This window comes from Enterobacter cloacae complex sp. GF14B (assembly GCF_004136805.1).
GTDB classification, from domain to species: domain Bacteria; phylum Pseudomonadota; class Gammaproteobacteria; order Enterobacterales; family Enterobacteriaceae; genus Enterobacter; species Enterobacter hormaechei_C.
Genome location: NZ_QFRV01000001.1, coordinates 1 through 57,671, shown reverse-complemented (window position 1 = coordinate 57,671; position 57,671 = coordinate 1). Strand labels below are relative to the sequence as shown.

Genomic DNA, 57,671 nt, shown 5'->3' with positions numbered 1-57,671 from the left:
GTACCAATCGGCTGGCTGGAAAAATTGTTCAGGGAGCGCCACTCGGCAGGCAGGATCATTGAGGGGACGTAGCCCAGAAGCCACGGAAGCCATTTGTCCGGCTGCGATAGCTCAATATCCAGCGTCCAGGCCGTTGGGGAGTGGATCCGCGAGATATGCGAATAGAGCGGCAGCGTGCGGGCTCGCTCTAAGGAATCGATAACGTCGCGCATCTCCAGCTCGCGTCCATGGTGGAAATGAATGCCGGGGCGTAAGAAAAAGCGCCAGTGGCGCGGGGAAAGCTGTTGCCAGTGGTGCGCGATATCCGCCTCCAGTTCCCCGTTTTCCTCATTTATTCGCGTCAGGCCGCTGAAGATTTGTCGGGCCATGTGGGTTTCAGAACGCCGTAACGCCGTGCCGGGCAACAGATTTTTCATCGGACGGTAGTAGAGCACCCGCAGAATGTGTCGGCCCTGACGAAAACTGCGTCCGAGATGGGAGACCAGCATTTGGCGCACGGCGGCCTTGTCGCCCACCAGCTGGACCAGCTGATCGATACGGTCCTGCTCGAGCAGGTCTTCTGCACGCTGCTGCTGCAATGCCAGCCCGGTGTAGAGAAAGGTCAGCCGCGAGCGTTTCCCGCGTCCCGCCTCCGCTTCCCAGCTTAACCACCCCTGCTGCTGCATGGTATTGAGCAGCGTGCGCATATGGCGGCGGGAACAGCTAAGCAGGTCAGCCAACTCGTTGAGCGTGGTTTCCTGCGATTGCCCCTCACAGCACTGCCAGAGGCGGATAAATTGTTGTTGCAGACGACCAGAAGGCATAAAAGGGGAACTCCTGACAAAAAATCAGCAATTTATTAATCCCTATATTAAGCCAATAATCCTTATCGATGAAGCGAGGAGGTAAATTATGAAGAGGTCTACCGCACGTCAGTTTTATCAGCACTATTTTTCAGCGACAAAGGGAGTGTCCTGGCTGGCCCGCCAGTGCGCAGAGCAGCGGCTGAGAATACTGGAAGATCTGATGCAGTGGGACGTTACGAAACCGACCTCTTCTCGCTAACTCGCCTCGATCATGTGTGACTGAGTATTGGTGCTAATCACCCGCCAGCAAAATGTTTTTTGCTGGCTTTTTTCGTTTACTATTTCACCCAATTTCGATTCGCTTTCATAAGGACTTGCGCATGCTCTGGTTGATGACGATGGGGCGACGCCTGAATGGCGTGTACGCCGCTTTTATGCTGGTGGCCTTCATGATGGGCGTAGCCGGCGCGCTACAGGCGCCGACGCTGAGCCTGTTTCTCAGCCGCGAGGTGGGGGCGCAGCCGTTTTGGGTGGGCCTGTTCTACACCGTCAACGCCATTGCCGGGATCCTCGTCAGCCTGTGGCTGGCGAAACGATCCGACAGCCAGGGCGATCGCCGCAAGCTGATCCTCTTTTGTTGCGCAATGGCCGTGGGCAACGCGCTGCTGTTTGCCTTCAACCGCCATTACCTGACGCTCATTACCTGCGGCGTGCTGCTGGCCTCTCTGGCGAACACCGCCATGCCGCAGCTCTTCGCCCTGGCACGGGAGTACGCCGACAACTCGGCGAGGGAAGTGGTGATGTTCAGCTCGGTGATGCGTGCGCAGCTCTCTCTCGCGTGGGTCATCGGTCCCCCGCTGGCGTTCATGCTGGCGCTGAACTACGGTTTCACCGTCATGTTCACCATCGCGGCGGGAATTTTTGCCATCAGCCTGGCGCTGATAGCCTTTGTGCTGCCATCGGTGGCGCGCGTAGAGCAGGTGACGGACAAGCCCATCACCCACGTAAGCGGCTGGCAGGATAAAAACGTCCGCATGTTGTTTATCGCCTCCACGCTGATGTGGACCTGCAACACCATGTACATTATCGATATGCCGCTGTGGATCAGCAGCGATCTGGGACTGCCCGACAAGCTCGCGGGTATTCTGATGGGCACCGCTGCCGGACTGGAGATCCCGGCGATGATTCTGGCGGGTTACTACGTGAAACGTTTCGGAAAGCGTCGGATGATGGTCGTCGCCGTGGCGGCTGGGGTGGTGTTCTACGCGGGGCTGATCCTGTTCCATTCGCGTGAAGCTTTGCTGACGTTACAGCTGTTTAACGCGGTATTTATCGGCATCGTTGCCGGGATCGGCATGCTCTGGTTTCAGGATTTAATGCCGGGGCGCGCAGGCTCCGCGACCACGCTGTTTACCAACAGTATCTCTACCGGCGTGATTCTGGCAGGGGTGATTCAGGGGGGACTGTCGCAAAGCTATGGACATGCATCCGTGTACTGGGTGATCGCAGCGATTTCGCTTGTCACGCTGATGCTGACGTGCCGGGTAAAAGACGTTTGATTCTGGAAGGCGGCTTCACGAAATGAAACGACTTTCTGACAGGCGCAGAGAAGGCGCATAGAGTGCGTGACGGGTGCTTGAGGCTGTTTGCCTCAGGCTTTCGCAAGAGGCAAACAGTGGAGAGTCCCACATCAAAAAACTGATGGGGAGATTAACTTCACAACCCACATTGCGAGGTTAGTCTCTTCATTGCCGAAAAGCAATAAGGAGGCTGGAATGCCAAAACGTACTCTGCTGTTAGGTTTGTTTCTGATCTGTACGACGCTGTTGATCTTCACCTGGATGGTGCGCGACTCGCTGTGTGAGCTGCACTTCAGACAGGAGAAAACAGAGCTGGCAGCAGTGTTGGCTTACGAAGCAAAACGTTAGCGGTATTGGCGGGGGTTTTTCCCCGCCTCTCCAGAGTGGTTGAGCCTCAACGCACCCTTATCAATGGCCCGCGCCCTGCGGGCCATTGCCTTTAGCCCATAAACGCAGGCTGTTTTTTCTCGTAGGCGGCTATAGCCTCTTCGTGTTGCAGCGTCAGGCCAATGCTGTCCAGACCGTTCAGCATGCAGTGGCGACGGAAGGCATCAATGCTGAAGCTGTAGGTTTTATCCCCGGCTTTCACCACTTCCCCTTCCAGATCCACTTCAAACGACATGCCCGGATTTGCCTTAACCAGCGCGAACAATTCATCGACCTGTTCGTCGCTCAGCGTCACCGGCAGCAACTGGTTGTTGAAGCTGTTGCCGTAAAAGATATCCGCGAAGCTGGGGGCAATAACCACCTTAAAGCCGTAATCGGTCAATGCCCATGGCGCATGTTCACGCGACGATCCACAGCCAAAGTTTTCCCGCGCCAGCAAAATGGAGGCGCCTTTGTATTCCGGAAAGTTCAGGACGAATTCCGGGTTTGGCACTTCGCCTTTATCGTCGAGGAAGCGCCAGTCGTTGAACAGATGCGCACCAAAACCCGTGCGCGTCACTTTCTGCAAAAACTGCTTAGGAATGATAGCGTCAGTATCGACGTTAGCGGCATCCAGCGGGACAACACGGCCCGTATGTTGGGTAAATTTCTCTGCCATGATTGTCTCCTTATTTCAGGCTGCGAATATCGGCGAAATGACCGGTGACTGCCGCAGCGGCGGCCATTGCCGGGCTGACCAGGTGGGTGCGCCCACCGCGGCCCTGACGGCCTTCAAAGTTACGGTTGCTGGTGGAGGCACATCGCTCGCCCGGATTCAGGCGGTCGTTGTTCATCGCCAGACACATGGAGCAGCCGGGCAGGCGCCATTCGAAGCCTGCTTCGATAAAGATCTTATCCAGACCCTCCGCTTCCGCCTGGGCTTTCACCGGACCGGAGCCCGGCACAACCAGCGCCTGCACGCCCGGCGCCACTTTGCGGCCTTTAGCAATTTCTGCCGCAGCGCGTAAATCTTCAATACGGGAGTTGGTACAGGAGCCGATGAACACTTTATCAATGCTCACGTCGGTCAGCGGTACGCCGGGTTTCAGCCCCATATAGGCCAGCGCCTTTTCTGCACTGGCGCGCTCGACCGGATCGGCGAAGGAAGCCGGGTCAGGAATGCTGTCGTTGACAGAAATCACCTGGCCCGGGTTGGTGCCCCAGGTGACCTGCGGGGCGATCTCTTCCGCCTGTAACGTCACAACGGTATCAAAAATTGCCCCCTCGTCCGTTTTCAGGGTTTTCCAGTACGCTACCGCGTCGTCAAAATTCTGACCTTTCGGCGCATGCAGACGCCCCTTCACATAGTTGAAGGTGGTTTCGTCTGGGGCCACCAGGCCTGCTTTGGCGCCCATCTCAATGGCCATGTTGCACAGGGTCATACGACCTTCCAAGCTAAGCGCCTGGATAGCGTCGCCGCAGAACTCAACGACGTGACCGGTGCCGCCTGCGCTGCCGGTTTTGCCGATAATCGCCAGCACGATATCTTTCGCGGTGATACCCGGCGCGGCTTTACCCTTCACTTCAATCTTCATGGTTTTGGCGCGGCCCTGCTTCAGGGTCTGTGTCGCCAGAACGTGTTCAACTTCAGAGGTCCCAATCCCGAACGCCAGGGCGCCAAACGCGCCGTGCGTCGCGGTATGGGAGTCGCCGCAGACGATGGTCATGCCCGGCAGGGTAATCCCCTGCTCAGGCCCCATTACGTGGACGATGCCCTGATAGGGGTGGTTCAGATCGTACAGCTCCACGCCAAACTCGTTACAGTTCTTAATCAGCTCCTGCATCTGGATACGCGCCATCTCGCCAGATGCATTGATGTCTTTGGTCTGGGTGGAAACGTTGTGATCCATCGTGGCAAAGGTTTTACCCGGCTGACGCACCGGACGCTTGTGCGCGCGCAGGCCGTCAAATGCCTGAGGAGAGGTCACTTCGTGTACCAGATGACGGTCGATGTACAACAGTGGGGTTTCGTTTGGTGCTTCGTAGACAACGTGCGCATCAAACAACTTCTCATATAACGTCTTAGCCATGATTACACCCCTTCAGCGACATAGCGGGCGATGATGTCGCCCATTTCATCGGTACTGACTGCCGCCGTGCCGCGTGCTAAATCACCGGTACGGACACCTTCTTCTAACGCCCGGTTAATGGCGTTTTCAATTGCGGTTGCTGCATCGCCTGCATCCAGGCTATAGCGCAGCAGCAGAGCCAGGGAGAGGATCTGCGCAATCGGGTTGGCGATATTTTTGCCTGCGATATCCGGCGCGGAGCCGCCCGCCGGTTCGTACAGGCCAAAGCCTTCTTCGTTCAGGCTGGCCGAGGGCAGCATACCCATGGAGCCGGTGATCATGGCGCATTCATCCGAGAGAATATCGCCGAACAGGTTGGAGCACAGCAGCACGTCAAACTGAGACGGATCTTTGATCAGTTGCATCGTTGCGTTGTCGATATACATATGCGACAGCGCAACGTCCGGGTACTGCTTAGCGACTTCACTGACGATTTCGCGCCACAAAATAGACGACTGGAGCACGTTTGCTTTATCAATAGAGGTCACTTTACGGCGGCGTTTGCGCGCTGACTCAAACGCGATATGGGCGATACGTTCGATTTCAAAACGGTGATAGACCTCGGTATCAAACGCTTTCTCATGCTGACCGCTGCCTTCGCGACCTTTTGGCTGACCGAAGTAGATGCCGCCGGTCAACTCACGCACGCACAGGATGTCGAAACCGTTGGCCGCGATATCCGCGCGCAGCGGGCAAAACTCTTCCAGCCCCGGGTACAGTTTCGCCGGACGCAGGTTGCTGAACAGTTTGAAGTGCTTACGCAACGGCAGCAGCGCACCGCGCTCTGGCTGCTCTGCTGGCGGCAGGTGTTCCCATTTTGGGCCGCCCACGGAGCCAAAAAGAACGGCATCGGCATTTTCGCAGCCTTCTACAGTCCCTTTCGGCAGGGGAGTACCGTGATTATCAATCGCAATACCGCCCACGTCGTAGTGGCTGGTGGTAATTTTCATCGCAAAACGCGAACGTACGGCTTCCAGTACTTTCAGCGCCTGTGCCATCACTTCCGGGCCAATACCGTCACCCGGCAACACAGCAATATGGTAATTCTTCGACATCACACGGTTTCCTTGTTGTTCTCTTTATTCTGAGCTTTGCGTTGCAACTCTTTTTCGACTTCGGCGGCGCGCCAGATGTTGTTCAGGACATGCACCATCGCTTTCGCGGAGGATTCGACGATATCTGTCGCCAGACCCACACCGTGGAAGCGGCGACCGTTGTAGTTGACGACGATATCAACCTGGCCCAGGGCGTCTTTACCGTGCCCTTTTGCCGTCAGGTCGTATTTCACCAGCTCTACGTCGTACTCAGTGACGCGGTTAATCGCCTGGTAAATGGCATCCACAGGGCCGTTACCGTTGGCGGCTTCCGCTTTAATTTCATCGCCGCAGGCCAGCTTGACGGAGGCGGTAGCGATATCGCTTGAGCCTGACTGAACGGTGAAGTAGTCCAGACGGAAGTGTTCTGGCTCTTCCTGCTGTTTATTGATGAATGCCAGTGCTTCCAGGTCGTAATCGAAGACCTGGCCTTTCTTGTCAGCCAGCTTCAGGAATGCGTCGTACAGCTGATCCATGTTGTAATCGCTGTCCTTATAACCCATCTCTTCCATACGGTGTTTTACCGCCGCGCGGCCAGAGCGCGAGGTCAGGTTCAACTGAACCTGGTTCAGACCGATGGATTCCGGAGTCATGATTTCGTAGTTTTCACGGTTCTTCAGCACGCCATCCTGGTGAATACCGGAGGAGTGGGCGAACGCGCCAGCCCCAACAATCGCCTTGTTCGCCGGGATCGGCATGTTGCAAATCTGGCTCACGGTCTGGCTGGTGCGCCAGATTTCGTTGTGATTGATGCGAGTGTGCACGTTCATAATGTCTTTGCGCACCTTGATCGCCATGATCACTTCTTCCAGCGAGCAGTTGCCGGCACGTTCACCAATGCCGTTCATTGCCCCTTCTACCTGACGCGCGCCGGCGTGAACGGCGGCGATGGCATTGCCCACAGCCAGGCCCAAATCGTCATGGGTATGCACGGAGATGATGGCTTTATCAATATTTGGCACGCGATCGTACAGGCCGGTGATGATGTTGGAGAACTCAAACGGCATGGTGTAGCCGACGGTATCCGGGATGTTGATAGTTCTGGCTCCGGCATTAATCGCGGCTTCCACTACCCGGGCCAAATCGTCAATCGGCGTGCGGCCTGCATCTTCACAGGAGAATTCGACGTCATCAGTGTAGTTACGCGCGCGTTTGACCATATACACCGCACGTTCAATCACTTCATCCAGCGTACTGCGCAGCTTGGTCGCAATGTGCATGGGGGAGGTGGCAATGAATGTATGGATACGGAAGGCTTCTGCAACTTTCAGGGATTCCGCGGCCACATCAATATCTTTCTCTACGCAGCGAGCCAGACCGCACACGCGGCTGTTTTTGATGGTGCGGGCGATGGTCTGCACTGACTCGAAATCACCTGGCGAGGAGACGGGAAAGCCGACTTCCATTACGTCTACACCCATGCGTTCGAGGGCCAGAGCAATTTGCAGTTTTTCTTTAACACTCAGGCTCGCCTGTAATGCCTGTTCACCGTCACGTAAAGTAGTATCGAAAATAACGACTTGCTGGCTCATGGGTTAGGTCCTTGTCAGTCTTAGGGCGCCTTGCTACGAGCATAAAAAAACCCGCGCAGTGGCGCGGGTTTTTAGTTTTACTGAAGACGATTCAACGCTGAATTTCGCCCGCCAGTCTACCGCGCACAGTGGATGCGTTTAGTAGTAGTAGACCGGTGAAACGAAGGGTGCGAATCATGAATCGTGCTCCAGGTGAATGCGATATGCTTTTAGTGGTACTGGATACGCCAACTCATGTCAACCCCTCTCAGGCAAAACGGCCACTTAGCACAGGATAAACACATTAGCTAATTGTGCTGGTTTTTGCATGTCTAACCGATTTTATTGTCTATTAATGGACTGGCGATTCATCTCTGGAATAATTTGAATATAATTGGTAGCAATTAAACATACTATTTTTACCAATGTGCTGTGAAATGGAATCTGTTTCATATCATTGATTTATAAATTACATGAATGATTTGCGGGTGAGTAAGTTATCAAAATTGATATCATTTTGTTAATGAAAATGCGATGTATGCCATTAATAGTTTAATAACACTTAAGTCATTATTAATGAGTGCGTTGATTGTGCATTTGTCTGATTTATGGTTTCATGCCCACATTAAAGTTTGAGATATCTTTTGAACGATTTTTAGCTCTTCATTTATGGGATGCGTAAAGTCGCTCGTTGAATGGGATTTCTTTATATATTCCGAATTTTAAATAATTTCCTTTCGCTTGTTGTATATGCATGGTAAATCATATTTTTCGAAGTTATTACTGTACCTTGGCAAAGGGAATTTAGCGTGACGGTGGAGTCAGAAATGCCAGAAAATAATATTAACCAACCACAGACTTATGATGGGGTTAAGCCTCAGTTGCGCACAGTGGATCTCAATCTGTTAACTGTATTTGATGCAGTTATGCAGGAGCAGAATATTACGCGAGCAGCGCAATCTCTGGGAATGTCTCAACCTGCCGTGAGTAATGCCGTAGCCAGACTTAAGGTGATGTTTAACGACGAGTTATTCGTCCGCTATGGAAGAGGTATCCAGCCCACGGCGCGTGCATTCCAGCTATTCGGTTCGATTCGTCAGGCGCTACAGCTGGTACAAAATGAGCTTCCCGGCTCGGGTTTTGAACCCTTAAGCAGTGAACGGGTTTTCCATCTCTGTGTTTGCAGTCCGTTAGACAATTATTTGACGTCTGTTATATATAATAAAGTTGAACAGATTGCTCCTAATATTCATCTCGTTTTTAAATCATCATTAAATCAAAATACTGAGCACCAGCTTCGTTATCAGGAAACGGAGTTCGTTCTGGGCTATGAAGAGTTTCGCCGTCCAGAGTTTGCCTGTGTTCCATTGTTTAAAGATGAAATGGTGTTAGTCGCCAGCAAAAAACATCCCCGTATGAATTCTCCGCTGCGTGAAAGCGATGTTTACAGCGAGCAGCATGCCGTGGTTGCTCTGGACAGATATGCCTCATTTAGTCTGCCGTGGTATGACACTGCCGATAAACAAGCCAGCGTGGCCTATCAGGGAATGGCGATGGTCAGCGTATTGAATGTCGTTTCTCAGACGCAGCTAGTCGCTATTGCACCGCGCTGGCTTGCTGAAGAGTTCTCCGATTCGCTGAGCCTGCAAATTTTACCTCTGCCGCTCAAGCTGAATAGCCGTACCTGTTATCTTTCCTGGCATGAAGCGGCGGGGCGGGATAAAGGGCATCAATGGATGGAAGAGCTGCTGATCAATATTTGTCGTCGATAAGACAGGGTGAATAAACCGCATGGTGCCATGCGGTTTATTCTGTGGTTTTTTATGCAAGCAATATTTTGTTCTGTGCGCATTTTTTCAGACATTCAGGGAGGCTTAAAAATAGATGATTTCCTGATCCATCCTCTTTTTAAGAGATGAATTATTAGCGTCTCCCCTCATAGCAGATGAATTCACCATATTCGTGTCTGACAGCTGTTTTTTCTGCTTTTATTGCCCATTCCCGCATTCCGTTTGCTAATTGCCTGGCTCATAACGAGCGGTTAAGGTATCCATCACTCTGCACATTATAAGATGGGTTTACCCTGTCAGAAGACGGCGCGGAAATGAATTCTGTTGACCGTCTATAACAAAAGCCTGGAGGCAAAGCATGGAGATGTTGTCTGGCGCGGAAATGGTCGTCCGATCGCTTATCGATCAGGGCGTGAAGCAAGTGTTCGGCTATCCTGGAGGTGCGGTTCTTGATATTTATGACGCGCTGCACACGGTAGGCGGTATTGATCATGTTCTGGTTCGTCATGAACAGGCTGCTGTGCATATGGCTGACGGCCTGGCCCGCGCCACGGGCGAGGTGGGTGTTGTGCTCGTCACTTCCGGACCGGGGGCGACCAATGCCATTACCGGCATTGCGACTGCGTATATGGACTCCATTCCCCTGGTCATTCTCTCCGGACAGGTGGCGACGTCACTGATTGGCTATGATGCGTTTCAGGAATGCGACATGGTGGGGATCTCACGCCCCGTGGTGAAGCACAGCTTTCTGGTTAAACAAACGGAAGACATCCCGGGCGTACTGAAAAAAGCCTTCTGGCTGGCCGCCAGCGGTCGTCCTGGGCCAGTGGTTGTCGATCTGCCAAAAGATATTCTCAATCCCGCGAATAAACTGCCTTACCTGTGGCCTGAGTCGGTGAGCATGCGTTCATATAATCCGACGACGCAGGGGCACAAAGGCCAGATTAAGCGTGCGCTGCAAACGCTGCTGGCTGCGAAAAAGCCCGTAGTCTATGTGGGGGGCGGCGCCGTCAATGCAGCCTGTGAAACGCAACTACGCGAACTGATTGAGAAGCTGAATCTTCCTGTCGCGTCATCGCTGATGGGGCTGGGGGCATTCCCGGCTACCCACCGTCAGGCGCTGGGCATGCTGGGTATGCACGGCACCTATGAAGCCAATATGACGATGCACCATTCTGATGTGATTTTTGCCGTCGGCGTGCGTTTTGACGATCGCACCACCAATAATCTGGCGAAATACTGTCCGCATGCGACGGTGCTGCACATTGATATCGATCCGACTTCAATCTCTAAAACGGTGCCGGCGGATGTGCCGATCGTGGGGGACGCACGACAGGTGCTGGATCAAATGTTGGATCTGCTGGCGCAGGAGACCGCGTCTCAACCGCTGGACGAGATCCGCGACTGGTGGCAGCAAATCGAACAATGGCGTGGCCGTCAGTGCCTTAAATACGACACGCAGAGTGAGAACATCAAGCCGCAGGCGGTGATCGAGACGATCTGGCGTCTGACCAATGGCGATGCGTATGTCACTTCTGACGTGGGCCAGCATCAGATGTTCGCTGCGCTGTACTACCCGTTTGATAAACCGCGTCGCTGGATCAACTCTGGCGGGCTCGGCACGATGGGCTTTGGTCTGCCCGCCGCGCTGGGGGTGAAGCTGGCGTTGCCGAACGAAACGGTTATCTGCGTGACGGGTGATGGCAGCATACAGATGAATATTCAGGAGCTTTCTACTGCGCTGCAATATGAGTTGCCAGTGCTGGTGCTGAACCTGAATAACGGTTACCTCGGTATGGTGAAGCAGTGGCAGGATATGATTTATTCTGGCCGGCACTCTCAGTCTTATATGAAGTCACTTCCGGACTTTGTCCGTCTGGCTGAAGCCTATGGTCATATTGGCATGCGGGTAACCGATCCGTCAGAGCTGGAAGCGAAGCTCGGCGAAGCGCTTGAGCACGTTAAAAACAATCGCCTCGTCTTCATGGACGTCATCGTCGACGGCACAGAGCACGTTTATCCGATGCATATCCGTGGCGGCGGTATGGATGAAATGTGGTTAAGCAAAACGGAGAGAACCTGATATGCGCCGGATATTATCTGTATTACTGGAAAATGAGTCGGGCGCACTGTCACGCGTCATTGGGCTTTTTGCGCAGCGCGGCTATAACATTGAAAGCCTGACCGTTGCGCCGACCGATGATCCAACGCTCTCCCGCATGACGATCCAGACTGTCGGCGATGCGAAAGTGCTTGAGCAGATCGAAAAACAGTTGCACAAACTGGTGGACGTGTTGCGCGTCAGCGAGCTGGGGCAGGGGGCTTACGTCGAACGTGAAGTGATGCTGGTGAAAATTCAGGCCAGCGGTTACGGTCGTGAAGAGGTCAAGCGCAACACGGATATCTTCCGTGGGCAGATCATCGACGTCACGCCTTCTATATATACTGTGCAGCTTGCCGGAACGAGCGATAAGCTGGATGCGTTCCTGGCCTCCGTCAGGGATGTAGCAAAAATTGTTGAAGTTGCGCGCTCTGGCGTTGTTGGCCTCTCGCGCGGCGATAAAATCATGCGTTAGTTGCGCAAAAGGTTCGCCTCTTTCAGCCCGGTAGCCAAAGCCGGGCTTTTTTTTGCGTAATCCACCGACAACGCGGACAAAAGCGGTTGCCGTGAAAGCTATTCTGCGTTTAGATGTTAAAATATTTAACCATAACCTTGACAGGGCCATGGACTTTTTTCTTTTTTTGAGGGGCAATTGTGAAACTGGATGAAATCGCCCGGCTCGCCGGCGTGTCGAGAACCACGGCCAGCTATGTGATTAACGGTAAAGCAAAGCAGTATCGTGTCAGCGATAAGACCGTTGAGAAAGTGATGGCAGTCGTTCGTGAGCATAATTACCATCCGAATGCTGTCGCCGCAGGTTTACGTGCCGGGCGCACCCGCTCGATTGGCCTGGTGATCCCGGACCTGGAAAATACCAGCTATACCCGCATCGCCAACTATCTGGAACGTCAGGCTCGTCAGCGGGGCTATCAGCTGTTGATTGCCTGCTCCGAGGATCAGCCTGACAACGAGATGCGCTGCATTGAGCATCTGCTGCAACGTCAGGTTGACGCCATCATCGTGTCGACCTCTTTACCACCAGAGCATCCTTTCTATCAGCGCTGGGCAAACGATCCGTTCCCGATTGTGGCGCTGGATCGTGCGCTGGATCGTGAACATTTCACCAGTGTCGTAGGTGCCGATCAGGACGATGCAGAAATGCTGGCTGCCGAGCTGCGTACCTTCCCGGCTGAAACGGTGCTGTATCTTGGCGCTTTGCCTGAACTTTCCGTAAGCTTCCTGCGTGAACAAGGGTTCCGTACGGCATGGAAAGACGATCCGCGTGACGTTCATTATCTGTATGCCAACAGCTATGAGCGTGAAGCGGCTGCCCAGCTGTTCGAGAAATGGCTGGAAACGCACCCGATGCCGCAGGCGTTGTTTACCACCTCGTTTGCCCTGTTGCAGGGGGTGATGGATGTGACGTTACGTCGCGATGGCAAACTGCCATCCGATCTGGCGATTGCGACCTTCGGCGATAACGAACTGCTCGACTTCCTGCAATGTCCGGTGCTGGCCGTGGCCCAGCGTCACCGCGACGTCGCCGAGCGCGTGCTTGAGATTGTTCTGGCAAGCCTGGATGAACCCCGCAAACCGAAACCCGGGCTTACGCGTATCAAACGTAATCTCTATCGGCGCGGAATTTTGAGCCGCCATTAATATTTCCACAGGGGCGGTAAAACTGCCCCTTTTGAAGCGCATTTATTGCGGGAAATAATTCCCGGATAAAAATTAGGATTTATCTCTAAGATTCATAGCCTGCTATTATTCTGAATCCATTTTGACGTTAAAAAGTGCAATTATAATTTCTAACGGGCATTTCTTTGTATTGTTTTGTTACAAACAGGTGCCAGCCGATGAATATTCAGCCATTTTTTACTCCCCCCTTCAGACCTCAACGCACACGAACGAATCCATCTGGCTTTGAGGTTAATCTGGCGCTGTTATCCCCCGGCGATATGCCTTAAAATGCTGCCCGCGTCGCAAACTGACACTTTATATTTCCCTGCGATGATATTGAGTGAGTCTTTACGCTCGTGTGCATATTCTGTTTTTTTCTTACAAATATTCATAACGTTAATTTTGCCTCGCCAGTTGTGTAGTAATTAGCCAGGTCACGCTTGCTCTGTAAATACGGTGCTTTCGCGCCGGTATAGAGAGAGTCCTGGCTTGACAAGCTTTTCCCTCGCTCCGTAAACTCCTTCAGGTGGGAATTTGTGGGTTAAAGTGGTGAGGAGGGGTGAGACTGGCATGTTCCGTGGAGCAACGTTAGTCAATCTCGACAGCAAAGGGCGTTTATCGGTACCAACCCGATACCGCGACCAGCTGATTGAGAACGCTTCGGGTCAACTGGTTTGCACCATTGACATCAACTCCCCATGCCTGCTGCTTTACCCTTTGCCTGAATGGGAAATCATTGAGCAAAAGCTGTCGCGACTGTCGAGCATGAACCCGCAGGAACGCCGCGTACAGCGGCTGTTATTGGGACATGCCAGTGAATGTCAGATGGATAGCGCCGGGCGATTATTGATTGCGCCTGTGTTGCGGCAACATGCCGGTCTGACTAAAGAAGTGATGCTGGTCGGACAGTTCAACAAGTTTGAACTGTGGGACGAAACGACCTGGTATCAACAGGTCAAGGAAGATATCGACGCTGAGCAGTCTGATTCCGAAACATTATCGGAACGGCTGCGGGACTTGTCTCTATAAATATGATGGAAAATTATAAACATACAACGGTGCTGCTGGATGAGGCCGTTAACGGCCTGAATATTCGTCCAGACGGCATCTATATTGATGGCACTTTTGGTCGCGGTGGTCACTCGCGTTTGATCCTCTCTCAGCTTGGAGCGGAAGGACGCCTGCTGGCAATTGACCGCGATCCGCAGGCGATTGCCGTTGCGCAAACCATCGATGATCCTCGCTTTTCCATCGTGCATGGACCTTTCTCTGCGCTTGCGGATTATGTCGCTGAGCGCGGCCTGACCGGCAAGATCGACGGGATTCTCCTCGATCTTGGCGTCTCTTCACCACAGCTTGATGATGCAGAACGCGGTTTTTCCTTTATGCGTGATGGACCGCTGGATATGCGTATGGACCCTACTCGCGGCCAATCTGCCGCTGAATGGTTACAAACTGCTGACGAAGCGGATATTGCCTGGGTAATCAAAACCTTCGGCGAAGAACGCTTTGGCAAACGTATTGCCCGCGCCATCGTGGAGCGCAACCGCGTTGAGCCAATGACCCGTACCAAAGAACTGGCAGAAGTCATCGCGGCGGCAACGCCGGTGAAGGACAAGCACAAACATCCTGCGACCCGTACCTTCCAGGCGGTTCGTATCTGGGTAAACAGTGAACTGGAGGAAATAGAGCTGGCGCTAAAAAGCTCGCTCGACGTGCTGGCCCCGGGTGGGCGGTTATCCATCATCAGTTTCCATTCGCTGGAAGATCGCATCGTAAAACGCTTCATGCGTGAACAGAGCCGCGGTCCTCAGGTTCCGGCGGGGCTGCCGATGACGGAAGAACAACTCAGAAAGCTGGGCGGCCGTCAGTTGCGAGCATTAGGCAAGTTGATGCCGGGCGAAGAAGAGGTGGCAGAGAATCCACGTGCCCGTAGTTCAGTGCTGCGTATTGCAGAGAGGACGAACGCATGATCAGCAGAGTGACAGAGACCCTAAGCAAAGTTAAGGGATCGTTAGGAAGCAACGAGCGCCATGCCTTGCCTGGCGTGATCGGCGACGATCTTTTGCGGTTTGGGAAGCTGCCACTCTGCTTGTTCATTTGCATCATTGTGACGGCAGTCATGGTGGTCACCACCGCTCACCATACCCGTTTATTAACTGCGCAGCGCGAACAGATGGTACTGGAACGCGATGCGCTGGATATTGAATGGCGAAATCTGATCCTTGAAGAAAACGCGCTCGGCGATCACAGCCGGGTTGAACGGATCGCAACGGAAAAACTGCAATTACAGCATGTTGATCCTTCGCAGGAAAATATCGTAGTACAAAAATAAGGGAAAACGCGACGCATGAAAGCAGCGGCAAAAACGCTAAAACCAAAACGCCAGGAAGAACAGGCCAACTTTGTCAGTTGGCGTTTTGCGTTGCTTTGCGGCTGCATTTTACTGGCGCTGGGTTTCCTGCTGGGACGCGTGGCGTGGCTACAAATCATCGCGCCTGACATGCTGGTGCGTCAGGGGGATATGCGTTCTCTGCGCGTGCAGGAAGTTTCTACCTCTCGTGGGATGATCACCGACCGCTCCGGCCGCCCGCTGGCGGTGAGCGTGCCGGTGAAGGCGATCTGGGCCGATCCGAAAGAGCTGCACGACGCAGGCGGGATCACCCTTGATAACCGCTGGAAGGCGCTCTCAGACGCGTTGAAAATGCCGCTGGATCAGCTGGCGTCGCGCGTTAACGCCAACCCGAAAGGGCGCTTCATCTATCTTGCTCGTCAGGTGAACCCTGACATGGCTGACTACATTAAGAAACTGAAGCTGCCGGGCATTCATCTGCGGGAAGAATCCCGCCGTTACTATCCTTCCGGCGAAGTCACCGCGCACCTGATTGGCTTTACCAACGTGGATAGTCAGGGGATTGAGGGCGTTGAAAAAAGCTTCGACAAGTGGCTTACCGGCCAGCCTGGCGAGCGAATCGTGCGTAAAGACCGCTATGGTCGCGTCATTGAAGACATTTCCTCGACAGACAGCCAGGCCGCGCACAACCTGGCCCTGAGTATTGATGAACGCTTGCAGGCGCTGGTCTATCGTGAACTGAACAACGCCGTCGCGTTTAACAAGGCGGAATCGGGCAGCGCCGTGCTGGTGGATGTGGCGACAGGTGAAGTGCTGGCGATGGCCAGTAGCCCCTCATACAACCCGAATAATTTTGCCGGTACAGCAAAAGATGCAATGCGTAACCGCTCCATCACCGATGTGTTTGAACCCGGTTCGACCGTAAAACCCATGGTGGTGATGACGGCTCTACAGCGAGGCATCGTCAACGAAAATACCGTTCTGAATACGATCCCTTATCGAATTAACGGTCACGAAATCAAAGACGTGGCACGTTACAGCGAACTGACCCTGACCGGGGTCTTGCAGAAGTCGAGTAACGTCGGTGTGTCAAAACTGGCGTTAGCGATGCCGTCCTCAGCGTTAGTAGATACTTACTCACGTTTTGGGCTGGGAAAGGCGACCAATTTGGGGTTGGTCGGAGAACGCAGTGGCTTATATCCTCAAAAACAACGGTGGTCTGACATAGAGAGGGCCACCTTCTCTTTCGGCTACGGGCTAATGGTAACTCCCTTACAGTTAGCGCGAGTCTACGCAACGATTGGCAGCTATGGCATTTATCGTCCGCTGTCGATCACCAAAGTTGATCCACCGGTTCCGGGGGAACGTGTTTTCCCGGAATCTATCGTTCGTACCGTCGTGCATATGATGGAAAGCGTCGCGTTACCTGGCGGTGGCGGCGTGAAGGCCGCAATTAAGGGCTATCGTATCGCCATTAAAACTGGTACAGCGAAAAAAGTGGGGCCGGACGGCCGCTATATCAACAAATACATTGCCTATACCGCAGGCGTAGCGCCTGCAAGCAATCCGCGTTTTGCACTGGTGGTCGTCATCAACGATCCGCAGGCGGGTAAATACTACGGCGGCGCCGTCTCCGCGCCTGTGTTCGGGGCTATTATGGGCGGCGTGTTGCGCACCATGAACATTGAACCGGATGCGCTGGCGACGGGCGAAAAAAGTGAATTTGTAATTAATCAAGGCGAGGGAACAGGTGGCAGATCGTAATTTGCGCGACCTTCTTGCTCCGTGGGTGCCTATGCTACCTGCGCGAGCACTGCGAGAGATGGTACTGGACAGCCGCGTAGCGGCTTCTGGCGATCTTTTTGTGGCAGTGGTGGGTCATCAGGCGGACGGGCGTCGTTATATCCCGCAGGCGATTGCGCAAGGTGTTGCTGCCATTATTGCTGAGGCCAAAGATGAGGCAACAGACGGTGAGATCCGTGAAATGCACGGCGTGCCGGTCATCTATCTCAGCCAGCTGAATGAGCGTCTCTCCGCGCTGGCAGGACGTTTTTACAACGAACCTTCCGACCAGTTAAAGCTGGTTGGCGTGACAGGAACCAACGGAAAAACCACCACCACTCAGCTGATGGCGCAGTGGGCGCAGCTGCTGGGCGAAACCGGTGCCGTCATGGGCACGGTGGGGAACGGTCTTCTGGGCAAAGTAAGCCCGACGGAAAACACTACAGGCTCGGCGGTTGACGTGCAGCGTGTGCTGGCGGGCCTCGCTGAGCAGGGGGCGACCTTCGCTGCGATGGAAGTCTCTTCCCATGGTCTGGTACAACATCGCGTGGCGGCCCTGAAATTTGCTGCCTCTGTCTTTACTAACCTGAGCCGCGATCACCTTGATTATCATGGTGATATGGAGCACTACGAAGCGGCGAAATGGCTGCTTTATTCCACTCACCACCACGGGCAGGCGATCATTAACGCCGACGACGAAGTCGGTCGCCGCTGGCTGGAAAAACTGCCAGATGCGGTGGCGGTGTCGATGGAAGATCGCATTAATCCGAACTGCCGCGGCCGCTGGCTGAAGGCGGTCGAGGTGAACTACCACGATAGTGGGGCGACGATCCGCTTCGCTTCCATCTGGGGCGAAGGTGAAATTGAAAGCCGCCTGATGGGGGCCTTTAACGTCAGTAACCTGCTGCTGGCGCTGGCGACGCTGCTGGCGCTGGGTTACCCGATGGCGGATCTGCTGAAAACGGCTGAGCGTTTGCAACCGGTCTGTGGCCGCATGGAAGTGTTTAGCGCGCCGGGCAAGCCGACGGTGGTTGTGGATTACGCCCACACGCCGGATGCGCTGGAAAAAGCGCTGGAAGCGGCGCGTCTGCACTGCGCTGGCAAGCTCTGGTGCGTGTTTGGCTGCGGTGGCGATCGCGACAAGGGCAAACGTCCGCTGATGGGCGCCATCGCTGAGCAGTTCGCGGATATTCCCGTGGTAACCGATGACAACCCGCGTACCGAAGAGCCGCGGGCCATTATCAACGACATTCTGGCGGGCATGCTGGATGCGGGACGTGCGCGCGTGGTCGAAGGCCGTGCGGAGGCCGTGACTAACGCCATTATGCAGGCGCAGGAGAACGATGTGGTTCTGCTGGCCGGTAAAGGTCATGAAGATTATCAGATTGTCGGCAATCGTCGTCTGGATTACTCCGACCGCGTGACGGCAGCGCGTCTGCTGGGAGTGGTGGCATGATTAGCATTACGTTAAGCCAGGCCGCTGCGGTATTGCAGGGGATGCTGCATGGTCAGGATCTGACCATCGAGGCTGTAACCACCGACACCCGTAAGGTGACGGCGGGCTGCCTGTTTGTGGCGCTGAAGGGTGAACGTTTTGACGCCCACGATTTTGCGCAACAGGCTAAAGATAACGGCGCGGGCGCGCTGCTGGTCAGTCGTAAGCTCGATATCGATTTGCCGCAGATTGTGGTGAAAGATACGCGCCTGGCGTTTGGCGAGCTGGCGGCATGGGTTCGCCAGCAGGTGCCAACACGCGTCGTGGCACTGACGGGCTCGTCGGGCAAAACCTCCGTTAAAGAGATGACGGCGGCGATCCTTAGCCAGTGCGGTAACACGCTTTATACGGCGGGCAACCTTAATAATGACATCGGTGTGCCGATGACGCTGCTGCGCCTGACCCACGAGCATGAATATGCGGTGATTGAGTTAGGGGCTAACCATCAGGGCGAAATCGCCTGGACCGTGAGCCTGACCCGTCCGGAAGCGGCGCTGGTGAATAACCTGGCGGCGGCACATCTTGAAGGTTTTGGTTCTCTGGCCGGTGTGGCGAAAGCGAAAGGTGAAATTTATACCGGCCTACCGGATGACGGCATCGCCATTATGAATGCCGATAACAACGACTGGCTGAACTGGCAGAGCATCATTGGTTCACGTAAAACCTGGCGCTTCTCACCGAATGCGGCAAACAGTGATTTTTCGGCGACCAACATTCATGTGACGTCACACGGTACCGAGTTCACCCTCACAACCCCAACGGGCGACATCGACGTGCTGCTGCCCCTGCCGGGTCGTCATAACATCGCCAATGCGCTTGCTGCGGCAGCGCTCTCAATGGCGGTAGGTGCCTCACACGCGGCGATTAAAGCAGGTCTGGCAAATTTAAAAGCCGTGCCGGGGCGTCTGTTCCCGATCCAGCTGGCTGAAAACAAGCTCCTGCTGGATGACTCCTACAACGCTAACGTTGGCTCAATGACGGCGGCCGTGCAGGTCTTGTCTGAAATGCCGGGCTATCGCGTGATGGTTGTGGGCGATATGGCCGAGCTGGGTGATGAAAGCGAAGCCTGCCATGTTCAGGTGGGTGAAGCGGCGAAAGCCGCCGGGCTTGACCGCGTATTGAGCGCAGGCCCGCTGAGCAAGGCCATTTCCGATGCCAGTGAAGTTGGCGAACATTTTGCCGATAAATCTGCACTGATCCAACGCCTGAAGGCATTGATTACAGAAAAACAGATTGTGACTGTTTTAGTTAAAGGTTCACGTAGTGCCGCCATGGAAGAGGTTGTGCACGCATTACAGGAGAACGGGACATGTTAGTTTGGCTGGCCGAACATTTGGTCAAATATTACTCAGGCTTTAACGTCTTTTCCTATCTGACGTTTCGTGCCATCGTCAGCCTGCTGACTGCGCTGTTCATCTCGCTGTGGATGGGCCCGCGCATGATTGCCCGTCTGCAAAAACTCTCTTTCGGCCAGGTTGTGCGCAACGACGGTCCGGAATCGCACTTCAGCAAGCGGGGTACGCCGACCATGGGCGGGATCATGATCCTGACCGCGATTGTGGTGTCCGTGCTGCTGTGGGCGTATCCGTCTAACCCCTACGTCTGGTGCGTGCTGACCGTTCTGGTTGGCTACGGGATCATCGGTTTTGTTGATGACTATCGCAAAGTCGTGCGCAAAGACACTAAAGGTTTGATCGCCCGCTGGAAGTATTTCTGGATGTCGGTGATTGCGCTGGGCGTGGCCTTCGCCCTTTACCTGGCAGGAAAAGACACCCCGGCCACCGAACTGGTGGTGCCGTTCTTCAAAGACGTGATGCCGCAACTGGGGCTGTTCTACATTCTGCTGGCTTACTTTGTGATCGTCGGCACCGGCAACGCCGTCAACCTGACCGATGGTCTGGACGGCCTGGCGATTATGCCAACCGTGTTTGTCGCGGGCGGTTTCGCGCTGGTGGCGTGGGCAACCGGTAACATGAACTTTGCAAACTACCTGCACATTCCGTACCTGCGGCACGCGGGTGAGCTGGTGATCGTCTGTACGGCGATTGTCGGGGCGGGGCTGGGCTTCCTGTGGTTTAACACCTATCCGGCGCAGGTCTTTATGGGCGACGTCGGTTCACTGGCGCTGGGCGGCGCGCTGGGCATTATCGCCGTGCTGCTGCGTCAGGAGTTCCTGCTGGTGATCATGGGCGGTGTGTTTGTGGTTGAGACGCTGTCGGTGATTTTGCAGGTCGGTTCTTTCAAGCTGCGCGGTCAGCGCATCTTCCGTATGGCACCGATTCACCACCACTATGAACTGAAAGGCTGGCCGGAGCCGCGCGTCATTGTGCGCTTCTGGATTATTTCGCTGATGCTGGTGCTGATTGGCCTGGCAACGCTGAAGGTACGTTAATCATGGCAGATTACCAGGGCAAAAAAGTCGTTATCATCGGGTTGGGCCTCACCGGCCTCTCCTGCGTGGACTTTTTCCTTGCGCGTGGCGTGACGCCGCGCGTGATGGATACGCGCGTCTCTCCGCCGGGTCTGGACAAGCTGCCGGAGCAGGTTGAACGCCACCTGGGTGGTCTGAATGATGAGTGGCTGCTGGCCGCCGATCTGATTGTTGCCAGCCCCGGTATGGCGCTGGCGCATCCTTCCCTGAGCGCCGCCGCGGATGCAGGCGTTGAGATTGTCGGCGATATTGAACTGTTCTGCCGGGAGGCGCAGGCGCCGATCGTCGCCATTACCGGTTCGAACGGTAAAAGCACCGTCACCACGCTGGTGGGGGAAATGGCGAAGGCGGCGGGCAAAAATGTCGGCGTGGGCGGTAACATTGGTCTGCCCGCTCTGATGCTGCTTGATAAAGGGTGCGAGCTGTTCGTCCTTGAGCTTTCCAGCTTCCAGCTGGAAACCACTTCAAGCCTGCATGCGGCGGCGGCGACGATCCTAAACGTCACCGAAGATCATATGGACAGATACCCGTTCGGCTTGCAGCAATACCGTGCGGCCAAACTGCGCGTTTATGAAAATGCCAAAGTTTGCGTGGTGAATGCCGATGATGCACTCACCATGCCGGTGCGCGGCGCAGACGATCGCTGCATTAGCTTTGGTATTAATATGGGTGACTATCACCTTAACCGTCAGCAGGGCGAAACCTGGCTGCGGGTGAAAGGTGAGAAGGTGCTGAACGTGAAAGAGATGATGCTCTCCGGCCAGCATAACTACACCAATGCCCTGGCGGCGCTGGCGCTGGCGGATGCCGTTGGCCTGCCGCGATCTTCAAGCCTGAAGGCGCTGACCACCTTTACCGGCCTGGCGCACCGGTTCCAGCTTGCGCTGGAGCACAACGGCGTACGCTGGATTAACGATTCCAAAGCGACCAACGTGGGTAGCACCGAGGCGGCACTGAACGGTCTGCACGTTGATGGCACGCTGCACCTGCTGCTGGGCGGCGACGGTAAATCGGCTGACTTCTCCTCGCTGAAGCAGTACCTCAACGGTGATAACGTGCGCCTGTATTGCTTTGGCCGCGATGGTAGCGAGCTGGCGGCGTTGCGTCCTGAGGTCGCCGAGCAAACCGAGACCATGGAGCAGGCGATGCGTCTTATTGCCCCACGCGTGAAGCCCGGCGATATGGTGCTGCTCTCACCAGCCTGTGCCAGCCTCGATCAATTCAAGAATTTCGAACAGCGGGGTGATGTCTTTACCCGCCTGGCGAAGGAGTTAGGCTGATGCGTTTATCTCTCCCTCGCCTGAAAATGCCGCGCCTGCCAGGATTTGGTATCCTGGTATGGCTGTTTACGGCGCTGAAAGGCTGGGTGATGGCTTCACGGGATAAAGATTCCGACAGCCTGATCATGTACGACCGCACGCTGTTCTGGCTCACGCTGGGGCTGGCAGCGATCGGCTTTATTATGGTCACCTCGGCGTCAATGCCTGTCGGACAGCGTCTGGCAAACGACCCGTTCCTGTTTGCCAAGCGTGACGGGCTTTACATCATTCTCGCGTTCTGCCTGGCGCTGATCACCTTACGCCTGCCAATGTCGTTCTGGCAGCGGCACAGTACGGCCATGCTCATCGCCTCAATCATCATGCTGTTGATCGTGCTGGTTGTCGGGAGCTCCGTTAACGGGGCATCACGCTGGATTGCCTTTGGCCCACTGCGTATTCAGCCGGCGGAGTTCACCAAACTGTCGTTGTTCTGCTACCTGGCTAACTACCTGGTGCGTAAAGTTGACGAAGTCCGTAACAACCTTCGCGGCTTCTTAAAACCGATGGGCGTGATTCTGGTCCTCGCGATCCTGCTGCTGGCGCAGCCCGACCTCGGTACGGTAGTCGTACTGTTTGTCACTACGCTGGCGATGCTGTTCCTGGCGGGCGCAAAACTGTGGCAGTTCATTGCCATCATCGGGATGGGGATTTCGGCGGTGGTGCTGCTGATCCTCGCCGAACCCTACCGTATCCGCCGTGTGACCTCGTTCTGGAACCCATGGGAAGATCCGTTCGGCAGCGGTTACCAGCTGACGCAGTCGCTGATGGCGTTTGGCCGCGGCGAAGTCTGGGGCCAAGGCCTGGGCAACTCGGTGCAAAAACTGGAGTATTTACCGGAGGCGCACACCGACTTCATCTTCTCCATTATTGGGGAAGAACTGGGTTATATCGGTGTGGTATTGGCGCTATTAATGGTATTCTTCGTCGCTTTCCGCGCCATGTCGATTGGCCGGAAAGCGCTGGAGATCGATCACCGCTTCTCCGGTTTCCTGGCCTGCTCTATTGGTATCTGGTTTAGCTTCCAGGCACTGGTAAACGTTGGGGCGGCAGCGGGTATGTTGCCGACTAAAGGTCTGACGTTACCGTTGATCAGTTATGGTGGTTCGAGTCTGTTGATCATGTCGACGGCCATCATGTTTTTGTTACGCATAGATTATGAAACGCGTCTGGAGAAAGCTCAGGCGTTTACACGAGGTTCACGATGAATCAACCGAAGCGGTTAATGGTGATGGCAGGCGGTACCGGTGGACACGTGTTCCCGGGGCTGGCGGTTGCGCACCATTTAATGGAACAGGGCTGGCAGGTACGCTGGCTGGGAACCGCAGACCGCATGGAAGCCGACCTGGTACCTAAGCACGGTATCGAGATCGACTTTATTCGTATTTCTGGCCTTCGTGGCAAAGGGATCAAGGCGCTGCTGCTGGCGCCGGTGCGCATTTTCAATGCCTGGCGTCAGGCGCGCGCCATCATGAAGCGCTTTAAGCCTGACGTCGTTCTGGGCATGGGCGGTTACGTTTCCGGCCCTGGCGGACTGGCGGCGTGGTCATTAGGGATCCCCGTTGTTCTGCATGAGCAGAACGGTATTGCCGGTTTGACCAACAAATGGCTGGCAAAAATCGCCACCAAAGTTATGCAGGCCTTCCCCGGGGCATTCCCGAAAGCGGATGTCGTAGGGAATCCGGTACGTGTGGACGTGCTGGCGCTGGCGCTGCCAGATACGCGTCTGGCGGGTCGTGAAGGGCCGGTGCGGGTGCTGGTCGTCGGCGGTTCCCAGGGCGCGCGTATTTTAAACCAGACGATGCCGCAGGTTGCGGCAAAACTGGGTGATGCAGTGACCATCTGGCACCAGAGCGGGAAGGGCGCTCAGCAGACCGTTGAGCAGGCCTACGTGCAGGAAGGTCAGCCGCAGCATAAAGTAACTGAATTTATTGATGATATGGCCGCAGCCTATGCATGGGCCGATGTCGTGGTCTGTCGCTCGGGCGCGCTGACGGTGAGCGAAATCGCCGCCGCCGGTTTACCGGCGCTGTTTGTGCCGTTCCAGCACAAAGACCGACAGCAGTACTGGAATGCACTGCCGCTTGAAAAAGCGGGTGCCGCGAAGATTTTTGAGCAGCCACAATTTACCGCTGATGCGGTCGCCACTACCCTGGCGGGCTGGAACCGGGATGTATTACTGGAGATGGCGCAACGCGCACGCGCGACCGCTATCCCGGATGCAACGGAACGGGTGGCAAAAGAAGTGAGCCTGGCAGCCCAGGCATAATTCTCGCAGCGCGTGTTGCGCTGCACGATTTTTTTGAAGTAGTCGATGGCGTTTAGAGAATGAATACACAACAACTGGCAAAACTGCGTTCTATCGTGCCCGAGATGCGTCGCGTCCGGCACATTCACTTTGTCGGCATCGGTGGTGCTGGCATGGGCGGTATTGCCGAAGTGTTAGCTAACGAAGGCTATCAGATCAGCGGGTCTGACCTGGCGCCAAACCCTGTTACGCAGCAGCTGGCGTCGCTGGGGGCGACTATCTATTTCAATCATCGCCCGGAAAACGTGAGCGATGCGAGCGTGGTTGTGGTGTCCAGCGCTATCTCCGCGGATAACCCGGAAATCGTTGCGGCGCATGAGGCGCGCATTCCGGTGATCCGTCGCGCGGAAATGCTGGCGGAACTGATGCGTTTCCGTCACGGCATTGCGGTGGCCGGCACGCACGGTAAAACCACCACAACAGCGATGGTCTCCAGCATTTATGCGGAAGCGGGTCTCGACCCGACGTTCGTTAACGGTGGTCTGGTGAAAGCCGCTGGCGTGCATGCGCGTCTGGGCCATAGCCGTTATCTGATTGCGGAAGCGGATGAGAGCGACGCGTCGTTCCTGCATCTACAGCCGATGGTGGCGATCGTCACCAACATCGAAGCTGACCATATGGACACTTACCAGGGTGACTTCGAGAACTTAAAGCAGACCTTTATTAACTTCCTGCACAACCTGCCGTTCTATGGCCGTGCGGTGATGTGCGTGGACGATCCGGTTATTCGCGAACTGCTGCCGCGTGTCGGGCGTCAAATTACGACCTACGGCTTCAGCGAAGACGCGGATGTACGCGTAGAAGATTACAAGCAGATCGGTGCGCAGGGGCATTTCACCCTCGCGCGTCAGGATAAAGACCTGCTGCATGTCACCCTGAACGCGCCGGGACGTCACAACGCCCTGAATGCGGCGGCGGCGGTGGCTGTTGCGACAGAAGAAGGCATTGACGATGAAGCGATCCTGCGTGCACTGGAGAGCTTCCAGGGGACGGGCCGTCGTTTCGACTTCCTCGGTGAATTCCCACTGGAGCCGGTAAACGGTAAGCCAGGGTCTGCGATGCTGGTGGATGACTACGGTCACCATCCGACGGAAGTGGACGCAACCATCAAAGCGGCACGTGCGGGTTGGCCGGAAAAGAATCTGGTCATGATCTTCCAGCCGCACCGTTACACGCGTACCCGCGATCTGTATGACGATTTTGCCAACGTCCTTTCTCAGGTTGATACCCTGCTGATGCTGGATGTTTATGCTGCGGGTGAAACGCCGATTCCGGGTGCGGACAGTCGTTCTTTATGTCGTACCATCCGTGGACGCGGTAAAGTGGATCCTATTCTGGTTCCCGACCCGGCGCAGGTGGCTGAAATGCTTGCCCCGGTCCTGACGGGTAACGATCTGATCCTGATTCAGGGCGCGGGAAATATCGGCAAAATCGCCCGTACCTTAGCTGAAATCAAACTGAAGCCGCAAACTCAGGAGGACGAGCGTCATGGCTGATAAGATTGCTGTCCTGTTTGGCGGCACTTCCGCCGAACGCGAGGTTTCTCTGAATTCGGGCGCTGCCGTGCTGGCGGGCCTGCGTGAAGGTGGCGTGGACGCGCATCCGGTTGATCCGAAAGAGGTGGACGTCACGCAGCTGAAAGCGATGGGCTTCGATAAAGCCTTCATCGCGTTGCACGGCCGCGGTGGTGAAGACGGCACGTTGCAGGGGCTGCTGGAGCTGATCGGTATACCGTACACCGGCAGCGGCGTGATGGCATCCGCCATCTCCATGGATAAACTGCGCAGCAAACTGCTGTGGCAGGGCGCGGGCCTGCCCGTTGCGCCATGGGTTGCACTGACGCGTCGTGAATATGAATTGGGTCTGTCGGACAGCGTTAATACACGCATTGCGGCACTGGGCTTACCGGTTATTGTTAAGCCGAGCCGTGAAGGGTCGAGCGTGGGAATGTCCAAAGTTGATAAAGCTGTAGATTTGGCTGACGCTTTAGCACTGGCATTTCAACATGATGAAGAAGTTCTGATTGAAAAATGGCTTAGCGGGCCGGAATTTACCGTCGCGATGCTTGGCGAAGAAATTTTACCGTCAATTCGCATCCAACCCGCCGGAGTCTTCTATGATTATGAGGCGAAGTATCTCTCTGATGAGACGCAATATTTCTGCCCAGCGGGTCTTGAAGCAGAGCGTGAAGCCGAATTACAGTCTCTGGTGCTTAAAGCGTGGAATGTTCTGGGATGTCGTGGCTGGGGACGCATTGACGTCATGCTTGACGGTGACGGGCAATTTTATCTGCTGGAAGCAAACACGTCTCCGGGTATGACCAGCCATAGCCTTGTGCCGATGGCGGCGCGTCAGGCGGGAATGAGCTTCTCGCAATTAGTTGTACGTATTTTGGACCAGGCGGGCTGATATGTCTCAGGCTGCATTGAACACGCGCAACCGCGATGACGAAGAAGAATATTCCTCTTCGCGCCGGAGTAATGGAACGCGTCTTGCAGGGATCATCTTCCTGCTCGGGGTGCTGTGCACCGTGTTTATCAGCGGCTGGATGGTGCTGGGCTGGATGGAAGATGCGCAGCGGTTGCCGCTTTCAAAGCTGGTGGTGACCGGGGAGCGACACTACACGCGTAACGATGATATTCGCCAGTCGATTCTGGCGCTTGGGTCGCCTGGCACCTTTATGACGCAGGACGTCAACATTATTCAGAGTCAGATTGAACGTCTGCCGTGGATAAAACAGGCAAGTGTCAGAAAGCAATGGCCTGATGAATTGAAGATTCATCTGGTTGAATATGTGCCGATTGCGCGTTGGAATGATCAGCATATGGTTGATGTAGACGGAAATTCGTTCAGCGTCCCGAGCGATCGTGTCAACAAGCAGAATTTACCGATGTTGTATGGGCCGGAAGGCAGCGAAAACGAAGTATTGCAGGGTTTTCGTGAGATGGGGCAGGTGCTGGCTAAGGATCGCTTTACGTTAAAAGATGCTGCGATGACGGCGCGCCGTTCCTGGCAGTTGACCTTAACGAATGGCATCAAGCTCAACCTTGGCCGCGGCGATACAATGAAACGTCTGGCGCGTTTTGTCGAACTTTACCCGGTTTTACAGCAGCAGGCGCAGACGGATGGCAAACGGATAAGCTACGTTGATTTGCGCTATGACTCAGGCGCAGCAGTCGGTTGGGAGCCGGCTCCGGTCGAGGAACCTAATCAGCAACAAAATCAGGCACAGGTACAGGCAGAACAACAATGATCAAGTCGACGGACAGAAAATTGGTAGTAGGACTGGAGATTGGCACCGCGAAGGTTGCCGCTTTGGTAGGGGAAGTTCTGCCCGACGGTATGGTCAATATCATTGGCGTGGGCAGCTGCCCCTCCCGTGGTATGGATAAAGGTGGGGTAAACGACCTTGAGTCGGTGGTGAAATGCGTTCAGCGCGCCATCGACCAGGCTGAATTGATGGCAGATTGCCAAATTTCCTCTGTCTATCTGGCCCTTTCTGGTAAGCATATCAGCTGCCAGAATGAAATCGGTATGGTGCCGATTTCCGAAGAAGAAGTGACGCAGGAAGACGTTGAGAACGTTGTCCACACGGCGAAATCCGTGCGTGTTCGCGACGAGCACCGTGTGCTGCATGTGATCCCGCAGGAATACGCGATCGACTACCAGGAAGGCATCAAGAATCCGGTCGGTCTGTCGGGCGTGCGTATGCAGGCAAAAGTGCACCTGATCACATGTCACAACGATATGGCGAAGAACATTGTAAAAGCCGTTGAACGTTGTGGCCTGAAAGTTGACCAACTCATTTTCGCCGGACTTGCCGCGAGCTATTCCGTGCTGACCGAAGACGAACGTGAACTGGGCGTCTGTGTGGTCGATATTGGTGGTGGTACAATGGACATGGCTGTCTATACCGGCGGTGCGTTACGCCACACCAAAGTGATCCCGTACGCCGGGAATGTGGTTACCAGCGATATCGCTTACGCCTTTGGTACGCCACCGAGCGATGCAGAGGCGATTAAAGTGCGCCATGGTTGCGCGCTGGGCTCTATCGTCGGCAAAGACGAGAGCGTTGAAGTGCCGAGCGTAGGAGGTCGACCGCCGCGCAGCCTGCAACGCCAGACGCTGGCAGAGGTAATTGAGCCGCGTTATACCGAGCTGCTCAACCTGGTCAACGAAGAGATTTTGCAGTTACAGGAACAGCTTCGCCAGCAGGGTGTGAAACATCATCTCGCGGCGGGGATTGTATTAACCGGCGGGGCAGCGCAAATTGAAGGTCTTGCGGCCTGCGCTCAGCGCGTGTTCCATACGCAGGTGCGTATCGGTGCGCCGCTGAATATCACCGGTTTAACGGATTATGCCCAGGAGCCGTACTATTCAACGGCGGTGGGCCTGCTGCACTACGGGAAAGAGTCCCATTTAAGTGGTGAGGCAGAGGTGGAAAAACGCGTCTCGGTGGGGTCGTGGGTCAAACGACTTAACACCTGGCTGCGAAAAGAATTTTAATTTTTTTAAGAGACCGGAGAGAATTAGCGGTCTCGGGCGACAGGCACAACGGAGAGAGAGATTATGTTTGAACCTATGGAATTAACCAACGACGCGGTGATTAAAGTCATCGGCGTCGGTGGCGGCGGCGGTAACGCCGTAGAGCACATGGTGCGCGAGCGCATCGAAGGTGTTGAATTCTTCGCGGTGAACACCGATGCGCAGGCGCTGCGTAAAACGGCTGTTGGCCAGACGATTCAGATCGGTGGTGGCATCACCAAAGGTCTGGGAGCAGGGGCTAACCCGGAAGTGGGCCGCAACGCGGCTGAAGAAGATCGTGAAGCGCTGCGCGCTGCACTGGACGGTGCAGACATGGTCTTCATCGCAGCGGGTATGGGCGGCGGTACAGGTACCGGTGCAGCACCCGTTGTGGCGGAAGTCGCTAAAGATTTAGGTATTCTGACCGTTGCTGTCGTGACCAAGCCTTTCAACTTTGAAGGTAAGAAGCGTATGGCTTTCGCGGAGCAGGGTATCACCGAGCTGTCCAAGCACGTGGACTCTCTGATTACCATTCCGAACGACAAGCTGCTGAAAGTGCTGGGTCGCGGTATCTCTCTGCTGGACGCCTTTGGCGCGGCAAACGATGTGCTGAAAGGCGCGGTTCAGGGTATTGCTGAACTGATTACCCGTCCTGGCCTGATGAACGTCGACTTTGCAGACGTTCGTACCGTGATGTCCGAGATGGGCTACGCGATGATGGGCTCTGGCGTGGCGAGCGGCGAAGACCGTGCGGAAGAAGCTGCTGAAATGGCGATCTCCTCTCCACTGCTGGAAGATATCGATCTGTCTGGCGCGCGCGGCGTGCTGGTCAACATTACCGCTGGCTTTGACCTGCGTCTGGATGAGTTCGAAACTGTGGGTAACACCATCCGTGCATTCGCCTCTGACAACGCGACCGTCGTTATCGGTACCTCCCTTGATCCGGAAATGAACGACGAACTGCGTGTGACCGTTGTGGCCACCGGTATCGGTATGGACAAGCGTCCTGAGATCACCCTGGTGACTAACAAACAGACTCAGCAGCCGGTTATGGATCGTTACCAGCAGCACGGTATGGCGCCTCTGACTCAGGAGCAAAAACCCGCTGCGAAAGTGGTGAACGACCCGACTCCACAAACGGCAAAAGAGCCAGATTATCTGGATATCCCGGCGTTCCTGCGTAAGCAAGCTGACTAAGAATTGGCTGGAATTTGGGGATTTGCGCTCTTTGTGCTAAACTGGCCCACCGTTAGTGATATACACTCTCGGTTGGATAGTTAATTTGGCGAGATTATACGATGATCAAACAAAGGACACTTAAACGTATCGTTCAGGCGACGGGTGTCGGTTTACATACCGGCAAGAAAGTCACACTGACGTTACGCCCTGCGCCGGCCAATACCGGGGTCATCTATCGTCGCACCGACTTGAATCCACCGGTAGATTTTCCGGCCGATGCCAAATCTGTGCGTGATACTATGCTCTGTACTTGTCTGGTGAACGAGCATGACGTGCGGATTTCTACCGTAGAGCACCTGAACGCCGCCCTGGCGGGTCTGGGTATCGACAACATTATGGTTGAAGTCGATGCGCCAGAAATCCCGATCATGGACGGGAGTGCTGCTCCGTTCGTTTATTTGTTGCTGGATGCCGGCATCGAAGAACTGAACTGCGCGAAGAAATTTGTTCGCATTAAAGAGACCGTTCGCGTCGAAGATGGCGACAAATGGGCTGAATTCAAACCGTACAATGGTTTTTCGTTGGACTTCACCATCGATTTTAACCATCCGGCGATTGACTCCAGCACCCAGCGCTATGCGATGAACTTCTCTGCGGATGCGTTCATGCGCCAGATCAGCCGAGCACGTACCTTCGGCTTTATGCGTGATATCGAATATCTGCAATCCCGCGGCCTGTGCCTGGGCGGCAGCTTCGATTGTGCCATCGTTGTTGACGATTATCGCGTACTGAACGAAGACGGCCTGCGTTTTGAAGATGAATTTGTTCGTCACAAAATGCTGGACGCGATCGGCGACCTCTTCATGTGTGGTCACAACATCATTGGTGCATTTACCGCGTTTAAATCCGGTCATGCACTGAACAACAAACTGTTGCAGGCAGTCCTGGCAAAACAGGAAGCCTGGGAATATGTGACCTTCGAAGACGAAGCTGAACTGCCGCTGGCGTTCAAAGCACCGACTATGGTCCTGGCGTAACGGTTAAACCCGTTTCGTAAGAAAAGCGACTGGTTCACCTGGTACTCTCTCCGACCAGGGAAGCCAGTCGTTTTTATTTCTGCCCTTCTTTAATTTGTCCCTTTCACCCCTGGCCTGTGTCGGGTGCCGAATAACGGTGTGTTCGCTGCATTATTGACCGTTTTTACCTGCTGCAAGGTGTCATTCCTGCTGCCGTGTATTGGCTTTAGTGGTAATATCTGGGCGCTAAAAAAGAATAACTAAACTCAGCCTGCACTGGCGGGCGAACGTGGTGGAGCAAGTGAGCGGAATACTGACGCGCTGGCGACAATTTGGCAGACGTTACTTCTGGCCGCATCTCTTATTGGGGATGGTCGCGGCGAGTCTCGGCTTGCCTGTGCTCAGCAACAGCGCAGACGCGGCAACGCCAGCACGTTCCACGACGACCAAACACGATCTCACCACACGGGTTAACTTCACTAATCTCGCATGGCTTGAAGCCAGCCGTCGTCCCAATTTCTCCGTTGATTACTGGCAGCAGCACGCGATTCGCACGGTTATCCGCCATCTGTCGTTCGCGATGGCGCCGCAGACGATGCCTGTTGCGGAAGAAACGCTGCCGGTCCAGGCTCAGCATCTTGCCCTGCTCGATACGCTTAATGCGCTTCTGACGCAGGACAACCAGCCGCCAGTGACCGTGAATCAGACGGCGAAAACGGATTTTGTTTCCCCTGCATCCTTCTCTGTTTCGACATGGATTAGCCAGGTTCACGGCATCCGTGCCGGGCCTCAACGCCTCAGCTAAATTAACCTTTTTCAATACCTTAATTTATCTGCCCGACTGGGGCGTTTGAGAATTTATTATGCTAATCAAATTGTTAACCAAAGTTTTTGGTAGTCGTAACGATCGTACCCTGCGCCGCATGCGCAAAGCTGTGAACGTCATCAACGGTATGGAACCGGCGATGGAGAAGCTCTCTGATGATGAGCTGAAAGCGAAAACCGCGGAGTTCCGTGCGCGTCTGGAGAAAGGCGAAACCTTAGAAAGCCTGATCCCGGAAGCCTTTGCCGTAGTACGTGAGGCCAGTAAACGCGTGTTCGGCATGCGTCACTTCGACGTGCAGCTGCTGGGCGGGATGGTGCTCAACGAGCGCTGCATCGCGGAAATGCGTACCGGTGAAGGTAAAACCCTGACCGCAACGCTGCCGGCTTACCTGAATGCGCTGACGGGTAAGGGTGTTCACGTTGTTACCGTCAACGACTATCTGGCGCAGCGCGACGCCGAAAACAACCGTCCACTGTTCGAATTCCTCGGCATGACCGTGGGCATTAACATGTCCGGCCTGCCGGCACCTGCCAAGCGTGAAGCCTACAACGCGGACATCACTTACGGCACCAACAACGAATACGGCTTCGACTACCTGCGTGACAACATGGCGTTCAGCCCGGAAGAGCGCGTCCAGCGTAAACTGCACTATGCGCTGGTGGATGAGGTTGACTCCATTCTGATCGATGAAGCGCGTACCCCGCTGATCATCTCCGGCCCTGCCGAAGACAGCTCCGAGATGTACCGTAAAGTCGACAAAATCATTCCTCACCTGCTGCGTCAGGAGAAAGAAGACTCCGATACCTTCCAGGGTGAAGGTCACTTCTCCGTGGATGAAAAAGCGCGTCAGGTCAACCTGACCGAACGCGGCCTGGTGAAAATCGAAGAGCTGCTGGTTGCTGAAGGCATTATGGAAGAGGGCGAGTCTCTGTACTCCCCGAGCAACATCATGCTGATGCACCACGTAACGGCTGCACTGCGCGCGCACGCGCTGTTCACCCGCGACGTTGACTACATCGTTAAAGACGGGGAAGTCATCATCGTCGATGAACACACCGGCCGTACCATGCAGGGACGTCGCTGGTCCGATGGCCTGCACCAGGCCGTGGAAGCCAAAGAAGGCGTGGATATTCAGAACGAAAACCAGACGCTGGCATCCATCACCTTCCAGAACTACTTCCGTCTGTACGAGAAGCTGGCGGGGATGACCGGTACCGCAGATACCGAAGCGTTTGAGTTTAGCTCCATCTATAAGCTGGATACCGTGGTAGTACCTACCAACCGTCCGATGATCCGTAAGGATATGCCGGACCTGGTATACATGACTGAAGCGGAAAAAATTCAGGCGATCATCGAAGATATTCGCGAACGTACCGCGAAGGGCCAGCCGGTACTGGTGGGGACCATCTCCATCGAGAAGTCCGAAGTGGTGTCTAACGAGCTGACTAAAGCAGGCATCAAACACAACGTTCTGAACGCCAAGTTCCACGCTAAAGAAGCAGATATCGTTGCGCAGGCGGGTTACCCGGCAGCCGTAACCATCGCCACCAACATGGCGGGTCGTGGTACCGATATTATGCTCGGCGGTAGCTGGCAGGCCGAAGTGGCGGAGCTGGAAAACCCAACCCCAGAGCAAATCGCGCAGATCAAAGCCGACTGGCAAGTGCGTCACGACGCGGTGCTGGCATCCGGTGGTCTGCACATCATTGGTACCGAGCGTCACGAATCTCGTCGTATCGATAACCAGCTGCGCGGTCGTGCGGGTCGTCAGGGTGATGCCGGTTCTTCCCGCTTCTATCTGTCTATGGAAGATGCGCTGATGCGTATTTTCGCCTCTGACCGTGTGTCCGGCATGATGCGTAAACTGGGCATGAAACCTGGCGAAGCGATCGAGCACCCGTGGGTTACCAAAGCGATTGCCAACGCCCAGCGTAAAGTGGAAAGCCGCAACTTCGATATTCGTAAGCAGCTGCTGGAATATGATGACGTTGCCAACGACCAGCGTCGTGCGATCTACACCCAGCGTAACGAACTGCTGGACGTGTCCGACGTGAGCGAAACCATCAACAGCATTCGCGAAGATGTGTTCAAAGCCACTATCGACGCTCATATTCCACCGCAGTCTCTGGAAGAAATGTGGGATATCGAAGGCTTGCAGGAACGTCTGAAAAACGACTTCGATCTCGAACTGCCAATCAAAGAGTGGCTGGACAAAGAGCCTGAGCTGCACGAAGAGACCCTGCGCGAGCGTATCTACGAAACCGCGCTGGACGTCTACAAGCGTAAGGAAGAAGTGGTTGGCGCAGAGATGATGCGTCACTTCGAGAAAGGCGTAATGTTGCAGACCCTGGACTCCCTGTGGAAAGAGCACCTGGCGGCAATGGACTACCTGCGTCAGGGTATCCACCTGCGAGGTTATGCGCAGAAAGATCCGAAGCAGGAGTACAAGCGTGAATCCTTCTCCATGTTTGCCGCCATGCTGGAGTCGCTGAAGTATGAAGTCATCAGCACTCTGAGCAAAGTTCAGGTGCGTATGCCGGAAGAAGTGGAAGCGATGGAGCAGCAGCGTCGTGAAGAAGCTGAGCGTCTGGCACAGATGCAGCAGTTGAGCCATCAGACCGATGAGAGCGAAGCCGCAGCAGCAATCGCAGCGCAGACGGGCGATCGTAAAGTTGGTCGTAACGATCCGTGCCCATGCGGTTCCGGCAAAAAATACAAGGCGTGCCACGGCCGTCTGAGCTAAGAACATAACAAACTGAAAAGGCGCAGATATCTGCGCCTTTTTTATGGAAGTGACATGATGAAAACACTGCAAATTGCTGTCGGGATCATTCGCAACCCGCAAAACCAGATCTTCATTACCCAACGTGCCGCCGATGCGCACATGGCCAACAAATGGGAATTCCCCGGCGGGAAAATCGAATCAGGTGAAACGCCGGAGCAGGCGCTGGTGCGTGAGCTTCAGGAAGAGGTGGGGATCACCCCGCATGGCGCAACGCTGTTCGATAAGCTGGAGTACCAGTTTCCGGATCGTCACATCACGCTGTGGTTCTGGCTGGTGGAAAGCTGGGAAGGTGAACCGTGGGGTAAAGAGGGGCAGCCGGGTAACTGGATTGAGCTTCAGGCCAGCGATGCGGAAAAATTCCCGCCCGCCAATGAGCCTGTGATCCTCCGGCTGGTTGCACAACCGTAGGCCTGCTAAGCGAAGCGCCAGCAGGCTTTGAACGTTACTGCTGGTTTTCGCTCCAGTCATCGCTATCCGAGAGATCGCCTTCGCTCGGAATGCGTTTCTCTTCCGCCGCCCATTCGCCCAGGTCTATAAGCTGACAGCGCTTGCAGCAGAATGGGCGAAATGGACTCACTTCTCCCCAGACGACAGTTTTCCCACAGGTTGGGCAGTTTACGGTGGTTACGTCAGACATCGGCACTCCTTAACAACAGGCCAGTTCAAAATCGAGGCGTTCCGGCACGGTGCCATGTTCACTGTCCAGCGGCATAAAGCGGATCGCGAAACGGCTTTTATGTCCGGAAATTTGCGGGTAAAGCTGCTCGCTAAGAGACAGATTCAGGCGCAGAAGATCGGCGTCGTCGCCGTTATCCTGATAGAAACCGTTGAGACTGGTTTGTTTGCGGAACGGGGCAGAGTTACGCACAAGATCGAGGATCAAGGATAACGTCTGATTCATCGGCTCCAGGCTGCCCAGCCAGCTGTTCACCTGGCGATCGCGCTGTTCCTGCGGCATGTGCAACCACATATGCAGCGTTGGCAGGTCAAAGCTACAGCAACCGCCCGGTATGCTCAGGCGCTGGCGCACCAGCGCAATCAGACGATCCTCTCGTAAAAACTGGCCAACGCGCGGCGCGGCCATCAGCGTCGTGCTGCTGTTTTTCAGCTGCTGGCGTAAAGCGTCAATTCGACTTTGATCCACGCCCGGTACTTCGGCCCAGGCCTGTAATTTACGCTGCTGGCGCTCCAGCTCTTTCAACAGCTCAGTGCGGACGTCACCGCGTTCAATCACATCCAGCAGATCGCCCACGTTGCGGAAAAAATGCAGCGCGGTGGCGTGATCGTTGACAGGCAGATGTTGTGAAAGCTGTTGAATAAGAAATTCTATGCGTAGCCAGGTACGCATTTTTTCGTTAAGCGGGTGCTCAAAAAGGATATGAGTCGACATTATGGTTTTTCCTGTGCAACGGCCTGCGCGGCGAAGGTCAGATACTGCGCGTGCAGACGAGCAACATCCGATGCAATGGCATCTGGTGCGCCGTTATTATCAATAACATCATCCGCAACGGCGAGGCGCGCTTCGCGCGTGGCCTGTGCGGCAAGAATTTGTTCAGCATGTTCGCGTGAAACATGGTCACGCGCCATGGTTCTCTGGATTTGCGTTTCGCGGGAAACGTCAATCACCAGCGTTCTGTCTGCTTTATTCTGAAGCTGATTTTCCACCAGTAACGGGACGACCCACAACACATAGGGCGAACGGGCTGCGGCAATTTGACGCTGAGTTTCCTGGTGGATAATGGGGTGGAGCAGGGCATTAAGCCAGGCTTTTTCCGCTGGATCGGAAAATATGCACTCACGCAGCTGCCGACGATTCAGGGTGCCGTCAGCCTGTATCACACGGCGACCAAAATGCGCTTCGATGGCGTTTAAGGCGGGTGTATTGGGTTCTACCACATGACGGGCAATGATATCGGCGTCGATAATCGTGATGCCGAGACGAGCAAACGCGTGCGCAACGGTGCTTTTACCACTACCGATGCCGCCGGTTAATGCGACGATATACCCCATTAAATCAGATCCTGGGAATTATTCAGTTTTAAAATCAGTTTCTTAAAATTCAAACTTACAACAGCCAATGTTTAGCTCTCTTTACCCGCTTTTTACCAGGTAAATTTATAGGATTGTAGCGTAAAAAAAGAGAATTTCGCAGTCTTGCGGAGCAGGTATTAGTGCGTATGATAGCGTCACTGGAGTTGTGCTTTTAATATATTTGCCTCTAACCCCAGGAATCCGCACATGCGTATCGAAGAAGATCTGAAGTTAGGTTTCAAAGACGTTCTTATCCGCCCTAAACGCTCTACACTGAAAAGTCGCTCAGACGTTGAACTCGAACGTCAATTCACCTTTAAGCATTCCGGTCAGACGTGGTCTGGCGTGCCGATTATCGCGGCCAACATGGACACCGTCGGGACCTTCGAGATGGCGACCGCACTGGCGCAATTCGACATCCTTACTGCGGTACACAAACACTACAGCGCTGAAGAGTGGGATGCGTTTGTCGCCTCCGCCTCGGCTGACGTGGTGAAGCATGTGATGGTCTCGACCGGTACGTCTGATGCAGATTTCGAGAAAACCAAACAGATCCTGAACGCCAATCCGGCGCTGAATTTTGTCTGCATTGACGTGGCAAATGGTTATTCCGAACATTTCGTCCAGTTCGTCAGCAAGGCGCGTGAAGCCTGGCCAACCAAAACCATCATCGCGGGCAACGTGGTGACCGGTGAAATGTGTGAAGAGCTGATCCTCTCCGGAGCCGACATTGTGAAAGTGGGCATTGGCCCGGGCTCCGTTTGCACCACGCGCGTGAAAACCGGTGTGGGTTATCCGCAGCTGTCTGCGGTAATTGAATGCGCTGACGCTGCGCACGGTCTGGGCGGCCAGATCATCAGCGACGGTGGCTGCACCATGCCAGGCGATGTCGCGAAAGCCTTCGGCGGCGGCGCGGATTTCGTGATGCTCGGCGGCATGCTGGCAGGCCACGAAGAGAGCGGCGGTACCGTGGTGGAAGAGAACGGCGAGAAATTCATGCTATTCTACGGAATGAGCTCTGAATCCGCGATGACCCGTCACGTGGGTGGTGTCGCGAAATACCGTGCGGCGGAAGGCAAAACCGTTAAGCTACCACTGCGTGGTCCGGTCGAAAACACGGCGCGCGATATCCTCGGCGGACTGCGTTCTGCCTGCACCTACGTTGGGGCTTCCCGCCTGAAAGAGCTGACTAAACGCACGACGTTTATCCGCGTTCAGGAGCAGGAAAACCGCGTTTTCAATAGCCTCTGACGGCTACGGCTGGCGCGCGTCCGTGCGCCAGCGTTACCCCGCGCTCATTGCATCCCCCAGATGGAAAATCGGCAGATACATTGCCACCACCAGCGTGCCAATAATCAGACCTGTCACGACCAGTAGCAAAGGCTCAAGAAGCGCCGCCAGATTGTCTGCCTGCTGAAATGTCTGTTCCGTATGATGGCGGGCCAGATTCATCAGCATGACATCCAGTGAACCCGACACTTCTCCGGTGCGAATGAGCTGAATACACAGTGGCGTAAAAACAGAGGCCTTCTGAAAGGAGGACCACACGGGCATCCCCTGTTCGATATCGCTGCGTATCTCACGGAGTTTCTCCTGCCAGTAGCCACACTCAACGGTCTCCTCCACACTCTCCAGTCCTTGTAAAAAGGCAATTCCGGCCTGCTGGGTTAATGACAGTACGGTAAAAATTTGCCCCAGTTTTTGCCCGCGCGTCAGCGTGCCCATCACCGGTACATGTAACAAGACATACTGCCAGCGCGGATGCCGCCGCAGCTTACAGGCGATGACAACCATTGCCACGAGCAGGGCCAAAAGGGTGAGGATATGCGCCTGAACTAAGGCCGCCAGCCCCATGACTGCCTGCGTGAGCAAAGGGAGCGGGGTGTTGAACGTTTTGTAGATTGCAGCAAACTCAGGCAAAACCAGCGTGACCATCGCCAGCACCACGAAAACGGCCAGCGTCAGGATGATCAGCGGATAGCGCAGCGCTTTCTTCACCTTTGCACTGAGTTGCTGCTGGGATTTTTGTTGCTGCGCAAGCTGACGGCAGCAGGCTTCGAGCTTACCCGTCAGTTCACCCGTCTTCACCATCGAGACATAAAGGGGGCTAAACACCTCTGGCCATTTCTTCATGGCCTCTGACAGAGCGAAACCTTCGCTCAGGTCATCAGCAAGACTGTGCAGCAGCGCCTGCCAGTGCTGCAAAGGATGCTGTTCCGCCAGCATGTGCAGGCTTTGGGACAGCGTGAGTCCGGCCTGTAGCAGCGTGGCGAGCTGGCGAAAAATATCGTAGCAGTGCTGCACTTGCCATCGGTGGCGCTGCTGGCAGCGTTTTAGCGCCAGCGGGTGCAGCTGTTTAAGCACCAGAGCCGTGTAAGCTGCGTTACGGTCGATGGCCCAGAGGGTGCCGGTTTGCACCTCCCCCTCGGTGGTCAGGGCACGCCAGCGCCAGAGCGAATTAGCAGCCATCGGGCATTCCCAGGACGCGCAACAACTCTTCGAGCGTAGTCAGCCCTTGCTCTACGGCCATGCAGCCATGCTCAAACAAAGAGGTCATTCCCGCCTGACGAGCGCTGGACCCAATCACCTCCGTGCTTGCTCCGCTGGCGATGGCCTGCCGCAGCGTGTCGTCGATGACGAGCACTTCAAAAATGGCTACGCGACCATAAAAACCGTGGTAGCAGCGATCGCAGCCGGTGGGTTGCCAGCGAGGAAGCGGCCGGGGCCACAGCGTGCGGGGTAATTCGGTATGGCGGCTGGCTTCCTGTCGGCAGTACGGGCATAAACGGCGCACCAGCCGCTGGGCAATCACCATCGAGAGCGCCGAAGAGATCATCCAGCGCGCGACACCCATCTGTTGCAGCCGTACCAGCGTTTCAGTCGTCGAATTAGTATGGAGGGTGGACAGCACCAGATGCCCGGTTTGTGCCGCCTTAATGGCAATTTCTGCCGTTTCGCCGTCACGAATTTCACCTACCATAATGATGTCAGGATCCTGCCTGAGCAGGGCGCGCAGCACGCTCTGGAAGGTCAGCCCCGCACGCGGATTAATCTGCGTCTGGTTTAAGCCTGCAAGCGGGATTTCAACGGGATCTTCCACGCTGCAAATATTAACGTCAGGTGTATTTCGCGCCTGTAACGCGCTGTACAGCGTCACCGTTTTCCCGCTACCTGTCGGGCCGGTGACCAGAATCAACCCCTGAGGGCTGTTAAGCGCCCCGGCAAAACGGACCTGCTGGTCTGCGCTCATCCCCAGCTGTTCAAGCTCCAGAGCCTGCTGTACCTGGTGAAGCAGACGAAGCACGATTTTTTCTCCACCGCTACAGGGAAGGGTTGCGATACGAAAAGAGACGGGGACGCTTGCCAGCTCCACCGTAAACTGACCGTCCTGCGGCAGGCGGCGCTCCGCAATATCCAGTTGACCCAGCACCTTCAGGCGTGCGGCAAGCGTCGTCCCGAGGGCGGCAGAGATCGGCGGTTGCGGGTAGAGAACACCGTCGATTCGCAAACGGATCTGGTAGCCGTGCTCCGTCGGTTCAATATGGATGTCAGAAGCCCGCTGGTTTACTGCCTGCTGCAAGGTTGTACTGAGCACGTCAGCGGCTGAGTTTGGCGCGATGCCCGGCAGGTGTGATGATGAGAGGGACTGAAGCCTTTTTTCCATCCGTTCAGCCGTCCAGCACTCAATATCAATACGTTTCTGCGTGGCGAAGCGTAACGCTTCCATCAGCTCAGAGGCAGGATTACCCACCACCGCAATGCTGATCATCTCGGTGTCGCTTGCGAGTAGCAGTGCGTGATGGCGCTGACAGAGCGTCATAAGCTGCTCGGTATTCATTGTCCACTCCTGTCAGTTGTTGTCGAAGCGGAAAACATCTTCACAGGCTTGTCTGAGCGCCGTGTCGGACGCAATTTTGCAGTCACGCGTCCAGCCCGTCATACCGTTACCGTCGCTCCAGATCGGTGTCATGAGCACTTCAAGTCCGTTAAGGCTTTCCTGCCCTGTTAACGATACGATCCCCTTCGCCACGCTCATCGCTGAAACGTAACGTGTGGTTGTCGGGGAGGGGATGCCATTGGTGCCTGCGTCGCAGCGATCCACACCACCACGATCCAGGGCGCAAAGCTCAATGGCGGTGCGGTAGGGGATGAACGTTTGCAGCATATCGGTGAGCGCCGCTTTTCGCAGGTAGTTCTGATAGGCCGGGACGCCAATCGCGCTCAGGATGGCAATAATGCCAATGACCACCATTAGCTCAATCAGGGTAAATCCTAGTTGTCTGTTCATGTCTGCTCCTTATGTTAAGTGGCGCTACTGTGGCAGTGACTGCGCGCAGAAACGAGGGGCAAAAGCGTGAACGTGAAGGGGCTTTCAGGGAAATGATTCAGTGTTGCAGAGAAGGACAGCGTAATTGCGAGCGGTTTCGTATTTCCCCTCTCCGGGCGGAGAGGGGGGATAATTTATTTGAAGCGCATCGAGAGGTCGAGGGCGCGGACGTGCTTGGTCAGGGCGCCTACGGAGATGTAATCGACGCCGGTTTCAGCAAATTCGCGGATGGTGTCGAACGTCACGTTGCCGGACACCTCAAGCTGCGCCTGGCCGTTTGTGCGTTTGACCGCTTCACGCATCTGCTCCGTGTCGAAGTTATCGAGCATGATGATGTCAGCCCCCGCTTTAATGGCCTCGTCCAGCTCCTCCAGCGTTTCCACTTCCACTTCGACGGGCACATCCGGATGCAGCCAGAAGGCTTTTTCCACGGCCTGACGCACCGAGCCAGAGGCAATAATGTGGTTCTCTTTGATCAGGAAGGCATCGGATAGCCCCAGACGATGGTTGGCGCCGCCACCGCAGAGTACCGCGTATTTCAGCGCGGTGCGCAGGCCCGGCAGGGTTTTACGGGTATCCAGCAGCTGCGTGCGGGTGCCTGCCAGCAGGTCAACGTAGCGGCGTACTTCACTGGCAACGCCAGAGAGCGTTTGCACAAAATTGAGCGCGGTGCGTTCACCAGTCAGCAAGACGCGGGACGGGCCGTCCAGTTCGAACAGTGGCTGATTCGCCGTGACCGCATCGCCGTCCTCAACGTGCCATGTTACCTGCACCTCGTCGCCCGCCAGCTGGGTAAAGACCTCCTCAACCCAGCGTTTGCCGCAGAAAACCCCTGCTTCACGGGTGATAACCACCGCATGCGAGCGTGTCTCTTTTGGCAACAATTGGGCGGTAATATCGTTATCGGCGCTGACGTCACCGCCGAGGTCTTCTCTCAGGGCATGGGCAACGCTTGCCGGGATATCACTATTAATACGTTCCAGAAGCGCGTCACGTCGGTGGTCGGGGTTATAGCGGCGAGGCGGCATGATAAAACTCCAAATTGGTAACGAATCATAATATTGAAACATGCTACTCTGAACCGAGTAACAGCACCATAGATAAGGAGTTCCAGCATGTTGTTAGAAAACGGATGGCTGGTGGACGCGCGGCATGTACCGTCGCCGCACCACGACTGCCGCCCGGAGGATGAAAAGCCCACACTGCTGGTGGTTCACAATATTAGTCTCCCGCCGGGTGAGTTTGGCGGTCCGTGGATCGATGCGTTATTCACTGGAACGATAGATCCCGATGCCCACCCCTTCTTTGCTGAGATTGCGCATCTGCGCGTATCGGCGCACTGTCTGATCCGACGTGATGGCGAAGTGGTTCAGTATGTTCCTTTTGATAAGCGTGCCTGGCATGCCGGCGTGTCGAAGTATCAGGGGCGCGAGCGGTGCAATGATTTCTCCATTGGAATTGAACTGGAAGGAACGGACACCACGCCTTACACCGATGCGCAATATGAGAAACTGGTTGCTGTAACGCAAACGTTAATCGGGCGCTATCCCGCCATTGCAGACAATATTACAGGGCACAGCGACATCGCCCCCGAAAGAAAAACCGACCCCGGCCCGGCGTTTGACTGGTCCCGGTTTCACGCCATGCTTACCACGTCGTCAGATAAGGAGATAACATGACGTTGTTTACCATGCTGCTGGTTATGATCGCTGAACGCCTGTTTAAGCTCGGCGAGCACTGGCATCTGGATCATCGGCTGGAGGTGTTATTCCGCCGCATCAGGCGTTTTTCCATGCTGCGCACGCTGCTGATGGCGGCAGGCGTGATGGTGATTACGTTCCTGTTGCTGCGCTCGCTTTACGGCCTCTTTTTCAACGTGCCGCTGCTGGTGGTGTGGATCCTGCTCGGTGTGTTGTGTATTGGCGCGGGCAAGGTGCGTTTGCACTATCACGCGTATCTGAAAGCCGCTTCCCGGGATGATGCCCACGCGCGCGGCGCGATGGCGAGCGAGTTGACGATGATCCACGGCGTACCGCCGGACTGCGATGAACGCGAGTTTCTGCGGGAGCTGCAAAACGCGCTGCTGTGGATTAACTTCCGTTACTACCTGGCGCCGCTGTTCTGGTTCGTGGTGGGCGGACCCTGGGGGCCGGTACTGCTGATGGGTTACGCGTTCCTGCGCGCCTGGCAGACCTGGCTTGCCCGCTATCTTACGCCGCATGAACGTCTACAGTCCGGCATTGATGCCATCCTGCACGTGCTCGACTGGCTTCCGGTGCGTCTGGTAGGCGTGGTCTATGCCCTCATCGGTCACGGTGAAAAGGCGCTGCCCGCGTGGTTTGTCTCCCTTGCTGACCGTCATACCTCGCAGTATCAGGTTTTAACCCGACTGGCACAGTTCTCGCTGGCGCGTGAGCCGCACACGGACAAAGTCGCAACGCCAAAGGCTGCCGTCTCGATGGCGAAGAAAACGTCGTTTGTGGTGGTGGTGATTGTGGCGCTGCTGACGATTTACGGCACGCTGGTTTAAGCCAGCGCGCCGAAGCCGTTACGGTGTATCTGCGGGCGGGATGCCGAATTCAGGCATCCCGTTTTCGTTCCAGCGGATGAGTTTCAGGCGAGTATGGCGATTGGGATCGTAAAGCGGATCGCCTTCAATTTCAGTGTAGTTTCGCGCGTGGTAGACCAGCACATCTTCGCCCTCCGGCGTCTGCGTAAAGCTGTTATGGCCTGGCCCATACTGACGGTTTTCGTAGCTGGTGACGAACACCGGGCGCGGGGATTTATGCCAGTTAGCCGGGTTTTGCGGATCGGCATTCAGGTCTGCCCACAGTAATCCCATGCAGTAGTTCTCGTCGGTGGCGCTGGCGGAATAGCTGATAAACAGCTTATCGCCATGGAACAGCACCGCCGGGCCTTCATTGACCCAGAACCCGCGGCACTCCCAGTCATATTCCGGTTTACTGAGCATCACCGGCTCGCCTTTCAGCGTCCACGGATTTTCCATTTCACACAGGTAAAGATTCGAGTTACCGGAAATATCCGGGGCTTTTTGCGCCCACAAATACCAGCGTTTACCCTGATGAACAAAGGTGGTGGCATCCAGCGCGAAGGTGTCAAACGGGGTTTTGATTTGCCCTTTTTCCACCCACGTACCGGTGAGCGGATCGCGATCTGCGCATTCAATGGCAAACATGCGATGCTGGAACATCCCGAGCTGATCGAGCGCCTGGGTATGCGTGGCGGCAAAATAGATGTACCACCTGCCGTCGATATGATGCAGTTCCGGTGCCCAGATCAGCTGGCTCATCGGGCCGGTGTCGGGCTTGCGCCAGACAACCACCTCTTCGGCATCGCGTAAACCTTCCAGCGAGTCCGCGCGGCGGATCGCCAGCCGATCGTACTCCGGTACGGAGGCGATAAAGTAATATTGCCCATCGTGACGCAGGATATACGGGTCGGCGCGTTGTTCAATAAACGGGTTTGGCCAGGTTTGCATTCGGCTTTCCTTATTTAGTCTCAGCGGCTTTGAGTTCCTGATAATCGTTCAGCTCGCGATAGTTGGTGCGACGCTTTTCCAGATCGGACTGGATCTGCTTCATGGTCTCACGGTCCACTTTCAGCAGACGTACTACGCCCGCGGTAATTAAGTATCCAATGCCAGGAATGACGGTAAAGAGCAGCACGATCCCGTTGATGGCATCCGCGCTCTGCGCTTTTGCGCCCGCATCGTAGCCGTACCAGGAGAGCAGGAAACCGACCATTGCCCCGGCAATCGCCAGACCCAGTTTCAGGAAGAAGATGTTGCCGGAGAAGCTGATCCCGGTGATACGTTTCCCGGTTTTCCATTCACCGTAGTCGTCCACGTCGGCCATCAGGGACCAGTGCAGCGGGGATGGGATCTGGTGCAGGATGTTCAGCAGGACGTAAAGCACAACAATGGTTGTCGTCGCTTTCGGGTCGAAGAAGTAGAAGGCGCAGGAGAAAATCGCCAGCGCGATGTTGGTCCAGAAGAAGACCTTCAGCTTGCACCAGCGGTCGGTCAGCACTTTCGCCAGCATACTGCCGAACATCATGCCGACAACGCCCAGGCTGATAAACAGCGTGGCGAAATGGGTGCTTTGCCCCATGACCCAGGTGACGTAATACATGGTGGCCGCCATGCGGATAAAGCCAGGGCAGACGTTGCACAGGGTTAACAGCAGGATCCGCACCCACTGGTCGTTCTTCCACACGTCTTTCAGGTCGTTTTTCAGTTCGTCATGGGTTTGCACCGCCGGACGCACACGCTCGCGCACCGTGGCGAAGCAGAACAGGAACATGCAGGTACCAATCAGCGCCAGCACGGTCATCGCCATCTGGTAGCCTTTGGCTTTGTTATCCCCACCGAACCAGTCGGCCATTGGCAGGAGCGTTAGCGACAGCAGCAGCGTGGCGATACCAACCATAACAAAACGGTAGGACTGGCAGGCAACGCGCTCTTTCGGGTCGTTGGTGATCACGCCGCCGAGCGAGCAGTACGGAATATTGATGGCGGTATAGGTCAGCGACAGCAGGAAGTAGGTGACAAAGGCATAGATAACTTTGCTGTTATAGCTCCACTCTGGCGTGGTGAACATCAGAATGCTGAACAGCGCATAGGGGAAGGCAATCCACAGCAGCCATGGACGAAACCGGCCATATTTGCTGCGGGTACGGTCAGCAATCGCGCCCATGATCGGGTCCGTTACGGCATCAATGACGCGCACGGACAGGAGTAAAACGCCAACCAGTGCAGGAGCCAGACCAAAAATATCCGTATAAAAATAGTTAACAAATAACATGATGGCGCCAAAGATAATGTTGCATCCGGCGTCACCCATGCCATAGCCGATCTTTTCTTTTACTGACAGTTTGTTGTTATTCATCGACAGCTCTCCGGGTTTCGGTATGGAGAGAATTATTCGCTGGCAAACGAATATATGCGTTGCAATATAAAGGCGGTGATATGGAGGATTTTGCTGTTGGCGCGAATTTGTGAGGAAGGTAACAAGACGCTGTACCCGCAACCGCGAGTACAGCGAGAAAACATTTAGTGCGCTTTCACCGTTTTGGCATTTTTCTGTTTCACCATATAACCCACGCCGAGGATCGCAATCCAGACCGGGATCAGGTAGACGGAAATCGCCATGCCTGGGGTGATGAGCATGATGACCAGTACAGCTGCCATGAACAGCAGGCAAACCCAGTTCCCCAGCGGATAGAGCAGGGCAGGGAAGCGCGTGGTTACGCCCTGCTGCTGCTTGGCGCGGCGGAACTTGATGTGCGCGAGGCTAATCATTGCCCAGTTAATCACCAGGGCGGAAACCACCAGCGCCATCAGCAGACCGAAGGCTGATTCCGGGGCCAGGTAGTTAATCAGCACGCACAGCGCCGTCACGACCGCCGACACGATGATGGTATTAACCGGTACGCCACGCTTATCAACGGTGAGCAGCGCTTTCGGTGCGTTGCCCTGTTGCGCCAGGCCGAACAGCATACGGCTGTTGCAGTAAACGCAGCTGTTATAAACGGAGAGCGCAGCGGTCAGCACCACGACGTTGAGCGCGTTCGCCACGAAGGTATCGCCCAGCTCGTGGAAGATGAGCACAAACGGGCTGGTATCCGCCGTGACGCGCGTCCATGGCAGCAGCGAGAGCAGCACCGCCAGGGAGCCCACATAGAAGATCAGGATGCGGTAGATAACCTGATTTGTGGCTTTCGGGATGCTCTGTTCCGGGTTGTCGGCTTCCGCGGCGGTGATGCCCACCAGCTCCAGACCGCCGAAGGAGAACATAATGATCGCCATCATCATCACCAGGCCGGTCATGCCGTGAGGCAAGAACCCGCCTTGCTCCCAAAGGTTGCGCACGGTGGCCTGCGGGCCGCCGTTGCCGCTGAACAGCAGCCAGCCGCCGAAGATGATCATCGCTACAACGGCAATCACTTTGATGATGGCAAACCAGAACTCCATCTCACCGAACACTTTTACGTTGGTGAGGTTAATGGCGTTAATCAGGACGAAGAAGGCCGCCGCAGACGCCCAGGTAGGGATCTCCGGGTACCAGAACTGAATATATTTCCCGACGGCGGTCAGCTCGGCCATGGCAACCAGAACGTACAGAACCCAATAGTTCCAGCCCGAGGCGAAACCTGCGAAGCTGCCCCAGTATTTATAGGCGAAGTGGCTGAATGAGCCTGCGACCGGCTCCTCAACAACCATTTCCCCTAACTGACGCATAATCAGAAATGCAATGAAACCCGCTATCGCGTACCCCAAAATAATGCCCGGACCGGCCGACTGGATAACCGATGCACTGCCCAGAAACAGGCCAGTACCAATAGCACCGCCCAGGGCGATGAGCTGTATATGGCGGTTTTTAAGGCCGCGCTTTAGCTGATCGCCATGCTGTTGAGCTTCCATTTGAAACCTCGTGTGTGGTTGTTATGTTCACGCTGTGCGTGTGTAATTATGAAAGTCCATATTCTGTATTTATTTCTTTACGGTTAACGATACCGAAAAAAGCGGAGATGGCTTCCGTTAGCGCCAGAATAGTGGTAAGCGCCAGCGAATGCACCTGCTTTATGAAGGGGCGATGACGACTTGAATAAAAAGAAACCAATTGTAAATCGGTACGTTAACCCCTCATACCCCAACCTATAGAATAGAAATGCGTCAGAAGAGGGCGAATTTTCATTTTTTGCCTTGTTGAATCGCTTCAGATTGCAAAAACCCTCGTTTCACTATGGTTAAAACTGCCTCTTTGGTAGTAACCATTTCATTTGTGCAAAGTTACATTCCTGAAACGTTAGTTCTGTAAGGTTGTTAAAATGTGCCGGGTTTACTGATTTCAATCAAAACCAATATGGACAGAAGGTGAATACTTTGTTACTTTAGCGATACGAACATGAAATTGGTAAGACCAATTGACTCCGGGCAAAAAGGCGTAAGACAGGGAATATGGCCTACAGCAAAATTCGCCAACCAAAACTTTCCGATGTGATTGAGCAGCAGCTGGAGTTTTTAATTCTCGAAGGGACACTGCGCCCGGGCGAGAAGCTCCCGCCAGAACGCGAGCTGGCAAAACAGTTCGACGTTTCACGTCCCTCTCTGCGTGAGGCGATTCAACGTCTCGAAGCAAAGGGCCTGTTGCTCCGTCGCCAGGGTGGCGGAACCTTTGTGCAAAACAGCCTGTGGCAGAGCTTCAGCGACCCGCTGGTAGAACTTCTCTCTGACCACCCAGAATCCCAGTTTGATCTGCTTGAGACCCGTCACGCGCTGGAAGGTATCGCGGCCTATTACGCCGCCCTTCGCAGCACTGATGAAGACCGCGTACGTATTCGCGAGCTGCATCAGGCCATTGAACGGGCACAGCAGTCCGGCGATTTAGACGCCGAGTCCAGCGCCGTCGTCCAGTATCAAATTGCCGTCACCGAAGCGGCGCACAACGTGGTGCTCCTCCATCTGCTACGCTGCATGGAGCCGATGCTGGCCCAGAACGTTCGTCAGAATTTTGAATTGTTGTATGCCCGTCGGGAGATGCTCCCGCTGGTAAGCAACCATCGCACCCGAGTATTCGAGGCGATAATGGCCGGGGAACCGGAGCAGGCGCGCGAAGCGTCGCACCGCCATCTGGCTTTCATTGAGGAAATCTTGCTGGACCGCAGCCGTGAACAATCGCGTCGCGAACGTTCATTACGCCGCATACAGCAACGAAAGGATTAAGCGCCAGGTACTTTTAGAGCGCGGCAACTAAACGCAGAACCTGTCTTATTGTGTTTTCTGGCGAAAATACAATGGGACAGGTTCCAGACAAATCAACGTATTAGATAGATAAGGAATACCCCCATGTCAGAACGTCTCCAAAATGACGTGGATCCGATCGAAACTCGCGACTGGCTACAGGCGATCGAATCGGTCATCCGTGAAGAAGGTGTTGAGCGCGCTCAGTATCTGATTGATCAGCTGCTTTCTGAAGCACGCAAAGGCGGCGTGAAAGTGGCTTCAGGTGCAGGGGCTAGCAACTACGTAAACACGATTGCCGTCGAAGACGAACCGGAATACCCGGGCAATCTGGATCTGGAACGCCGTATCCGTTCTGCTATCCGCTGGAACGCCATCATGACCGTTCTGCGCGCATCCAAGAAAGACCTGGAACTGGGTGGCCACATGGCGTCCTTCCAGTCTTCTGCGACCATTTACGAAGTGTGCTTCAACCACTTCTTCCGTGCAGCTAACGAGAAAGACGGCGGCGATCTGGTGTACTTCCAGGGCCACATCTCTCCGGGCATCTATGCACGTGCCTTCCTGGAAGGTCGTCTGACTGAAGAGCAGATGAACAACTTCCGTCAGGAAGTTCACGGTAAGGGTCTGTCTTCTTACCCGCACCCTAAACTGATGCCTGAGTTCTGGCAGTTCCCGACCGTATCTATGGGTCTGGGTCCAATCGGTGCGATCTATCAGGCTAAATTCCTGAAGTACCTGGAACACCGTGGTCTGAAAGACACCTCTGAGCAGACCGTTTACGCCTTCCTGGGCGACGGTGAAATGGATGAGCCAGAATCTAAAGGCGCGATCACCATCGCGACCCGTGAGAAGCTGGACAACCTGTGCTTCATCATCAACTGTAACCTGCAACGTCTGGATGGTCCGGTAACCGGTAACGGCAAGATCATCAACGAACTGGAAGGCATCTTCGCGGGTGCTGGCTGGAACGTGATCAAAGTGATGTGGGGCGGTCGTTGGGATGAACTGCTGCGTAAAGACACCAGCGGTAAACTGATCCAGCTGATGAACGAAACCGTTGACGGCGACTACCAGACCTTCAAATCCAAAGACGGTGCCTACGTTCGTGAGCACTTCTTCGGCAAATATCCTGAAACCGCAGCCCTGGTTGCAGACTGGACTGACGAGCAGATCTGGGCGCTGAACCGCGGTGGTCACGATCCGAAGAAAGTTTACGCTGCACTGAAAAAAGCGCGTGAAACCAAAGGTAAAGCGACTGTGATCCTGGCCCACACCATCAAAGGTTACGGCATGGGTGATACCGCAGAAGGTAAGAACATCGCTCACCAGGTTAAGAAAATGAACATGGACGGCGTGCGTTATATCCGCGACCGTTTCAACGTTCCAGTGACCGATGAGCAGGTAGAAAAACTGTCTTACATCACCTTCCCGGAAGGGTCTGAAGAACACAAGTACCTGCACGAACGTCGTCAGGCGCTGAAAGGCTACCTGCCTGCTCGTCAGCCTAACTTCACCGAGAAGCTGGAACTGCCAGCGCTGGAAGATTTCTCTCAGCTGCTGGAAGAGCAGAACAAAGAGATCTCTACCACTATCGCTTTCGTTCGTGCCCTGAACGTGATGCTGAAGAACAAGTCGATCAAAGATCGTCTGGTTCCAATCATCGCCGACGAAGCGCGTACTTTCGGTATGGAAGGTCTGTTCCGTCAGATCGGTATCTACAGTCCGAACGGCCAGCAGTACACCCCGCAGGACCGTGAGCAGGTTGCATACTACAAAGAAGACGAGAAAGGCCAGATCCTTCAGGAAGGTATCAACGAACTGGGAGCAGGCGCATCCTGGCTGGCTGCTGCGACCTCTTACAGCACCAACAACCTGCCGATGATCCCGTTCTACATCTACTACTCCATGTTCGGGTTCCAGCGTATCGGTGACCTGTGCTGGCAGGCAGGCGATCAGCAGGCTCGCGGCTTCCTGATCGGGGGTACTTCTGGTCGTACGACCCTGAACGGTGAAGGTCTACAGCACGAAGATGGTCACAGCCACATTCAGTCACTGACTATCCCTAACTGTATCTCTTACGATCCGTCTTACGCGTACGAAGTGGCAGTCATCATGCATGACGGCTTGCAGCGCATGTACGGTGAAGCGCAAGAGAATATTTACTACTACATCACCACCCTGAACGAAAACTACCACATGCCGGCAATGCCAGCAGGCGCCGAGGAAGGTATCCGTAAAGGTATCTACAAACTCGAAACCATCGAAGGTAGCAAAGGTAAAGTTCAGCTGCTGGGCTCCGGTTCTATCCTGCGTCACGTTCGTGAAGCAGCGCAGATCCTGGCGAAAGACTACGGTGTGGGTTCCGATGTGTACTCTGTTACCTCCTTCACTGAACTGGCGCGTGATGGCCAGGATTGTGAGCGCTGGAACATGCTGCACCCAATGGAAACCCCACGCGTTCCGTACATCGCTCAGGTGATGAACGACGCGCCAGCGGTGGCGTCTACTGACTATATGAAACTGTTCGCTGAGCAGGTTCGTACTTACGTTCCAGCTGATGATTATCGCGTACTGGGTACTGACGGCTTCGGTCGTTCTGACAGCCGCGAAAACCTGCGTCACCACTTCGAAGTTGATGCTTCCTACGTGGTTGTAGCAGCACTGGGCGAACTGGCTAAACGTGGCGAAATCGATAAGAAAGTGGTTGCAGACGCAATTACTAAATTCAACATCGATGCAGATAAAGTTAACCCGCGTCTGGCGTAAGAGGTAAAAGAATAATGGCTATCGAAATCAATGTACCGGACATCGGGGCTGATGAAGTTGAAATCACCGAGATCCTGGTCAAAGTGGGCGACAAAGTTGAAGCTGAACAGTCGCTGATCACCGTAGAAGGCGACAAAGCTTCTATGGAAGTCCCGTCTCCTCAGGCTGGCATCGTTAAAGAGATCAAAGTCTCTGTTGGCGATAAAACCGAGACTGGCAAACTGATCATGATTTTCGATTCCGCCGACGGTGCAGCAGCTGCTGCACCTGCGCAGGAAGAGAAGAAAGAAGCCGCTCCTGCTGCTGCTCCAGCGGCGGCCGCGGCAGCGAAAGAAGTGAACGTGCCTGACATCGGCGGTGACGAAGTTGAAGTCACTGAAATCCTGGTGAAAGTGGGCGATACCGTTGCGGCTGAGCAGTCACTGATCACCGTAGAAGGCGATAAAGCCTCTATGGAAGTACCAGCGCCATTCGCCGGTACCGTTAAAGAGATCAAGATCAACACCGGTGACAAAGTGTCTACGGGTTCCCTGATCATGATTTTCGAAGTGGCGGGCTCTGAAGGCGCTGCGGCTCCAGCGAAAGCGGAAGCTGCTCCGGCTCCGGCTGCTGCACCAGCGGCTGCTGGCGGCGTGAAAGACGTTAACGTACCAGACATCGGCGGTGACGAAGTTGAAGTGACCGAAGTGATGGTGAAAGTGGGCGACAAAGTTGCCGCTGAACAGTCACTGATCACCGTTGAAGGCGACAAAGCTTCCATGGAAGTGCCTGCGCCGTTCGCGGGTACCGTTAAAGAGATCAAAATCAGCACCGGCGACAAAGTCTCTACCGGCTCTCTGATCATGGTCTTCGAAGTGGAAGGCGCTGCACCTGCCGCCGCTCCTGCTGCTGCGGCTGCTCCGGCACCGGCTGCTGCACCGGCTCAGGCTGCTAAACCGGCTGCTGCCCCTGCTGTTAAAGCAGAAAAATCTGAGTTCGCTGAAAACGACGCTTACGTCCACGCGACTCCGCTGATCCGTCGCCTGGCGCGCGAATTCGGCGTGAACCTGGCGAAAGTGAAGGGCACCGGCCGTAAAGGTCGTATCCTGCGCGAAGACGTTCAGGCTTACGTGAAAGACGCGGTGAAACGCGCCGAAGCTGCACCTGCGGCAGCCGCTGGCGGCGGTATCCCGGGTATGCTGCCATGGCCGAAAGTGGACTTCAGCAAGTTCGGCGAAATCGAAGAAGTGGAACTGGGCCGTATCCAGAAAATCTCCGGTGCTAACCTGAGCCGTAACTGGGTGATGATCCCGCACGTTACCCACTTCGATAAGACCGATATCACCGATCTGGAAGCGTTCCGTAAACAGCAGAACGCCGAAGCTGAGAAGCGTAAGCTGGACGTGAAGTTCACCCCAGTGGTCTTCATCATGAAAGCGGTTGCGGCGGCGCTGGAACAGATGCCACGCTTCAACAGCTCCCTGTCCGAAGACGGCCAGAAGCTGACGCTGAAGAAATACATCAACATCGGTGTTGCGGTTGATACGCCAAATGGTCTGGTTGTTCCGGTCTTCAAAGACGTGAACAAGAAGAGCGTCACAGAGCTGTCCCGTGAACTGACCACCATCTCCAAGAAAGCGCGTGATGGTAAGCTGACTGCCGGCGAAATGCAGGGCGGCTGCTTCACCATCTCCAGCATCGGCGGCCTGGGTACCACCCACTTCGCGCCGATTGTGAACGCGCCGGAAGTGGCTATCCTCGGTGTGTCCAAGTCCGCGATGGAGCCGGTGTGGAATGGCAAAGAGTTCGTACCGCGTCTGATGATGCCAATCTCTCTGTCCTTCGACCACCGCGTGATCGACGGGGCTGATGGTGCGCGTTTCATCACCATCATTAACAACATGCTGAGCGACATTCGCCGCCTGGTGATGTAATCGAAAAGCCGGCCAATCGGCCGGCTTTTTTCTGATAATCTCATGGGGTTTTTGAGGTTATTGGTGAAAGCGATAATTCGTGAGCCGTTTGTTGTTTCAAAATTGTTAACAATTTTGTAAAATACGGGCGGATAGAACGACCCGGTGGACGACGGGTATACATTAAGAGGTCATGATGAGCACAGAAATCAAAACTCAGGTCGTAGTACTTGGGGCAGGCCCGGCAGGTTATTCCGCAGCATTTCGCGCCGCGGATTTAGGTCTGGAAACCGTCATCGTAGAACGTTACAGCACCCTCGGCGGTGTTTGTCTGAACGTCGGCTGTATCCCTTCTAAAGCGCTGCTGCACGTAGCGAAAGTTATCGAAGAAGCCAAAGCGCTGGCTGAACACGGTATCGTCTTCGGCGAGCCGAAGACCGACATCGACAAAATTCGTACCTGGAAAGAGAAAGTTATCACTCAGCTGACCGGCGGTCTGGCGGGTATGGCCAAAGGCCGTAAAGTGAAAGTGGTAAACGGTCTGGGTAAATTCACCGGTGCGAACACCCTGGAAGTGGAAGGTGAAAACGGTAAAACCGTGATTAACTTCGACAACGCGATCATCGCGGCAGGCTCTCGCCCAATCGAACTGCCATTCATTCCACATGAAGATCCACGCGTGTGGGATTCCACCGATGCGCTGGAGCTGAAAACCGTTCCTAAGCGTCTGCTGGTTATGGGCGGCGGTATCATCGGTCTGGAAATGGGTACGGTGTACCATGCGCTGGGTTCAGAGATCGACGTGGTTGAAATGTTCGACCAGGTTATCCCGGCTGCCGACAAAGACATCGTTAAAGTCTTCACCAAACGCATCAGCAAGAAATTCAACCTGATGCTGGAAACCAAAGTGACTGCCGTTGAAGCGAAAGAAGACGGTATTTACGTTTCCATGGAAGGCAAAAAAGCCCCATCCGAACCACAGCGTTACGACGCCGTACTGGTGGCTATCGGCCGTGTGCCGAACGGTAAAAACCTCGACGCGGGCAAAGCTGGCGTGGAAGTGGACGACCGTGGCTTCATCCGCGTTGACAAACAGCTGCGTACCAACGTGCCGCACATCTTTGCTATCGGCGATATCGTCGGTCAGCCAATGCTGGCGCACAAAGGTGTTCACGAAGGTCACGTTGCCGCTGAAGTTATCGCCGGCATGAAGCACTACTTCGATCCGAAAGTGATCCCATCTATCGCCTACACCGAGCCAGAAGTTGCATGGGTTGGTCTGACTGAGAAAGAAGCGAAAGAGAAAGGCATCAGCTACGAAACCGCCACCTTCCCGTGGGCTGCTTCTGGCCGTGCTATCGCGTCCGACTGCGCAGACGGTATGACCAAACTGATCTTCGACAAAGAAACTCACCGTGTAATCGGTGGTGCGATTGTCGGTACCAACGGCGGCGAGCTGCTGGGTGAAATCGGTCTGGCTATCGAAATGGGCTGTGACGCGGAAGACATCGCGCTGACCATCCACGCTCACCCGACTCTGCACGAGTCCGTGGGCCTGGCGGCAGAAGTGTTTGAAGGTAGCATCACCGACCTGCCAAACGCGAAAGCGAAGAAGAAATAAGTTTCTTCAGATGAAAAAAGCGGCCTCAGGCCGCTTTTTTTATGCACTGCGTTCAGGGGGTGACAGGCTGCCAGGTTTTATCCGGGTGGTATGCAGCGAGCGCCTGCGCTTTCTGCGCCGAATCGTTGCCGAGATTTGCCTGATAAACCTTGTCTTCCTGGTTAACGACAAAGCTCATTACCCCCGTCTGACCATAGCTTACGGGCCAGGCATCCATCGCAAAGCCATTTTTATCCGACAGAATGCGGAACCGATAGCCGTGATAGCCCATACCAGGCTCCGGCGGGCTAAAGGCGGGACCCAGCGGGCTTGGCGCTTCGCCCGGCGAGATGGGCCAGTACAGGCCGTCTTTTAGCCCTGGCGTGCTGACAATCTTCTGCGCATAGCGGTGGTTCATGGCGTAGTAGCTCCGCTGTGCGTCGACGTAGGCGTGCAGCGCTTCGATAGCCGCGAGTTCGTTGCGGCCGATTTCGCGGGTCAGGATCTCATCAGCCGCTTTCTGCATATCAAATTGCCAGCCCTCTTTTTTCTTCACTACCGGTATGGGGAGTTGCCAGCCGTTATCGCCAACTGACAGATGGGCAATATCGCCGCTGATTTCGGTACGATGGTTTATCTTCCAGTCACGCAGGAATCGAGCCACCGCCTCCGGATCAACCCCTTCAGGTGGCAGATAGTCGCGCCAGTTATCCCCCAGCAGGTCGGCCATCGCGCTCTCATTCTGCTCGCTGATGGCCTTCGTCAGGGCATTGGCCGCCTGCTCAGGTGTGGAGAAAGATTGCTGGGCGAAGGCGAAGGTGGATACCATCAACAACAGCATTCCACCGATCGGTTTCATGTTCATAGCGGCTCCCTTAACGACGGTGGAATTCATGGTGTTCGGTATGGTGTTCGGACAGCTGCTGGCGGAAGCTGGCACGCTGCTCACTGTTCAGCGACGCGTGCTGGCGGCTTTGCAGCCCGCGCTGGTGCTGGGCCTGCCAGCTGGCCGAACGGCTGTCGTTGCCGCTCAGGGCGTTTGCCCGCAGCGGCTGATGCTGAACCTGCGTCGGGCGTCTGGTTTGCGCAAGAGTATTATTCATCTGTTGTGCGTGGGGCCGCGCACTGTCGTAGCCGCGGTAGTTGCTGCGCTGAGAGAGCTGCTTCAGTTGCTGCGCGGACGCTGAATGTTGCGGGAAATGCGCGTCGCCATGCTGTAGCTGTGTGAGCGTTTTGCCCGTCGACTGCTGTACCTGCGCCATCGCGGCCTGCCGCTGGCTATCGCGGTTGACCGGCTGCTGCCGGGTAGCGCTCAACCCGCCCGGCACTGAAGTCTGATGATAGCGGCTGGCAAGCTGGCTATTGGCGTAGGGCACGCCGTTGCGGTAGGCCGGGTTATGCTGCCAGACCTGGTGATTATCGGTACGGTGCTCGCCGGTGATCTTATTGAAGTTATTAACATTAATATTAATGTTATCGCCGTTATGCGAATAACTGCCGTGGTGATCGTCATCACGATCGTGATGATGATCGTCGTCATCGTCCCAGTCGATGTTACTGAACAGCGCATAGGTGGTGGCTACGCCGAGGCTATAGCCAAAGCCTCTGACAAAACTATTGGTAAACTGCTGGCCGGGAGACGGAGGCAGATACACCGGCGGATAGCTGGCATTTGGCCACGTGCCGTAAACGGTGGAAGGGTTGTAGGTAGGGACATAAACCACCTGTGGATCGGCTGGCTCAATTTTAATCACCGTCGGACTAGCCGACGTTGACGTCGCGGCTGTACTGGCGGAGGCTGGCGCAGATTTTTTCACGGTGGTGACGGTCTGCTGCGGGGTGGATTGCAATGTGCCTGTCTGCTGCGCCAGCAGGCGCAGACGCTGCACGGAATCCATCACATCCTTTGGCTGGGCCAGAAAGGCGTCGCCGAGGCTTTGTACCCACGACGGGTTTTCCCCCATCAGCGACATTAACTGCGGAAAGGCGACCAGCGATTTCACGCTGGCATCCCATGGCTGCCCGCTGACCGCCTGAATGGCGGCATCGCCCTGCATTTTAGGGTTGTCCTTTGACCACTGGGCGGCCTGAATCACGCTCGCCGGATAGGTTGAGGCCATCAGAATTTGCGACAGCAGCGCGTCGGGGTAGAGCGCAATGGGCGCGGTCCACTGATCGATCTGCGCGGCGGTATAGGCAGGGGTGGCCACCGGGGCAGGCTGTGCTGCCGGGTCGGGGA

The 57,671-nt window shown here is 55.2% G+C and carries 51 protein-coding genes (1 of these 51 running past the window's edge); 33 read left to right on the top strand and 18 right to left on the bottom strand.

Features of this window, described 5'->3' with window-relative positions; genetic code table 11:
• On the bottom strand, positions 1-803 hold the 5' portion of the coding sequence (gene sgrR, locus DD606_RS00255) for an HTH-type transcriptional regulator SgrR (RefSeq protein ID WP_129258057.1). The gene continues 853 nt to the left of window position 1, outside the view; 803 of the gene's 1,656 nt are visible here — the first part of the coding sequence; the start codon lies at positions 801-803; its stop codon lies beyond the left edge, outside the window.
• 88 nt (positions 804-891) lie between these two features.
• On the opposite strand from sgrR, the gene sgrT reads away from it, so the two are divergent.
• The 3 genes from sgrT to DD606_RS00240 all read left to right on the top strand — a co-directional run bounded on the left by sgrT (position 892) and on the right by DD606_RS00240 (position 2,713).
• On the top strand, positions 892-1,044 hold the full coding sequence (gene sgrT, locus DD606_RS00250) for a glucose uptake inhibitor SgrT (protein WP_003856388.1): 153 nt from the start codon (positions 892-894) through the stop codon (positions 1,042-1,044).
• A gap of 121 nt (positions 1,045-1,165) precedes the next feature.
• Positions 1,166-2,344, top strand: coding sequence for a sugar efflux transporter (locus DD606_RS00245; protein WP_129258055.1), 1,179 nt, complete (start codon positions 1,166-1,168; stop codon positions 2,342-2,344).
• 216 nt (positions 2,345-2,560) lie between these two features.
• Positions 2,561-2,713 (top strand): Hok/Gef family protein, encoded by a 153-nt coding sequence (locus DD606_RS00240; RefSeq protein ID WP_010427008.1) that lies wholly within the window; start codon positions 2,561-2,563, stop codon positions 2,711-2,713.
• Between the two features lie 91 nt (positions 2,714-2,804).
• Here DD606_RS00240 and leuD read toward each other — a convergent pair whose 3' ends face one another.
• From leuD to leuL, 5 genes are all read right to left on the bottom strand, one after another.
• On the bottom strand, positions 2,805-3,410 hold the full coding sequence (gene leuD / locus DD606_RS00235; RefSeq protein WP_045895233.1) for a 3-isopropylmalate dehydratase small subunit: 606 nt from the start codon (positions 3,408-3,410) through the stop codon (positions 2,805-2,807).
• 10 nt (positions 3,411-3,420) lie between these two features.
• Positions 3,421-4,821, bottom strand: coding sequence for a 3-isopropylmalate dehydratase large subunit (leuC, locus tag DD606_RS00230; RefSeq protein ID WP_109949055.1), 1,401 nt, complete (start codon positions 4,819-4,821; stop codon positions 3,421-3,423).
• Between the two features lie 2 nt (positions 4,822-4,823).
• Positions 4,824-5,915 carry a 3-isopropylmalate dehydrogenase gene (gene leuB / locus DD606_RS00225; RefSeq protein WP_003856380.1) on the bottom strand — a complete coding sequence of 364 codons (1,092 nt, stop codon included), beginning with the start codon at positions 5,913-5,915 and terminating at the stop codon, positions 4,824-4,826.
• Complete coding sequence (leuA, locus tag DD606_RS00220; protein ID WP_023315385.1) at positions 5,915-7,486, bottom strand: 2-isopropylmalate synthase; 1,572 nt, start codon at positions 7,484-7,486, stop codon at positions 5,915-5,917. The genes leuB and leuA overlap by 1 nt, the downstream gene beginning before the upstream one ends.
• Positions 7,487-7,577: 91 nt before the next feature.
• Positions 7,578-7,664, bottom strand: coding sequence for a leu operon leader peptide (gene leuL, locus DD606_RS26670; RefSeq protein ID WP_057979999.1), 87 nt, complete (start codon positions 7,662-7,664; stop codon positions 7,578-7,580).
• A 628-nt stretch (positions 7,665-8,292) separates the two neighbouring features.
• Between leuL and leuO the strand changes: the two genes are divergently transcribed.
• The 23 genes from leuO to mutT all read left to right on the top strand — a co-directional run bounded on the left by leuO (position 8,293) and on the right by mutT (position 35,459).
• Complete coding sequence (gene leuO / locus DD606_RS00210; RefSeq protein WP_022650390.1) at positions 8,293-9,237, top strand: transcriptional regulator LeuO; 945 nt, start codon at positions 8,293-8,295, stop codon at positions 9,235-9,237.
• A 376-nt stretch (positions 9,238-9,613) separates the two neighbouring features.
• Positions 9,614-11,338, top strand: coding sequence for an acetolactate synthase 3 large subunit (gene ilvI / locus DD606_RS00205; RefSeq protein WP_003856373.1), 1,725 nt, complete (start codon positions 9,614-9,616; stop codon positions 11,336-11,338).
• A gap of 1 nt (position 11,339) precedes the next feature.
• Complete coding sequence (gene ilvN, locus DD606_RS00200; RefSeq protein WP_003856371.1) at positions 11,340-11,831, top strand: acetolactate synthase small subunit; 492 nt, start codon at positions 11,340-11,342, stop codon at positions 11,829-11,831.
• 179 nt (positions 11,832-12,010) lie between these two features.
• Positions 12,011-13,015, top strand: a complete 1,005-nt coding sequence (cra, locus tag DD606_RS00195) for a catabolite repressor/activator (protein WP_003856369.1) — start codon at positions 12,011-12,013, stop codon at positions 13,013-13,015.
• A 591-nt stretch (positions 13,016-13,606) separates the two neighbouring features.
• Positions 13,607-14,065 (top strand): division/cell wall cluster transcriptional repressor MraZ, encoded by a 459-nt coding sequence (mraZ, locus tag DD606_RS00190; protein ID WP_003856368.1) that lies wholly within the window; start codon positions 13,607-13,609, stop codon positions 14,063-14,065.
• Positions 14,066-14,067: 2 nt separating this feature from the next.
• Positions 14,068-15,009, top strand: a complete 942-nt coding sequence (gene rsmH, locus DD606_RS00185) for a 16S rRNA (cytosine(1402)-N(4))-methyltransferase RsmH (RefSeq protein WP_003856366.1) — start codon at positions 14,068-14,070, stop codon at positions 15,007-15,009.
• Positions 15,006-15,371: a cell division protein FtsL gene (ftsL, locus tag DD606_RS00180; RefSeq protein WP_003856363.1), complete on the top strand. Its 366-nt coding sequence runs from the start codon at positions 15,006-15,008 to the stop codon at positions 15,369-15,371. The genes rsmH and ftsL overlap by 4 nt, the downstream gene beginning before the upstream one ends.
• Positions 15,372-15,386: 15 nt before the next feature.
• A complete protein-coding gene (ftsI, locus tag DD606_RS00175; protein WP_003856361.1) occupies positions 15,387-17,153 on the top strand; it encodes a peptidoglycan glycosyltransferase FtsI in 1,767 nt (588 codons plus the stop codon).
• Positions 17,140-18,627, top strand: coding sequence for a UDP-N-acetylmuramoyl-L-alanyl-D-glutamate--2,6-diaminopimelate ligase (murE, locus tag DD606_RS00170; RefSeq protein ID WP_023315388.1), 1,488 nt, complete (start codon positions 17,140-17,142; stop codon positions 18,625-18,627). Before ftsI ends, murE begins: the two co-directional genes overlap by 14 nt.
• The gene (murF, locus tag DD606_RS00165) at positions 18,624-19,982 is read left to right on the top strand and encodes a UDP-N-acetylmuramoyl-tripeptide--D-alanyl-D-alanine ligase (RefSeq protein ID WP_003856356.1); all 1,359 of its coding nucleotides are present in this window, start codon (positions 18,624-18,626) and stop codon (positions 19,980-19,982) included. The genes murE and murF overlap by 4 nt, the downstream gene beginning before the upstream one ends.
• Positions 19,976-21,058 (top strand): phospho-N-acetylmuramoyl-pentapeptide-transferase, encoded by a 1,083-nt coding sequence (mraY, locus tag DD606_RS00160; RefSeq protein WP_003856353.1) that lies wholly within the window; start codon positions 19,976-19,978, stop codon positions 21,056-21,058. Before murF ends, mraY begins: the two co-directional genes overlap by 7 nt.
• Positions 21,059-21,060: 2 nt before the next feature.
• Positions 21,061-22,377: a UDP-N-acetylmuramoyl-L-alanine--D-glutamate ligase gene (gene murD, locus DD606_RS00155; protein ID WP_023315390.1), complete on the top strand. Its 1,317-nt coding sequence runs from the start codon at positions 21,061-21,063 to the stop codon at positions 22,375-22,377.
• Positions 22,377-23,621, top strand: a complete 1,245-nt coding sequence (gene ftsW, locus DD606_RS00150) for a cell division protein FtsW (RefSeq protein WP_003856348.1) — start codon at positions 22,377-22,379, stop codon at positions 23,619-23,621. The genes murD and ftsW overlap by 1 nt, the downstream gene beginning before the upstream one ends.
• Positions 23,618-24,682: an undecaprenyldiphospho-muramoylpentapeptide beta-N-acetylglucosaminyltransferase gene (murG, locus tag DD606_RS00145; protein ID WP_109949056.1), complete on the top strand. Its 1,065-nt coding sequence runs from the start codon at positions 23,618-23,620 to the stop codon at positions 24,680-24,682. Before ftsW ends, murG begins: the two co-directional genes overlap by 4 nt.
• 59 nt (positions 24,683-24,741) lie before the next feature.
• Entirely contained in the window at positions 24,742-26,217 is a 1,476-nt protein-coding gene (murC, locus tag DD606_RS00140) for a UDP-N-acetylmuramate--L-alanine ligase (RefSeq protein WP_003856345.1), read from the top strand.
• A complete protein-coding gene (locus DD606_RS00135; protein ID WP_003856344.1) occupies positions 26,210-27,130 on the top strand; it encodes a D-alanine--D-alanine ligase in 921 nt (306 codons plus the stop codon). The genes murC and DD606_RS00135 overlap by 8 nt, the downstream gene beginning before the upstream one ends.
• 1 nt (position 27,131) lies before the next feature.
• A complete protein-coding gene (ftsQ, locus tag DD606_RS00130; RefSeq protein WP_003856342.1) occupies positions 27,132-27,974 on the top strand; it encodes a cell division protein FtsQ in 843 nt (280 codons plus the stop codon).
• Positions 27,971-29,227 (top strand): cell division protein FtsA, encoded by a 1,257-nt coding sequence (gene ftsA, locus DD606_RS00125; RefSeq protein ID WP_003856340.1) that lies wholly within the window; start codon positions 27,971-27,973, stop codon positions 29,225-29,227. Before ftsQ ends, ftsA begins: the two co-directional genes overlap by 4 nt.
• A gap of 63 nt (positions 29,228-29,290) precedes the next feature.
• Positions 29,291-30,442, top strand: coding sequence for a cell division protein FtsZ (gene ftsZ, locus DD606_RS00120; protein WP_003856338.1), 1,152 nt, complete (start codon positions 29,291-29,293; stop codon positions 30,440-30,442).
• A 101-nt stretch (positions 30,443-30,543) separates the two neighbouring features.
• A complete protein-coding gene (lpxC, locus tag DD606_RS00115) occupies positions 30,544-31,461 on the top strand; it encodes a UDP-3-O-acyl-N-acetylglucosamine deacetylase (RefSeq protein WP_003856337.1) in 918 nt (305 codons plus the stop codon).
• 280 nt (positions 31,462-31,741) lie between these two features.
• Positions 31,742-32,245, top strand: a complete 504-nt coding sequence (gene secM / locus DD606_RS00110) for a secA translation cis-regulator SecM (RefSeq protein WP_032628081.1) — start codon at positions 31,742-31,744, stop codon at positions 32,243-32,245.
• A gap of 58 nt (positions 32,246-32,303) precedes the next feature.
• Positions 32,304-35,009: a preprotein translocase subunit SecA gene (gene secA, locus DD606_RS00105; protein WP_003856335.1), complete on the top strand. Its 2,706-nt coding sequence runs from the start codon at positions 32,304-32,306 to the stop codon at positions 35,007-35,009.
• A gap of 57 nt (positions 35,010-35,066) precedes the next feature.
• A complete protein-coding gene (gene mutT / locus DD606_RS00100) occupies positions 35,067-35,459 on the top strand; it encodes an 8-oxo-dGTP diphosphatase MutT (protein ID WP_032610174.1) in 393 nt (130 codons plus the stop codon).
• Positions 35,460-35,493: 34 nt separating this feature from the next.
• Here the strand turns inward: mutT and yacG are convergent, their stop codons facing one another.
• Genes yacG through coaE form a run of 3 tightly spaced genes read right to left on the bottom strand, consistent with a single transcriptional unit; the run spans position 35,494 to position 37,061 of the window.
• Entirely contained in the window at positions 35,494-35,688 is a 195-nt protein-coding gene (gene yacG, locus DD606_RS00095; protein WP_003856332.1) for a DNA gyrase inhibitor YacG, read from the bottom strand.
• A gap of 9 nt (positions 35,689-35,697) precedes the next feature.
• Positions 35,698-36,441, bottom strand: coding sequence for a cell division protein ZapD (gene zapD / locus DD606_RS00090; protein ID WP_003856329.1), 744 nt, complete (start codon positions 36,439-36,441; stop codon positions 35,698-35,700).
• Positions 36,441-37,061, bottom strand: a complete 621-nt coding sequence (gene coaE / locus DD606_RS00085; RefSeq protein ID WP_003856328.1) for a dephospho-CoA kinase — start codon at positions 37,059-37,061, stop codon at positions 36,441-36,443. The genes zapD and coaE overlap by 1 nt, the downstream gene beginning before the upstream one ends.
• A gap of 228 nt (positions 37,062-37,289) precedes the next feature.
• On the opposite strand from coaE, the gene DD606_RS00080 reads away from it, so the two are divergent.
• Positions 37,290-38,333, top strand: a complete 1,044-nt coding sequence (locus tag DD606_RS00080; protein ID WP_017383777.1) for a GMP reductase — start codon at positions 37,290-37,292, stop codon at positions 38,331-38,333.
• Between the two features lie 33 nt (positions 38,334-38,366).
• Here DD606_RS00080 and hofC read toward each other — a convergent pair whose 3' ends face one another.
• The 4 genes from hofC to nadC all read right to left on the bottom strand — a co-directional run bounded on the left by hofC (position 38,367) and on the right by nadC (position 42,437).
• Entirely contained in the window at positions 38,367-39,551 is a 1,185-nt protein-coding gene (hofC, locus tag DD606_RS00075) for a protein transport protein HofC (RefSeq protein ID WP_045895242.1), read from the bottom strand.
• Positions 39,541-40,920, bottom strand: coding sequence for a type II secretion system protein GspE (gene gspE, locus DD606_RS00070; RefSeq protein WP_050871271.1), 1,380 nt, complete (start codon positions 40,918-40,920; stop codon positions 39,541-39,543). Before gspE ends, hofC begins: the two co-directional genes overlap by 11 nt.
• A 12-nt stretch (positions 40,921-40,932) precedes the next feature.
• Entirely contained in the window at positions 40,933-41,370 is a 438-nt protein-coding gene (ppdD, locus tag DD606_RS00065; RefSeq protein WP_109949058.1) for a prepilin peptidase-dependent pilin, read from the bottom strand.
• 173 nt (positions 41,371-41,543) lie between these two features.
• On the bottom strand, positions 41,544-42,437 hold the full coding sequence (gene nadC / locus DD606_RS00060; RefSeq protein ID WP_032608506.1) for a carboxylating nicotinate-nucleotide diphosphorylase: 894 nt from the start codon (positions 42,435-42,437) through the stop codon (positions 41,544-41,546).
• Positions 42,438-42,524: 87 nt separating this feature from the next.
• Between nadC and ampD the strand changes: the two genes are divergently transcribed.
• Both ampD and ampE read left to right on the top strand, forming a co-directional pair.
• Positions 42,525-43,088: a 1,6-anhydro-N-acetylmuramyl-L-alanine amidase AmpD gene (ampD, locus tag DD606_RS00055; protein WP_003856321.1), complete on the top strand. Its 564-nt coding sequence runs from the start codon at positions 42,525-42,527 to the stop codon at positions 43,086-43,088.
• Positions 43,085-43,939, top strand: coding sequence for a beta-lactamase regulator AmpE (gene ampE, locus DD606_RS00050; RefSeq protein WP_109949059.1), 855 nt, complete (start codon positions 43,085-43,087; stop codon positions 43,937-43,939). The genes ampD and ampE overlap by 4 nt, the downstream gene beginning before the upstream one ends.
• 18 nt (positions 43,940-43,957) lie before the next feature.
• On the opposite strand, the gene DD606_RS00045 is transcribed toward ampE, so the two are convergent.
• The 3 genes from DD606_RS00045 to aroP form a co-directional block, all read right to left on the bottom strand.
• A complete protein-coding gene (locus tag DD606_RS00045; RefSeq protein ID WP_045350412.1) occupies positions 43,958-44,908 on the bottom strand; it encodes a family 43 glycosylhydrolase in 951 nt (316 codons plus the stop codon).
• Positions 44,909-44,918: 10 nt separating this feature from the next.
• Positions 44,919-46,316, bottom strand: a complete 1,398-nt coding sequence (locus tag DD606_RS00040; protein ID WP_003856318.1) for a glycoside-pentoside-hexuronide (GPH):cation symporter — start codon at positions 46,314-46,316, stop codon at positions 44,919-44,921.
• Between the two features lie 164 nt (positions 46,317-46,480).
• Entirely contained in the window at positions 46,481-47,851 is a 1,371-nt protein-coding gene (gene aroP / locus DD606_RS00035) for an aromatic amino acid transporter AroP (protein WP_003856317.1), read from the bottom strand.
• Positions 47,852-48,388: 537 nt separating this feature from the next.
• On the opposite strand from aroP, the gene pdhR reads away from it, so the two are divergent.
• The 4 genes from pdhR to lpdA all read left to right on the top strand — a co-directional run bounded on the left by pdhR (position 48,389) and on the right by lpdA (position 55,453).
• Complete coding sequence (gene pdhR, locus DD606_RS00030) at positions 48,389-49,153, top strand: pyruvate dehydrogenase complex transcriptional repressor PdhR (RefSeq protein WP_006173806.1); 765 nt, start codon at positions 48,389-48,391, stop codon at positions 49,151-49,153.
• Between the two features lie 123 nt (positions 49,154-49,276).
• The gene (aceE, locus tag DD606_RS00025; protein WP_003856315.1) at positions 49,277-51,940 is read left to right on the top strand and encodes a pyruvate dehydrogenase (acetyl-transferring), homodimeric type; all 2,664 of its coding nucleotides are present in this window, start codon (positions 49,277-49,279) and stop codon (positions 51,938-51,940) included.
• Positions 51,941-51,954: 14 nt separating this feature from the next.
• A complete protein-coding gene (aceF, locus tag DD606_RS00020; RefSeq protein ID WP_109949060.1) occupies positions 51,955-53,853 on the top strand; it encodes a pyruvate dehydrogenase complex dihydrolipoyllysine-residue acetyltransferase in 1,899 nt (632 codons plus the stop codon).
• Positions 53,854-54,028: 175 nt separating this feature from the next.
• Positions 54,029-55,453, top strand: coding sequence for a dihydrolipoyl dehydrogenase (lpdA, locus tag DD606_RS00015; RefSeq protein ID WP_003856313.1), 1,425 nt, complete (start codon positions 54,029-54,031; stop codon positions 55,451-55,453).
• A gap of 52 nt (positions 55,454-55,505) precedes the next feature.
• Here the strand turns inward: lpdA and DD606_RS00010 are convergent, their stop codons facing one another.
• Together DD606_RS00010 and DD606_RS00005 are read right to left on the bottom strand one after the other, a co-directional pair.
• A complete protein-coding gene (locus DD606_RS00010; RefSeq protein WP_109949061.1) occupies positions 55,506-56,297 on the bottom strand; it encodes a DUF2950 family protein in 792 nt (263 codons plus the stop codon).
• A 10-nt stretch (positions 56,298-56,307) separates the two neighbouring features.
• Positions 56,308-57,671, bottom strand: a 1,364-nt coding sequence (locus tag DD606_RS00005; RefSeq protein ID WP_139158308.1) for a DUF3300 domain-containing protein, incomplete at its 5' end; no start/stop codon positions are given.

What these genes read in the sequence shown, in the direction of transcription:
- sgrT (WP_003856388.1), top strand. Translation starts at nt 892, where the DNA reads ATGAAGAGGTCTACCGCACGTCAGTTTTATCAGCACTATTTTTCAGCG.
- DD606_RS00245 (WP_129258055.1), top strand. Translation starts at nt 1,166, where the DNA reads ATGCTCTGGTTGATGACGATGGGGCGACGCCTGAATGGCGTGTACGCC.
- DD606_RS00240 (WP_010427008.1), top strand. Translation starts at nt 2,561, where the DNA reads ATGCCAAAACGTACTCTGCTGTTAGGTTTGTTTCTGATCTGTACGACG.
- leuD (WP_045895233.1), bottom strand. Translation starts at nt 3,410, where the DNA reads ATGGCAGAGAAATTTACCCAACATACGGGCCGTGTTGTCCCGCTGGAT.
- leuC (WP_109949055.1), bottom strand. Translation starts at nt 4,821, where the DNA reads ATGGCTAAGACGTTATATGAGAAGTTGTTTGATGCGCACGTTGTCTAC.
- leuB (WP_003856380.1), bottom strand. Translation starts at nt 5,915, where the DNA reads ATGTCGAAGAATTACCATATTGCTGTGTTGCCGGGTGACGGTATTGGC.
- leuA (WP_023315385.1), bottom strand. Translation starts at nt 7,486, where the DNA reads ATGAGCCAGCAAGTCGTTATTTTCGATACTACTTTACGTGACGGTGAA.
- leuL (WP_057979999.1), bottom strand. Translation starts at nt 7,664, where the DNA reads ATGATTCGCACCCTTCGTTTCACCGGTCTACTACTACTAAACGCATCC.
- leuO (WP_022650390.1), top strand. Translation starts at nt 8,293, where the DNA reads ATGCCAGAAAATAATATTAACCAACCACAGACTTATGATGGGGTTAAG.
- ilvI (WP_003856373.1), top strand. Translation starts at nt 9,614, where the DNA reads ATGGAGATGTTGTCTGGCGCGGAAATGGTCGTCCGATCGCTTATCGAT.
- ilvN (WP_003856371.1), top strand. Translation starts at nt 11,340, where the DNA reads ATGCGCCGGATATTATCTGTATTACTGGAAAATGAGTCGGGCGCACTG.
- mraZ (WP_003856368.1), top strand. Translation starts at nt 13,607, where the DNA reads ATGTTCCGTGGAGCAACGTTAGTCAATCTCGACAGCAAAGGGCGTTTA.
- rsmH (WP_003856366.1), top strand. Translation starts at nt 14,068, where the DNA reads ATGATGGAAAATTATAAACATACAACGGTGCTGCTGGATGAGGCCGTT.
- ftsL (WP_003856363.1), top strand. Translation starts at nt 15,006, where the DNA reads ATGATCAGCAGAGTGACAGAGACCCTAAGCAAAGTTAAGGGATCGTTA.
- ftsI (WP_003856361.1), top strand. Translation starts at nt 15,387, where the DNA reads ATGAAAGCAGCGGCAAAAACGCTAAAACCAAAACGCCAGGAAGAACAG.
- murF (WP_003856356.1), top strand. Translation starts at nt 18,624, where the DNA reads ATGATTAGCATTACGTTAAGCCAGGCCGCTGCGGTATTGCAGGGGATG.
- mraY (WP_003856353.1), top strand. Translation starts at nt 19,976, where the DNA reads ATGTTAGTTTGGCTGGCCGAACATTTGGTCAAATATTACTCAGGCTTT.
- murD (WP_023315390.1), top strand. Translation starts at nt 21,061, where the DNA reads ATGGCAGATTACCAGGGCAAAAAAGTCGTTATCATCGGGTTGGGCCTC.
- ftsW (WP_003856348.1), top strand. Translation starts at nt 22,377, where the DNA reads ATGCGTTTATCTCTCCCTCGCCTGAAAATGCCGCGCCTGCCAGGATTT.
- murG (WP_109949056.1), top strand. Translation starts at nt 23,618, where the DNA reads ATGAATCAACCGAAGCGGTTAATGGTGATGGCAGGCGGTACCGGTGGA.
- murC (WP_003856345.1), top strand. Translation starts at nt 24,742, where the DNA reads ATGAATACACAACAACTGGCAAAACTGCGTTCTATCGTGCCCGAGATG.
- DD606_RS00135 (WP_003856344.1), top strand. Translation starts at nt 26,210, where the DNA reads ATGGCTGATAAGATTGCTGTCCTGTTTGGCGGCACTTCCGCCGAACGC.
- ftsQ (WP_003856342.1), top strand. Translation starts at nt 27,132, where the DNA reads ATGTCTCAGGCTGCATTGAACACGCGCAACCGCGATGACGAAGAAGAA.
- ftsA (WP_003856340.1), top strand. Translation starts at nt 27,971, where the DNA reads ATGATCAAGTCGACGGACAGAAAATTGGTAGTAGGACTGGAGATTGGC.
- ftsZ (WP_003856338.1), top strand. Translation starts at nt 29,291, where the DNA reads ATGTTTGAACCTATGGAATTAACCAACGACGCGGTGATTAAAGTCATC.
- lpxC (WP_003856337.1), top strand. Translation starts at nt 30,544, where the DNA reads ATGATCAAACAAAGGACACTTAAACGTATCGTTCAGGCGACGGGTGTC.
- secA (WP_003856335.1), top strand. Translation starts at nt 32,304, where the DNA reads ATGCTAATCAAATTGTTAACCAAAGTTTTTGGTAGTCGTAACGATCGT.
- mutT (WP_032610174.1), top strand. Translation starts at nt 35,067, where the DNA reads ATGAAAACACTGCAAATTGCTGTCGGGATCATTCGCAACCCGCAAAAC.
- yacG (WP_003856332.1), bottom strand. Translation starts at nt 35,688, where the DNA reads ATGTCTGACGTAACCACCGTAAACTGCCCAACCTGTGGGAAAACTGTC.
- zapD (WP_003856329.1), bottom strand. Translation starts at nt 36,441, where the DNA reads ATGTCGACTCATATCCTTTTTGAGCACCCGCTTAACGAAAAAATGCGT.
- coaE (WP_003856328.1), bottom strand. Translation starts at nt 37,061, where the DNA reads ATGGGGTATATCGTCGCATTAACCGGCGGCATCGGTAGTGGTAAAAGC.
- DD606_RS00080 (WP_017383777.1), top strand. Translation starts at nt 37,290, where the DNA reads ATGCGTATCGAAGAAGATCTGAAGTTAGGTTTCAAAGACGTTCTTATC.
- hofC (WP_045895242.1), bottom strand. Translation starts at nt 39,551, where the DNA reads ATGGCTGCTAATTCGCTCTGGCGCTGGCGTGCCCTGACCACCGAGGGG.
- gspE (WP_050871271.1), bottom strand. Translation starts at nt 40,920, where the DNA reads ATGAATACCGAGCAGCTTATGACGCTCTGTCAGCGCCATCACGCACTG.
- ppdD (WP_109949058.1), bottom strand. Translation starts at nt 41,370, where the DNA reads ATGAACAGACAACTAGGATTTACCCTGATTGAGCTAATGGTGGTCATT.
- nadC (WP_032608506.1), bottom strand. Translation starts at nt 42,437, where the DNA reads ATGCCGCCTCGCCGCTATAACCCCGACCACCGACGTGACGCGCTTCTG.
- ampD (WP_003856321.1), top strand. Translation starts at nt 42,525, where the DNA reads ATGTTGTTAGAAAACGGATGGCTGGTGGACGCGCGGCATGTACCGTCG.
- ampE (WP_109949059.1), top strand. Translation starts at nt 43,085, where the DNA reads ATGACGTTGTTTACCATGCTGCTGGTTATGATCGCTGAACGCCTGTTT.
- DD606_RS00045 (WP_045350412.1), bottom strand. Translation starts at nt 44,908, where the DNA reads ATGCAAACCTGGCCAAACCCGTTTATTGAACAACGCGCCGACCCGTAT.
- DD606_RS00040 (WP_003856318.1), bottom strand. Translation starts at nt 46,316, where the DNA reads ATGAATAACAACAAACTGTCAGTAAAAGAAAAGATCGGCTATGGCATG.
- aroP (WP_003856317.1), bottom strand. Translation starts at nt 47,851, where the DNA reads ATGGAAGCTCAACAGCATGGCGATCAGCTAAAGCGCGGCCTTAAAAAC.
- pdhR (WP_006173806.1), top strand. Translation starts at nt 48,389, where the DNA reads ATGGCCTACAGCAAAATTCGCCAACCAAAACTTTCCGATGTGATTGAG.
- aceE (WP_003856315.1), top strand. Translation starts at nt 49,277, where the DNA reads ATGTCAGAACGTCTCCAAAATGACGTGGATCCGATCGAAACTCGCGAC.
- aceF (WP_109949060.1), top strand. Translation starts at nt 51,955, where the DNA reads ATGGCTATCGAAATCAATGTACCGGACATCGGGGCTGATGAAGTTGAA.
- lpdA (WP_003856313.1), top strand. Translation starts at nt 54,029, where the DNA reads ATGAGCACAGAAATCAAAACTCAGGTCGTAGTACTTGGGGCAGGCCCG.
- DD606_RS00010 (WP_109949061.1), bottom strand. Translation starts at nt 56,297, where the DNA reads ATGAACATGAAACCGATCGGTGGAATGCTGTTGTTGATGGTATCCACC.